The following is a 53,177-nucleotide window of genomic DNA, read 5'->3' as shown; positions in this document are numbered from 1 at the left end:
GAGAACGCCCCGAAGTGGGGCGGCCGGGGGATAGCGATGTGGTGTTGCGACTGCGTGACGGGGCCGTGACGACTATGCTGCGGCCGCGACCAACCGCTGGCGTATGGCCGCCAGGCCGTCGCGCGGGGCGCCGGAATGGTCGATGTTGGCCTCGTCCAGCCAGGCCAGGATCGCATCGCGGCGGGACGGCCATTCCTCGGCCAGGATCGAGAACATCGCCGTGTCGCGGCGGCGGCCCTTGATCACAAGGTTGGCCCGCAACACCCCTTCCGGCGAAAAGCCCAGGCGCTTCGCGGCGTTCTGCGACGCCGCGTTCAACGCGTTGCACTTCCAGACCAGGCGGCGGTAGCCCAGGTCGTCCATCGCATGGCGCATCAGGATGAACATGGCCTCCGTGGCTCCGCGCGTGCGGCGCAGCCGGGGGCCGAGCCAGATGTGGCCCAGTTCGATCTCGGCGTTATACGGCTGGATATCCATCAGGGTCAGCCAGCCCTCGATCGCGCCGCTGCGGTGGGATCGGATGGCCCAGGCGAGCGGATCGTGCGCGGCGGCGAAGGCTTCGATGCGGGCACGCAGCGCCGCCTCGGTCGCGAAGGGGCCGTAGCCCATCCACGACCAGGCGGCGTCATCGCCCTGCACCGCCCGCCACAGGTCGGCGGTGTGGCGGGGATGCAGGGGTTCCAGGTCGATCAGCGCGCCACGATGCGGCACGCGGGCGGGGATCGGGCGCGGGGTGGCGTCCACCTCGGGGCCGATGGGATTGCCCCAGGAGTCGAAGGTTTGGTCGGTCATGCCCGGACGCTGCGTCGGGCGCATGGCCCTGTCCAGACTTGCCGCGTTGCAACACGGTCACAGTGGCCGCATATCGATGAGATGTCCGCAGCCGCAGCAAAAGCCCCCGCCCCCTCCCCCTTCCTCGAAGAGACGGTGACCTACGTCCGTCACTGGACGGACCGGCTGTTCACCTTCCGCTGTACGCGGGACCCGGGGTTTCGTTTCCTGGCCGGGCAATTCGCCATGATCGGGCTGAAGGTCGATGGCCGGCCACTGCTGCGAGCCTATTCGATGGTGTCGGCGCCCTGGGACGAGGGGCTGGAGTTCCTGTCGATCAAGGTGCCGAACGGGCCGCTGACGTCACGCCTGCAACATATCCAGGTCGGCGACACCGTGCTGATCGGGCGCAAGGCGACGGGCACCCTGCTGCTGGACAATTTGTTGCCGGGGCAGAACCTGTGGCTGCTGGGGACCGGGACGGGGCTCGCGCCCTTCATGTCGGTGATCCGCGAACCCGCGACCTGGGATCGTTTCCCGAAGGTCGTGCTGAGCCATACGGTCCGCCAGGTCGCCGAACTGGCCTATCGGCAGGAGATCGAGGCCCTGCCGGCCGACGAGCTGCTGGGCGAATTGGTGGCCGGCAACCTGTTGTACCTGCCGTCCGTGACGCGGGAAGAGTTCCCGCTGCGGGAACGCATCACGACCCTGCTGGACAGCGGGCGCGGCGCCAGCCTGGTCGGCCTGCCGCCGGTGTCGCCGGAGCGGGATCGCTTCATGCTCTGCGGCAGCCCGGAGATGCTGGTCGATACCAAGGCATGGCTGGAAGCCAACGGCTTCGCCGAAGGCTCCGCCCATACCCCGGGGCACTTCGTGATCGAAAAAGCCTTCGTCGAGAAGTAATCGCGCGGCGTCCTGGGCCAGGCGGCCCGGGACCCCATCGCTCACGGCCAGGTCACAATACCCTTCGCCCCGACACCGGCGTGGTGGTTGGGCCGCGCCGCCCCTGGATTGGCCCAGAAATATTCGTCGAACGACGTGGTGACGACGTAGTTCGCCGGATTGGGGACATTGCCCCGCCTGTTCATGAAGAGGCGATAGGGGAAGAGATAGGTCGCCATCCTCGGCGCGAAGAAATGCTGGTGATCGGCGAAGGCGATCGACACGTCGTGCCGGGCCGCCTGGTCCAGACCGCAACCTTGCAGGTTCTTCGTGCCGTTCAACAAGGCCGCGAGGTCGGGGGCGTAGTGGCCGCTGTTGTTGCTGATGTAGAGCAGCTTTCCCTGGTTGCAACGGATCGTGCCCGCAAGCAGGACCGGCGCACCGGACATGAAGGTGGAATGGTGGAAGGTGCTGCCGATGAACGGCCCCTCCTTGCCATACCAGGTTCCGTCCTCGGCGATCACGAGCATGCCCGCCTTGTCCTCGCCTTCGATATAGCCGCCGTAGGTGTTGAACGGCGCGCCGCGTTGCCGCACCAGGGTACTCGTGAAGGTGAGTTCGGCGTTGATCCGCCGCGTTTCATCCATATAGTCCAGCGGATCGAGTGACAGGGCCGCCAACTGGCCCGACCGCGCCATCTGCTTCAGCCAGGCCCGCAGGATGAAGGCGTCGCGGGCTTCATCGCCGGTCAGCTGCACGCCGGCCTGGGTGGCCTTGGTCCAAAGCGTCTGGCCATTGACGACCTTGCCATTCGGCAGGGCGCCCGTCAGCGCCAGTTCAAAGACCACCTTGCCGTGGCCCGGGTTGTTGCGCCCCATCACGGCGCCGCCCGCGTGGTTCTGGTTGTTCCGAAGCCTCTGGCCGAGGGCATCGGACTTGCCGCGCTCCTTGGCGGCCTGGGCGAGCAAAGACGCCTCCAGCCGATCGATGATGATGTATTTCGGCTCGGTCAGGTCCTTCCCCTTCCGCTCCTTCTTGTCCAGGTAGACGCGGCACTTGCCGGCCAGCGACAGCATCAACAACCAGCGATCCTGGGCCGCGACCTTGGTGTATTCAGGCCCCTCGAGGGCGATCAGGTCATCATAGATCGCGTTCAGGCTGCCGGAAGATTTGCGGAAGCCGGTCGCCCAGTTTCGCTCGGTCTTGATGCCCGTCATCGTCTTGAAATGGGCGCTAGTCACAGTGATCGCCATTTGCCGTCCTTATTTGTTGGCAGATTTTACACCCACCAATTGTTAACGGAAATGTCGCATGTCCTTGCGGATGGCAGCAATGCTGCGGCGCCCCAGCATCTGTCACAGTTTCGCCATGTAACGCCCACGAATACGTGACCGCGTTTGGACCTAACCGCCGCTCATCGCCGTCATCACGATCATTTCGCCGCCGGGCCGCAGCGCCGTGTGCAGCCGCGCCTTGTCGCCATCCACAAAGATATTCAGGTGCCGCCGGATGGCGGGGGTGGAATCGCACAGCCGGTCGGCCATGCCGGGCCAGCGGCGATCCAGCGCCGCCACGGCCTCCGCGACCGTCGCCGCCGTCACCTCGACCCGCCGCGCCGATCCGGGAAACAACCGGACCAGCGCATCGGGCAGCAGGATGACGACGGGGTCAGTCATCGACGACCAGCGTTTCGACCGACAGGATCGGCGGCAGGTGTTTTGCCACGCAGGTCCAGGCCTCGCCTTCATCGGCGCTGGCGTAAAGCTCGCCGGCACTGGTGCCGAAGTACACGCCAGCCGGGTCCAGCCGATCGGTCGCCATCGCCTGGCGCAGGACGCCGATGAAGGCGTGTTGCTGCGGCAGGCCCTGGCGCAGCGCCTGCCAATTGGCCCCGGCATCGCGCGTGCGCCAGACCGCCGCGGCGGCATCAGGCACATAGCGCCCGGCCTGGTCGCCATTCAGCGGCAGCAGATACAGCGTGTCGGGATCGCGCGGATGCGCCACGGCGGGAAAGCCAAAGGTGGAGGGCAGCCCCGCCTCGATACTGGTCCACTGCCGCCCGCCATCGTCGCTGCGGTACATGCCGCAGTGGTTCTGCTGGTAGAGCCGATCCGGCATCCCCGCCGCCATGGCGAGCGCATGCACGCATTGGCCGTGCTCGGGGTAACGCTCTTCTTCCGGCGCATAGTCATTGCGCGTGCCGTGGTTGCGCGGCGCCCAGGTGGCCCCGCCATCCTCCGTGGCGAAGACCCCGCCGGTCGAGACGGCGATCCAGAGCCGCTCGGCATCGGAGGGATGCGGCACGATGCCGTGCAGGATCAGCCCGCCGCCACCGGGCTGCCAGGATGCGCGGGTGGGATGTTCGGTCAGGCCGGTGACATGGCTGAAACTGGCCCCGCCATCGTCGCTGCGGAACAGCCCCGCCGGCTCAACGCCCGCCCAGACCACGCCGCCCGGACCGGTCGCGACCGACCAGACGGTTTTGACCGCCGTCTCGCCGGCGGGATAGGCGATGCCCGCGCTGGAATGCGTCCAAGTCGCGCCGAGATCGGTGGATTTCCACACCGCCGGGCCGAACCATTCATTGCCGCCGCCGCCATAGATCGTGCCAGTGTCGGGATCGGCCACGACGTGGTTCATGGGCCAGGTTTCGCAGAACGGGCCGCGCAGCGCCCAGTCGCGGCGCGACGCGTCACTGTCCAGGATGAAGGCACCCTTCTTGGTACCGAGCAGCAGGAGAACACGCGTCGCCATCGTCGCCTCCGTCAGGCCAGGGGTCGGTTCAACTCGGTGCGCCAGGCCGCGGGATCGGGGTCGGCGTTCGGATGCACCACATAGCGTTCGATCAGGTTCTGCCGGGTGCTCAGCCCCTGCGCGGCGATCCAGGCATCGAAGGCGCCCCAGGATGCCGGCAGGCCTTCGTAGGGTCCGTAATGCACCGTCCGCGCCACGCGCATCGCCGGCAGTTCCCCGGGGGCGACGCGCCCTTCGGGCCGCACCGGCGTTTCGACCGGCACGCCGAGGGCGAAGTCGAAGACCCCCGGCGTCATGGAAAAATGATGGGCGAAGAAGGGGCCGGCCGGGTCGATCCCTTGCGCCGCCAAGGTCGCCAGGATTTCGCCCACGGCCGGGCCGAAGACCTCGGGCATCTTGTCCCGTGGGATGGTCAGGTGGATGGCCGCGGTCTGCATGCCGGCGGCGTCGGCCAGGTGCGGTGTGTCGATCATCGCGGTGCCTCCTTCAACCGATGCGGTGGTAACGCGCCGTCATGATCTGGTGCCAGGCGCCATCGGCCGCCTGCATCTCGGATGTCAGTGTGCGCGCGTCGTCGCTTTGCAGGGTGATGATGTCGCGGAATGACGTCCGCTTGCCGGGATTGGCGAAATCGGGGCCCTCGCAGGCCAGGGTCAGCCGCTGGGCCGCGGTGTCCAGCCGGCCGTCGTAGACCCACATCATCGCCCCCATCGAGGCGATGAAGCTGCCGACGAAGGCGCCCTTCTCGGGGTCGTAGCCAAGGGTCATGACATGCTGCGGCTCCCCGCCGTCGGGCATCTTGCCCCGCCCTTCGGCGATGACCCAAAGCCCGCCGAGTGAGCGCACCGTCTCGGTCCCGGTGGTGCTTTCGGTCGGCACGCCGGGGCCCATGGAGCATTCGCCCTCGACGGTCCAGGAGCCGACCATACGGTGCAGCCAGCGGTGTTGATCCTGTGGTTTGACGTCCATGGCGATGCTCCCTCAGGTCTTCGGCAGGTTGGCGTCCAGCATCCAGTTGTGGCCGAACGGATCGGTCAGCATCGCGAAGCGCGCGCCCCAAAAGGCGTCATGCGGCGGCATCTTTGGCGTGCCGCCGGCGGCGATGGCCTGGGCATAAAGCGCATCCACATCGGCCGGCCGCGGCAGCACCAGCGCGATGGAGGCGGGCGGCACCTTGTCGGGTTGCGAGCCGCCATGTTCGGGAAAGCAATCGCAGAGGAACAACGACCCACCGAGCAGCGCCAGGTCGACATGCATCAGGCGCTTGCCGTCCTCCGCCCGCATCACCATCCGTTCCAGCGCGCCAAAGGCCCGGCCGTAGAAGTCGATCGCGGCGGTCGCGTCGCTGACGGTCAGGTAGGGCACGATCAGCGGCGCGGCTTTGGGCGCCACGGCCAGCCAATCCGTCAACTGACCCAAGGTGCCGCCCCAGCCCATCGTCATCGAGGGCTTGCCGGCGTCGAAGATGGCCTCCTCCTCGGCCGTGGCGTTGATCGGCGTCGAGGTCAGGCTGAGGCGGGTGCCCTGCCCGGACTCCTCCAGCGTCAGGGTGCAGAGCATCTCGGCCGGCCAGGTCGGCGCCATCGGGTGGCGGGTGATCCCGGCCTGGGCGTCGGAGAAGGAGGTGACGAAGACCAGCCGAGACGGTGCCACGACCTCACGGAACGCCCAGCGCCCCCACATCGGCGCCCCGTCCGGCGAACGCATGCCATAGAGGAACATGCCCCCCGGCCGCAGATCCATCGCGCAGTGGTGCAGCACAAACCCCTTCGGCCCCCACCAGCCCTTCAGCGCGTCAGGATCGGTCCAGGCGCGCCAGACGGTGTCGCGCGGCGCGTTGAGGTCGCGGTTGATGCTGAAGACGGTCATGCTGGGGTTCCTTCAAAAAGGGCGACAAGGCGTTCGAACGATTCCGTCCAGCCGCGCACATGCCGCGTCGCGGTATCGGCGTCGGCGAAGCGGTCGTGGACCAGGGTGAGCTCGGTGCCCTCCGGCACCGCACGCAGGCGAATGGTGACGCGGGACTGGCGTTCGGGCGCGTTGGTCCAGGCCCAGGTGAAGACCAGGGCCGTGTCGGGCGTCACCTCGGTATAGGTGCCGGCGACCTCATGCCGGGCGCCATTGTCCTCGCGCAGGGCCACGCGGAAGTGGCCGCCTGGTTGCGCATCGACCTCGGCTTCCTCGGCCCGCGTGTGGTGCGGGCCGAACCAGGTGGCCAGGGTCGCGGCATCGGTCCAGGCGGCGAAGACGCGCGACGGGGGCGCCCGCAGGCGGCGGACCAGGGTGACGCTCGGGATGACGGTCGTCACAAGGGGCGCTCCACCATCGCCGCCAGGCGGTCGAGGCTTTCATCCCAGAAGCGCGCGTAGCGGGTGAGCCAGGCCATCGCATCCTCCATCGGTGCGGCCGTCAGGCGACAGGCCACCGTGCGGCCGGTTTTTTGCCGCGCGATAAGGCCGGCGTTTTCCAGCACATCCAGGTGCTTCATCACGGCGGGCAGCGACATCGTCAGCGGCCGGGCAAGGTCGCTGACGGTCATGCTATCCGCCTCCCCCAGCCGCGCGATCAGGGCGCGCCGGGTCGGGTCGGTCAGGGCCGCGAAGACGCGGTCGAGCGGGTCGGGTGAATAGTTAACCATCGCATTAAGTGTTGGAACCCCGGCTGGTGGCTGTCAAGCGGGTTTTCGCAACGCTGCCGATAAGAATGCACGCCCCGGCCCCTGGCATGGTAAACGTCCTGCCGGATCGTTCCGACACAAGAAGAACGTCACACATCGCATGGGGAAGGACATCACAGCCATGGGTCTTTTCAGCTTTGTCGCCGCCGCGGGGCGGCTGCTCGGCATCGGCGGGTCGGAGGCGACGCAGGACGCGAGCCGCCCGCCCCCGGCCCCCCCGACCGCCGAGGCGGTGCAGGCGGAACTCACCCGCCTGGGCGTCGCCCCAGCCGACGTGACGGTCCGGGTCGAGGGCGATCGCGTGCACCTGGGCGGCACCGCGCCGGATGCCGAGACGCGTGAGCGGATGATCCTGGCCGCCGGCAACGTGGCCGGCATCGCGGCGGTCGAGGAAGCCGTGACCACCGCCACCCCCGCACCCGCCCCCGTCTTCCATACCGTGGTGCGCGGCGACACCCTGTCGAAGATCGCGCAGCAGCACCTCGGCAATGCCAACAAATACCCGGCGATCTTCGAGGCCAACAAGCCGATGCTGACGCACCCGGACAAGATCTATCCAGGCCAGGTGCTGCGGATTCCCCCGCAGGCCTGAGGCACGGGCGGCGGCAGGCGCGATCAGTCGCTGCTGCTGTCGCTACCGCCGCCACTGTCGCCGGACGCATCGCCATCGCTGCCTGACGAAAAGCCTGCGCCGTCGATCCCGCCACCGCTGGAGAATCCCTCCGCCGCGGCGCCTTCCATCGTGCCGCCGGTGGCGAAGGCGGCGCCGGCCGCCGCCGCCGCACCGGAGGAGGTTGCGCGGTGGTTGTCCCAGGACGACGACGAATCACCTGTGTCATCGCCCCTTGGCCCCGTCGCCCGGCGGCGTTTGTCCCGTGCCGGCAACAGGGTCAGCGACACCAGCGCCACGACGAAAACGACCACCGCGGGCACGAGGACGGCGCGCGGCCCCAACACGGCCGTCAGGAACGACAGAATGGCCACAGTCGCCAAGATCCGGGTCGAACGAGGGTGCCTTGCGGGGGGCCGTTGTGGGCGCTGCATCGCAGCAGCCTCATGCAAGGCAAGGGCAAGGTCCAATCACGGATGCGCGTGAAAGAGGCAGCGCGGTCCATGATTCGCGACGCTGCCCGCAACCCGCGCAGGACGGCGGCGTTTGCCTCGCGTATGGTCGGCCCGCGCCGATCCGGCGACGGAGAACGACCTTTGCGCATCCGCCTCGGCTACGACATCACCTACGACTGTCCGCAGCCCACACCCATGATCCTGACCTTGAACGTGCATTATTCGCGCGTGTCGGACATCGTCGTGCCGGACCACATGATCACGCAGCCCTCGGTGCCCATGACCGCGTATCGCGATGGCTTCGGCAATTGGTGCACGCGCATCGTGGCGCCGCCGGGGCTGATGCGGATCACCACCAACGCCGTGGTCAACGACAGCGGGTTGCATGACCTGATCGTGCCCGAGGCACAGCAGACCCCGGTGCAGGACCTGCCGGAGGAGACGCTGGTGTTCCTGCTGGGCAGCCGATATTGCGAAACCGACCGCCTGTCCGACATCGCCTGGCAGTTGTTCGGCAATACGCCGCCGGGCTGGGCGCGGGTGCAGGCGATCTGCGACTTCGTGCACAACCACATCAAGTTCAACTACCAGGATGCGCGATCGACCCGCGGCGCCTGGGATGCCTGGATCGAGAAGAAGGGCGTCTGCCGCGACTACGCGCATCTGGCGATCGCCTTCCTGCGCTGCATGAACTTCCCGACGCGCTACTGCACCGGCTACCTGGGCGACATCGGCGTGCCGATCAGCCCCGATCCGATGGATTTCTCGGCCTGGATGGAGGTTTTCGTCGGTGGCCGCTGGCACACTTTCGACGCACGCAACAACATCCCGCGCATCGGGCGGGTGCTGATCGCGCGCGGGCGGGATGCGTCGGATGTCGCCATCAGCAGCACCTTTGGCGTGACGCGGCTGGCGAAGTTCGACATCTGGACGGTGGAAGTGCCGCCGGGGGGCTAACCGCCCCCCCCCCCCCCCGGGGGCTCAAAGCGATTTCAGCTTCTTCTTCAGCACCACGTCGCCGTCGCTGTATTTGCGGATCTTGGTGAACATCGCCACGCCCAGCAGTTCCTGGCAGGCCGCGATGGCCGCCGGGTCGCCGGCCATCATGTTCAGCCACAGCGTGCGCGCCTGCGACCGGCGCTCCGTGCCGCGGGTGCCGTCGACGCGTTTCTGGATGGTGCGGCCCAGCGTGTAGACGCTGTTGCAGATGCTGCCGAGGATCGGGATGCAGCCCAGGCCCTTGCGCTTCAGCTTCTTGTTTTTCTTGTTCAGCGCGTAGGCGATCGCTTCCAGGGTCGATTCCCGCACCTGCTTGCCGGCGAATTCATAGGTCCGCAGGATCTTCTCCAGCGCGGTGATATGCGAATAGGTGCTGGCGGCGGAGGCCGCGGACAGCGCGATATCGGCGATCATCAGCGCGATGCCGGCCGGCCCGAGCACGGCCGCCGCCGGCGCCATCGCCGCGGCAGCACCGGCCGACAGGGCGCCGGTGACGCCGCCCGCGATGCCCGTGCCGCCCAACACGCCAGAAGTGGTGTTCACCGCGCTGACGGCACCGCCCACCACGGCACGCGTGGGCCCCGCGATCTTCTTGGCCGTCTTGCCGTGGCTGGCGCCGCCATCCCTGGCGCCGGGGCCGGTGGCTTCGTCCTCCTCCTCATCCTCCTCATCGTCGAGGAAGGCGTCGTCGGCGATCCGCGCCGCCAGCGGGCGCATGTTGCCGGGGCGGCCGTAGGAACATTGCACGACGCCGGAGGGCGCGGCGGCGGGGCCCGCGACCGCCACCCATGGCGCATCGATGGCCGGTGTTTCGGCGAAGGCGTCGCCAAAGGCATCGGCGGCTGCCTCCAGCCCGGCATCGGCCAGGACGCCCGCGGGCATCGCCCCCATCCGGGACTGCTGCGCCAGATGCGCGAGTTCATGGCCGATCAGCGCCAGGCCCTGGCGGCTTCGCGGCCGGAACGCACGCGGTGCGATCCAGACCTGGCCCGCCGCGGCGAAGGCCAGGGCGCCACGGCGGGATGGCAGGTCGGACAGGTGCAGCAGGATGGGAGCGGCAGGCAGGTCCGGGTCCATCGCCAGGGCGCGCTTGTGCAGGATGTCGGGCAGGCGAAAGCTCACGCCCGTGGCGTATCCTGGCTTCGGCATCCGGCCCGCTCCCTGTGTAATCGTCGAGCGGACGCGACCTGGATGATCGCACAACTCAGAACGCTTCGTGAATTATCTCAAAAATGACTATCAACCAGATAAGGCCGGTTGCGAACGGGCCGGGATCGCAACTGGCCGTGATGGGGTCAAAGCGCCGGGGTCAGCCCCACCTGTCGCGTGCGGGTCCGCATGGTCACGAATTCCTCGGCCATGGTCGGGTGGATGCCGATGGTGCGGTCGAAATCGGCCTTGGTCGCGCCGGCGGTGATGGCGACGGCGAAGCCCTGCAGCATCTCGGCGGCGTCATCGCCCATCACATGCGCGCCCAGCACGCGGTCGGTGCGGGCATCGACCACCAGCTTCATCAGCGTCTTGCGCGCGCGGCCGGACATGGTGTGGCGCATCGGGGTGAAGCGGGCGACGTAGATGTCGGTCGGGCCGGCCAGGGCGGCCTCGTGTTCGGTCAACCCCACGGTCGCGATCGGCGGGTCGGTGAAGACCGCGCTCGGCACGTTCTGGTAGGACGCCTGGCGCGGATTGCCGCCGAACAGCGTGTCGGCCAGGGCATGGCCGACGGCGGTCGCCATCGGGGTCAGGTTCACACGGTCGGTGACGTCGCCGATCGCGTAGATATGCGGCACCGAGGTCGCATGCGCGCCATCGACCGACAGCGCGCCGCGGGCATCCGGCGCCAGCCCCGCCGCCGCCAGCTCCAGCCCCGCCAATGCCGGGCGGCGGCCGGTGGCGGCAATGACCGCATCGGCTTCGACCACGGTGCCATCGGCCAGGATCACGCGGCGAGCGTCGCCGGCGGCCTCGATCGCACGTAGCCCCTGGCCGGCGTGGTGGCGGATGCCGGCGGCCTCCAGAGCTTCGACCATCGCGTTGCGGATGTCGTCGTCGAAGCCGCGCAACGGCAGGTCGGCGCGGTAGATCACATCGACCTCCGCCCCCAGCCCGCGCAGCAGCATGGCGAATTCCAGCGCGATATAGCCGGCACCCAGCATGACGACGCGGCGCGGCAGGGCCGGCAGGGTGAACAGGTCGTCGGAAATCAGCGCCAACTCGCCGCCGGGGATGTCCGGGCGCACGGCGTTGCCGCCGACGGCGATCACGATGCGTTCGGCGGTGACCGTCTGGCCGTTCACCGTGACGCTGTGGGGGCCGGCAAACTTGGCGTAGCCATCGAAGGTGGTGACCCCCGCGCCGCCCAGCAGCCGGCCGTAGATGCCGGACAGGCGCGCCACTTCACGGTCGCGCGCCTGCGCCAGCCGTGCCCAGTCATGCGTGGCGCCGGGCGGGATGTCCCAGCCGAAACCGGCCGCATCCTGCATCCAGGCGCCGTATTCGGCGGCCTGCACCATGATCTTCTTGGGCACGCAGCCGACGTTGACGCAGGTGCCGCCCCAGAAACGGGTCTCGGCGATGGCGACCTTCGCGCCATGGCCCGCGGCGATGCGGGCGCAGCGCACGCCGGCCGAACCGCCGCCGATGACAAAGAGGTCGAAGTCGTAGGACATGAAGGACACCATCCGCGCGTGACGCCCCCAGATGGCGCGTCGCGCGGCCAGTGTCACCTGTTGGCTGTCATGCGCTGGATGCGGCAGCGCCGCGTGGCGCCCCGACGATCAGGTGGCGGCCGCCATCGGCGATCCGATCTCCACCACCGTGCCATTCAGGTCGCGCACATAGCCCACCACCTGGCCCCAGGGCTTCTGCTGCGGCGGCATGATCGGGCTGGCCCCCGCCGCGACCGCGCGGCTGAACGCCGCGTGGACGTCATCGGTCGTGAACCCGATGTCGAAGCCATGCGCGGTGTCGGTGGCGCGCAGGCGGCGGAATTCGGCGCCCTGCTCCGCGACAAAGGTTTCCCTGGTGAAGGCGATGGTGACCGCGCCGCTCTCCATCTCGGCATAATCCGAGCCCTCGGCGACGAAGCGGGTCGCGAGGCCGAAGGCCGCCTTGTAGAAGGCCAGGCTCGCCGGGACATCGGCGACGTATTGGTTGATGTGGGCGAATTTCATGCCCCCAGCCCCCCGATCGCGACGTACTTCACCTCCATGTATTCCTCGATGCCGAGGTGACTGCCCTCGCGCCCCAGGCCCGATTGCTTGAAGCCGCCAAAGGGCGCCTCGGCCGTGCTGATGATGCCTTCGTTGACGCCGATGATGCCGGCTTCCAGTGCCTCCGACACCCGGAAGATCCGGCCGACGTCGCGCGCGTAGAAATAGGCGGCCAGGCCGAATTCGGTGTCATTGGCGATGCGGATGGCCTCTGCCTCGGTGCCGAAGCGGATCAGCGGCGCGACGGGACCAAAGGTTTCCTCGATCAGGACCTGGGCCGACAGCGGCACGTCGGCCAGCACGGTGGGTGAGAAGAATTGGCCACCGCGTGGGTGGCGTGCGCCGCCGGTCAGCACGCGGGCGCCCTTGGACAGCGCGTCGGCGATGTGTTCCTCGACCTTCTGGACCGCTTCGGGGTTGATCAGCGGGCCCTGGGTCACGCCCGGCTCCATGCCGTCGCCGACCTTCAACGCATTGACCGCGATCGTCAGCTTTTGGGCAAAGGCGTCATAGACCCCGTCCTGCACCAGCAAGCGGTTGGCGCAGACGCAGGTCTGTCCGGTGTTGCGGAACTTGCTGGCCATGGCGCCCAGAACGGCCTGGTCCAGGTCGGCGTCGTCGAAGACGATGAAGGGCGCATTGCCGCCCAGTTCCATGCTGGTCTTCTTGATGGTGGCCGCGCATTGCGCGAGCAGGATGCGCCCGACCTCGGTCGATCCCGTGAAGGAGAGTTTGCGCACCAGCGGATTGGCGGTCAGTTCCCCACCCGTCGCCCCCGATGGGCCGGTGATGACGTTGCACACACCCGCCGGCATGCCCGCGCGTTCGGCCAGCACGGCCAGCGCCAGCGCCGAGAACGGCGTCTGCGACGCGGGCCGGATCACCCCGGTGCAGCCCGCGGCCCAGCCTGGCCCGGCCTTGCGGGTGATCATGGCGGAGGGGAAGTTCCACGGCGTGATGGCGGCGAAAACGCCGACCGGTTCCTTGGTCACCAGGATGCGGCGGCCCTTGGCATTCGGGGGGATGATCTCGCCGTAAACGCGGCGGCCCTCCTCGGCGAACCATTCCAGGAAGCTGGCGGAATAGACGACCTCGCCCTTGGCCTCGGCAAAAGGCTTGCCCTGTTCGGCGGTCATGATGGCGGCCAAGTCGTCGGCATTGGCGTGCATCAGGGCGGCGATACGGTGGATGACGGCGGCCCGATCCTTGGCCAGCATCGCGCGCCAGGCGGGTTGGGCGGCGTGCGCGGCCTCGATCGCGGCGCGGGTTTCGGTGGCGCTCATGGCAGGCACGCGGCCGACCAGCGCGCCGGTCGAGGGGTTGCGGACATCCAATGTCTTGCCGGAGGCCGCCTGCACCCAGGCGCCTCCGATGTAATTGGCCTGGCGCAGCAGGTCCGGGTCCTTCAGCGGCAAAGTCGCGATGGTATCGAGCATGGCCGGTCCTCCGATTGGTTGACCGGAAGGTTAGACCCGTCGGGCGGCCCTGTCAGCGTCGCCCCGCAAGGGGCGCTCGGTCACCATCGCCCCGCAAGGGGCGCCCTGTCAGCGTCGGGCCGGCAATCCCGCGAGGGCGGTCTGGAACGCCTCGACCAGCGCGCCCATCGACAGGCAGCGCAGCACCATCTGCGCCGCGACCAGCACCGGCCCCGCCTGTTCGGCCAGGATGGCGCCCCAGATCGCGCCGCCCAGGGCCATCAGCGGCACCAGATGCAATCGCAACAGCGCCACCACGATGTCGTTGCCCAAGGGCATCACCAGGATCGAGCCACCCGCCGCGATCCCGGCCAAGGCCAGCCCGACACCGAGGCCGAGGTCGAAGCGCGCGCCGCGTCCCGCGTTCCGCGCCTCCGCATTCAGCCGCGGCAAGGCAAGGGCAACGGGGTCGTCCACCATCGGCGGCGTCCCGCGGCTCGCAAGGTAGCGGCGGGCCAGATGATCGAGACTTTTTCCCGTCGGCATGGCGTTTCTCCTGCGGCCGGCCGGCACGATGACGCGCGGGAGGCTAATGCGGCGCAGCCGGCTTTGCCAGATGCCGCACCCTAACGCTTGCCCCGAAACCCGCGCCCCGGCTTGGTCACCTGGCGCGCGCGGCCGACCGCCAGCGCGTCATCCGGCACGTCGCGGGTGATGACGCTGCCGGCGCCGATCAGCGCGCGTTCGCCCACGGCGACCGGCGCGACCAGTGCCGTGTTGCTGCCGATGAAGGCGCCGGCGCCGATGCTGGTGCGGTGCTTGTCCACGCCGTCGTAATTACAGGTGATGGTACCGGCGCCGATATTGGCCCCCGGCCCGATGCTGGCATCGCCAAGGTAGGTCAGGTGGTTGGCCTTGGCCCCCTGCCCCAGCACGGTCGCCTTCAACTCGACGAAATTGCCGACATGGGCGGTGCGTTCGACCACGGTGCCCGGGCGCAGCCGGGCGAAGGGGCCGATGACCGCCTCCTCCCCGATCGTGCAGCCTTCCAGATGGCTGAAGGCGCGGATCTCGACCCCATCGGCCACCGTGACACCCGGGCCGAAGACAACCGAGGGGCCGATGGTCACGTCCTGGCCCAGCCTGGTGTCGTGGCAGAGGGTCACGCTGTCGGGCGCGATCAGGGTCGCGCCGCCATCCATCGCGGCGCGGCGCAGGCGGTGCTGCACCTCGGCCTCGGCGGCGGCCAGTTCGGCGCGGCTGTTGATGCCGCGGCATTCGGCTTCGGGGGCCTCGACCGCGACCCAGGTGGCGCCGGCGGCGGCGCCGATGGTGACGGCATCGGGCAGGTAGTATTCGCGGGCGCGGTTGTGGTTTTCCACCGCGCGCAGCCAGCCGAACAGCGAAGGCCCCGGGGCGCAGATCACGCCGGCATTGCACAACCCGATCTCGCGTTCCTCGGCCGAGGCATCGGCCCATTCGACCACCCGCAGCACGCGCCCTTCCTCGGCGGTCACGACACGGCCGTAGCGGCCGGGGTCGGCTGGGCGCATCGCCAGCAGCGCCGCGCCATGTTCGGCACGCGCGGCCAGCAGGCGGCGCATGGTGTCGGCCGTGATCAGCGGATTGTCGGCGTAGAGCACCGCGACATCGCCCGCGAAGCCTTCGAGCAGCGATGCTGCCTGAAGCGCCGCATGCGCGGTGCCGAGCCTTTCGTGCTGCACCACCACCGGATGCGGCGCCGCGGCCCGTTCCAGCGCCGGCATATCCGGCCCGACCACCACCACGATGCGCGAGAACACGGCCTCGCAGGCGGCGATCAGGTGCGCCAGCATAGGCCGGCCGGCGATCGGGTGCAGCGCCTTGGGCATGCGCGACTTCATGCGGGTGCCAAGGCCGGCGGCGAGGAGGATGGCGGCTGCTGTCATGCGTGACTGTCTGCCCCTGACGGCGGCGCCGGTGCAAGGCCCCCGGCGCTATGCCCACGACCAACGCGGCCGCGACCCCATGTCGCGCGCGCCGGATCATCATCGAAACAGTCTCCGCCGATCCACGTCTGGCCGGCAAGGGCCGGGCGGCTTAGGAGGGGTCGCATGACACCGACCATTCTCCTCGACCTCGACGGCACGCTGGTGGACAGCGTGCCGGATCTGCATGCGGCGCTGGACCGGATGCTGCTGGGCCAGGGGCTTGGCCCCCTGTCGCGCGCCGAGGCGACCGCGATGATCGGCGATGGGGTGAAGGTCCTGGTCGAACGGGCCTTTTCGGCACGCGGCCGCGTCGCGACGGCAGCGGATGTCGCGGCCTATATGGACGATTACGAGGCCAATGCCGCCGCGGCCACCATCCCCTTCGTCGGCATCCCGGAAGCCTTGGCGGAGATGGCGGCGGCGGGCTGGCGCCTGGCGGTCTGCACCAACAAGCCCGAACGCGCGGCGCGGTCGCTATTGGCCGAGTTGGGGCTGACGGCGCATTTCGCGGCAGTCGGCGGTGGCGATTCCTATCCCGTCAAAAAACCCGATCCGGGCCATGTGCTGGCGACCCTGGCCGCCGCGGGTGGCGCACCGGGCCACGCCGTCATGGTGGGCGACCACGCCAATGACATGCTGTCGGGCCGCGCCGCCGGCCTGCCCGTGGTGTTCTGCGCCTGGGGCTATGGCCGCGCGGCGATGGCGGGCGATGCCCCGGTCGCGGCCAGCCCGGCGGACCTGCTTGGGGTCGTCACCTCGGTGTTGCGGGGTTCGGGCGCCACGCTGACCAGATAGGCCGTGATCCGCCCGAACATGCGGGTCGGGATTTCCAGCCGCACCGGCACCGGGGGCGTGCCGGGGCGCACGCTGGCCAGCCAGGCGGTGCCTTCCTGCGGCCGGCGCCATTCCGCCGCGCGGTCCTGGTCCAGCAGGAAGCCCGCGACCTGGCGGCCCTGGAATTCGCAGCGGATCGCATCCCCGGCCCAGCTTTCGCGGCCCGCGGGCAGCCGTTCCCAGCCATTGGTGCGTGCCACGAAATCGGTCCGGCGGCGGCCGTCGTAGACGCCGGCGGTGGCGTCGCAGGATTGCGTGGCCCCCACCGCGCGGCTGAGTTGGGCGAGTGCCGAAAGACTGTCCATCGTGCCGCGCGCCATGTCGGGCGGCACGGGCTCGCGTTCGGCGTCGTTGGGCGGGATGAGGGTGCGGACCTCCGGCTCACCGGCCGGGTATTCCAGCAGGATGCGGCGGGTTTCGCCGCGCCAGACGCCATCGGTTTCATAGCGCGCGGGGCGGGCCTGGGTGCCGGCCCAGGCGCCCCGCACCGCCGTCACCTGCTGGCCGCTGATCAGGAAGCCGGCCAGGCCGCGCAGCCGCGTGCTCATGTGGATGCGGTAGCCGGCGGGGGCGGCCAGGTCGAACACCGTCTCGATCTCCATCACCGTCATCCCGGCCGCGACCACGTTGTAGGTGGCGCGAAACGGTTCGGCCGCCGCCGGGGCAGCCAGCAGCGGAAGCAGAGCGAGGGCGGAGAGGCTGGCGCGATGTGACTGCATGCTTCGCGGTATGTCGGATGCCGGCGCCAGCCCGCAAGGATTTCCGCCATCCCGTTGCAATGTATCGCGACGATGGGCGTGGCAGCCTGATCGCCCCCTCGGAGGAATAGCCGGGGGGAATAGCCGGCGGACCCCGATCCTGCGACGCTGCATCAAGACTTTGGGAAACGGGGCATGAGCTACGCGACGGCACGCGACATTGGCGCGGATACGATCCCAGTGGTGGATATCGCGGCGCTCGTCGCCGGCGATCCAGCGGGCGGATTATTGGCCGGTCGGGCGATGCGGGCGGCCAGCGAGGGGATTGGGTTCTTCTACGTCACCGGCCATGGCGTGCCGGATGCGCTGACCGACAGCGCTTTCGCCGGCGCGCGCGGCTTTTTCGGCCTGCCGCCGGCGGACAAGGCGGCAGTCGCGGTGAACGCCCGCCATCGCGGCTGGGTCGCCCAGGGTGGCGCCAAGATGCACGGCACCGCCCGCCCCGACCTGAAGGAAAGTTTCGTCTGGGGCCTGGAATTGCCGGAGACCGACCCCGAGGTCGCCGCCGGCACGCCGCTGATGGGACCGAATCGCTGGCCGGATGCGATGCCGCATCTGCGCGACGCGCTGTACCCCTGGTACGAGGCGGTGCTCGGCGCGGGTCATGCTGTGTTGCGTGGCCTGGCACTAAGCCTGGACCAGCCCGCCGATTTCTTCGTACGCCCCTATGCCCGCCCCTTGGCGCGGGGCGCCGCCATCTACTACCCGGCCCAGCCGCCCGAGTTGGGCGAGGCGCAATTTGGTGTCGCCCCCCATACCGATTACGGCGGGCTGACCTTGCTGGCGCAGGACCAGACCGGCGGCTTGCAGGTGAAGGGGGCTGCCGGCGACTGGGTGATGGCCAAGCCGATCGCCGGGACCTTCGTTGTCAACATCGGCGACCTGATGCATCGCTGGACCAACGGCCGCTTCCGCAGCAACCCGCACCGGGTGGTGAATACCTCCGGCCACGCGCGGCAATCCTGCGCGGTGTTCTTCGATCCTGGCTTCCACACGATCATCGATCCGCGCGATCTGCTCACGACGACGGCAGAGGCGAAATATCCGCCGATCGCCTGCGGCGAATGGGTGGTCGGGCGCTTCGACAAGGCTTTCCGCTACCGCGCGCCAGGCGCATGAATGTTACGGTAGTCGGAGCCGGTCGGAATGAGCCATCGCCTCGGGGATGATGCGGGACGCACGCCACTGTTGCGGCCCGATTGGGGCTATGTCGATCCGCCGGCGCTGGACGCCTTCCGCGCCGAGGATTGGTCGCGCCTGCGGGAACAGCGCCGCATCTTCGATGCCGAACAGCATGTGAAGCATGTGCTGCGGCTGCTGGAAGCCTCGGCCGCCGATCCGTCCTTCGGCTACCAGGTCAACAACTTCCGCCACTGCCTGCAATCGGCGACGGCGGCGATGATCGATGGGCGGGACGAGGAATACATCGTCGTGGCCCTGCTGCATGACGTCGGCTACACGGTCTGCCCGACCAACCATGGCGCCTTCGCCGCCAGCCTGCTCGGCCCCTATGTGTCGGATGCGGCGCGCTGGCTGCTGGAACACCATCAGATCTTCCTGGCGCACCACTACAACGACCATCCGGAGGAAGCCGACAACGCCACCCAGCGCGAACTCTGGCGCGGGCACCCGCATTTCGAGGCGACGGCCGGCTTCGTCGAACGCTACGACCAGACCACCATCATGCCCGGCCAGCCGGAGGCACCGCTGGCCAGTTTCGCCCCGATGCTGGCGCGGCTGCTGTCACGCCCGCCGCGGCTGATCATCCCGCGTGAGGACTGAGCCCACCGGCCCTCGCTGGCGGCGGCGGCGCGAGGCCGCGGTCCAGGTGCTGCAATTCGTCATGTTCGTCGGGCTGCTCGGCTGGCTGCTGGTCGGCGGCGCGCAGGGCATGGGCTATAATTGGCAGTGGTATCGGGTGCCGCGATACCTGTTCCAGATGTTCGACGGCGAATTCTATCCGGGGCCGCTGCTGAAGGGCTTGGGCGTCACCTTGGAGATCAGCGCGCTGGCGCTGCTGCTGACCATCGTGATCGGGCTGGCCGTGGCGCTGCTGCGGCTGTCGGGTTCGGTCGCCGGGCGGTGGCTGGCGATCGGCTATATCGAGGCCATACGCAACACGCCGCTGCTGGTGCAGCTCTACATCGTCTATTTCGTGCTGGCGCCGGTCCTGGGGGTCGACCGGTTCTGGGCCGGGGTGCTGTGCCTGGCGGTGTTCGAGGGCGCTTTCGCCGCGGAGATTTTTCGTGGTGGAATCCAGGCCGTGCCGCTCGGGCAATGGGAATCGGCCTGGGCGCTCGGCCTGCCGCGCCGCGCCGCCCTGCGCCACATCGTGCTGCCGCAGGCGCTGCGGGTGATGCTGCCGCCCCTGGCGGGGCTGGGTGTGTCGCTGGTGAAGCATTCGGCCATCGTCAGCGTGATCGCCGTATTTGACCTGATGAACGAAGGGCGCAACGTGATCAGCGACACCTTCATGACCTTCGAAATCTGGCTCACCGTGGCGGCACTCTATCTTTGCGTGACCGTGCTGTTGTCCGCCGGTGTCGGCGTGTTGGAACGCAGGCTGCGCGGCAGCGCGGCCTGACTTTTAAGGGAGACGCAAAAATGAACGAGACAGATCGGGCCAACCTGCGGCGACGCATGATCGCCCCTGCCGCCGGCGGGCTTGCCGCCATCGGCGCCTTCGTCTTCGGCGCGCGCCCCGCGGCGGCGCAGGGCAACGACGCCCGCGCCGCCCTGGCCGCGGCATCGATGATCGAGGATGTGAAGCGCCGCGGCACCCTGCGCGTCGGGCTTTCCACCTTCGTGCCCTGGGCCTTCCGCAACCGCGCCGGCGAGTTGGTGGGGTTCGAGGTCGACGTCGGCAAGAAACTGGCCGAGGACATGTCGGTGCGCGCCGAATTCATCCCCACCGCCTGGGACGGCATCGTGCCCGCCCTGCTGGCCGGGCGCTTCGATGCGATCATCGGCGGCATGAGCATCACCCCCGCGCGCAACCTGTCGGCCAATTTCACCTCCGCCTATTCGGCCAATGGCGTGGATCTGGTGGCGAACAAGCGCCTGGCCGATGGGATGGTGACGATCGAGGCCTATAACCGCCCGAACGTGACCATTGCCGGCCGGCGCGGCACATCGGCCACCACGGCCGCGCAGCGGTTGATGCCGCGGGCGACCCTGCGGCAGTTCGACGATGACGCGCAGGCGATCCTGGAGGTCGTGGGCGGCCGGGCGCATGCCATGGTCGGCAGCATGCCGCGCCCCCTGTTCGCCGCGCTGGACAATCCCGACACGCTGTTCCGCCCCTTCCCGGAGCCGCTGGTGCGCCAGGCCGATGCCATGGCCGTGCGCAAATCCGACCCCGACGCGCTGAACTTCCTGAACAACTGGGTGCTGACGCGGCAGTTGGATGGCTGGCTGGCAGACCGGCACGCCTATTGGTTCGGGGCGCGCGAATGGCGCGACCAGGTGCCCGGCTGAGCCAGGACGACACGACCGGCGGGCCCTACGCCCGCCGCGACCGGCGCGGGTTTGGCCGGCTGGATGCGCTGGTCCTGGCCGTGGTGCTGGGCGGGTTGGGCTGGATCGGCTGGCGGGCTGGCGGCGCGCTGAACTACGCCTGGGATTTCGGGCCGGTCTGGGGCTTCGTCATCCGGCACGACCCGCAGCGGGGCTGGGTCGCGAACCTGCTGTTGCAAGGCTTGCTGACGACGCTGCGCGTGTCGCTCTGGGCCGGGGTGATCGCGGCCGTGGTCGGGGTCGCCATGGGGATCGCCCGTGCGTCCCGCCCGCTGTTTCCGCGGCTGGTGGCGGGGTTTTACGTCGAGACGATCCGCAATATCCCGCCCTTGGTCTTCGTCTTCGTTTTCTACTTCTTCGTCAGCAGCCAGGTCCTGCCGGCGCTGGGCATCGAGGATTGGATTCGCCGCCAGCCGCCCGGCACGCTGTGGTGGATCGAGGTGCTGTTCGGCCCGCCGGCGCAGTCCGCCGGGATCCTGGCCGCGATCGTCTGCCTGGGGCTGTTCGAAGGCGCCTATGTCACCGAGATCGTTCGCGGCGGCATCCAATCCCTGCCGCCGGGGCAGTGGGAGGCAGCCCTGGCCCTTGGCCTGTCGCGCCGCCAGACCCTGCGGCATGTGATCCTGCCGCAGGCCGTGGCGCGCACCGTGCCGCCGCTGGCCGGCCAGGCGGTGTCGCTGGTCAAGGACAGTTCGATCATTTCCCTGGTGTCGATCCAGGACCTGGCCTTCATGGGCAGCGAGGTCGCGGCGACGACAAACCGGGTTTTCGAGACCTGGTTCGTCGTGGCGCTGTTCTATTTCATCGTCTGCGCGGCCCTGTCGGCCATCGCTTCCCGCGCCGAAAGGCGCTTTGCGAAGCGGATCTGATCCGTCAGCGCTCGTTCGCCTCGGGGTGACGCAGCAGCCAGAGCCGCTCATGCGCCGCAACCAGGCTTTCAATATTCTTCCGCCGGTTTGCGTCAGGCGAGATCGGCCGGCGCGTCAGCATCATTTCCAGCACGCGGAGCAGTTCGTCCGCGACTTCGAAGTCGCCCTGATCGCAGGCATGGTGAAAAGCGATCAGTATCTTGTCCGACAGGCGGCGCGTATGGCGCGGCATGTTGGCGGCACCCCGCGGGCCGTCTGCCCCAGCATCTGCGTCATCCAGGTCGCCCGACATCACTTTCCTCTCTCCTTGCCGACTGCCCGTGCGCCACAAAAAGGGGCAGCCCGGCGACTCCGGATATACTGACGAGTTGCGAAACTTAACGTGAATCGCAGAACCCCGGAAACAGAACACTCACCGCGGCTTTCGTAAAAGTTAATCGCCGGGATGAACCCCGCCGTCATCCCGCGCGCAACACGCCACGGACGGCGGCGGCGATGGCCTCTGGCGGTGATTCCGGACGGAACAGGTTCCGCACCCGCCCATCTGGTCCGACCAGGTAGATAAAAGAAGAGTGATCCATCAGGTATTCGGTCATGTCCGGGCGTTGCACTCTCTGGTAGTAGACACGGTACCGCCGTGCAACCTCCGCGATTTGTTGCGGCGTACCGGTCAACCCACGCATCGCGGGGTGGAAATTCTGGACATAGGGGGCCAGGGCCGCGGGCGTGTCGCGCTCCGGGTCGATGGTGATCAGGATCGGGGTGACCTGCGCGGCCTGGGGCCCGAGGTCCTCCATCGCCTGCGCCATGATGCCGAGTTCCGTAGGGCAGACATCGGGGCAGAAGGTGAAGCCGAAATAGACCAGCAGGACGCGGCCGGCGAAATCCGCCTCGGTCACCGCCTGGCCCGTGTGATCGGTCAGGCTGAAGGGCCCGCCCAGCGACAGCCCCTGCGGCATCACCACCCCGCCCGAGGAGGGCGGCGGGATATCGGCGCCGGTGAAGGACGCGATGCGGCGGGCAAAGGATTCGCCAATCCCCTCCCCCGGCGCCTTGAGCGCCCAGGAGGCGCCCCAAAGCCCGGCCAGGGCGGCGAGCAGGGCAAGGGAGATGAGTCGAATGGGGCGCATGGGCGCCTAGATAGGCCGAAGGGGCGGCGGCGCAAACCACCGCCCCGCTTGGTATCAGGTGAGGATGATCTCACCCTCTGGCTGCGGGCTGCTGAAGACGCCCTCGGAGAAGGCTTCTTCCCAGGTGCCGGTGGTCGCCGCACGGGAGTATTCGGTGGCGCGGCCCTCGAAGAAGTTCATGTGCTCGACCGCGTTCAGCATCTCGTCCAGCCAGGGCAACGGGTTGCGCTCGATGTGATAGAGCGGCTCCAGGCCCAATTGCTGCAGGCGGCGGTCGGCGATGAAGCGGATGTAGCGTTTTACGGACTCCGCATCGAGCCCCTGCACGCCGCCCAATTCGAACGCCAGGTCGATGAAGGCATCCTCGTGGTCCACGATGGTGGAGCAGATTTCGTAAAGATCGGTGCGGAGCTGTTCCGTCCAGATCTCCGGGTTTTCCTGCACGAAGGTGCGGAACAGGCGGATCACCGACAGGCAATGCAGCGTCTCGTCGCGCACGGACCAGGACACGATCTGCCCCATGCCCTTCATCTTGTTGAATCTCGGAAAATTCATCAGGATCGCGAAGGAGGCGAAGAGTTGCAGCCCCTCGGTGAAGGCCCCGAAGGCCGCCAGGGTTTTTGCGATCTCGGTCTTATTGTCCACCGTGAACGCCTGCATGTAGTCGTACTTGTCCTTCATCTCCTTGTATTTGAGGAAGGCGGTATATTCCTCTTCGGGCATGCCGATGGTGTCGAGCAGGTGCGAATAGGCGGCGATGTGGATGGTTTCGGTGTTGCTGAACGCCGACATCATCATCAGCACTTCGGTCGGCTTGAAGACCTGTGAATACTGCTTCATGTAGCAGTTGTTCACTTCCACGTCGGCCTGGGTGAAGAAGCGGAAGATCTGCGTCAGCAAGTTCTGCTCCGACGCGGTCAGGTTCTTCTGCCAATCCTTGACGTCATCGGCCAGCGGCACTTCTTCCGGCAACCAGTGGATGCGCTGCTGGGTCAGCCAGGCGTCATAGGCCCAGGGGTAGCGGAAGGGCTTGTAGACCGGGTTGGCGGTCAGAAGATCCATTTTTTGGGGGGACAGGTTACCGTCGGGCATAGTGTGTCTCTCGATGTGTTCTGTTGTGCCGGCGGTGCTGCCCCCTCGCGCTCAAGCAAGCGGGTGGGCAGCCTACTGGCAGGCCAGGCATTCCTCGTAATCCGTGCTTTCCGCCTTGGTCATCAGCGAAATCGCCTTGGGCTGCGCCACGTGGTCGGCCATGACATCGCCCTGGCCGACAACCTTTTCGCTGATCGTGTCGGCGCGCTGGATCGACAGCGAGCGGCAATAATACAGCGACTTCATGCCCTTCTTCCACGCCAGCATATGGATCTGGTGCAGGTCGCGCTTATGCACGTCGGCCGGCAGGAACAGGTTCACCGACTGGCTCTGGCAGATGAAGGGCGTGCGATCGGCGGCGTGTTCGATCACCCAGCGCTGGTCGAGTTCGAACGCCGTCTTGAACACCGAGCGTTCCTGTTCGGTCAGGAAATCCAGGTGCTGCACCGAGCCCTTGGTGACGGTGATGGACGTCCAGGTGTCCTCATCGTCCCGCCCGTGCTTGGCCAGCACCGCCTGCAGGTAGGGGTTGCGGACGATGAACGAGCCGGACAGCGTCTTGTGGTTGTAGACATTGGCCGCGATCGGCTCGATCCCGGGCGAGGCGCCGCCGCAGATGATGCTGATCGACGCCGTCGGCGCGATCGCCATCTTGTTCGAAAACCGCTCCATGAAGCCATATTCGGCGGCATCCGGGCAGGGGCCGCGTTCTTCGGCCAGCACGCGGCTCGCGACATCCGCCTGGGCGCGGACGTGCTTGAACATCCGCTTGTTCCAGACTTTTGCCACAGCACTTTCGAAGGGCACGTTCATTTTTTGGAGGAAGGAGTGGAAGCCCATCACCCCCAGCCCGACCGAGCGTTCCCGCATCGCGCTGTATTTGGCGCGGGACATGCTGTCGGGTGCGGTATCGATGAAGTCCTGCAACACGTTGTCGAGGAAACGCATCACGTCGGGGATGAAGTTGGGGTCATCCTTCCACTCGAACCAGGATTCCAGGTTCAGCGACGACAGGCAGCACACGGCGGTGCGTTCGCGGCCGTGCTGGTCGAGGCCGGTGGCCAGGGTGATCTCCGAGCAGAGGTTGGAGGTCTTCACCTCCAGCCCGGCCAGCTTGTGGTGTTCCGGCCGCGCGTTGTTCACGTGGTCGCCGTAGATGATGTACGGCTCGCCGGTCTCGATCCGCGCCGTGAGGATGCGGATCCACAGCGACCGCGCCGAGACCTTGCGCACGATCGCGCCGTCCTTGGGCGAGGTGAAAGCCCAGTCATCCCCGGTCTCGACCGCGCGCATAAAGGCGTCGGTCAGCAGCAAGCCGTGGTGCAGGTTCAGCGCTTTGCGGTTCGGGTCGCCGCCGGTCGGGCGGCGCATCTCGATGAATTCTTCCACCTCGGGGTGGCTGATCGGCAAATAGCAGGCGGCGGACCCACGGCGCAGCGAACCCTGGCTGATCGCCAGGGTCAGGCTGTCCATCACGCGGATGAAGGGCACGACGCCGGAGGTCTTGCCGTTCTGGCCGACCTTCTCACCGATCGAGCGCAGATTGCCCCAGTAGGAGCCGATGCCGCCGCCCTTGGAGGCGAGCCAGACATTCTCGTTCCACAGGCCGACGATGCCATCCAGGCTGTCATTCGCTTCGTTGAGGAAGCAGGAGATCGGAAGCCCCCGCTTCGTCCCCCCGTTCGACAACACCGGCGTCGCCGGCATGAACCACAACCGGCTGATGTAGTCGTAGATGCGCTGGGCATGTGCCGTGTCATCGCCATAGGCGGATGCGACGCGGGCAAACAGGTCCTGGTAGGACTCGCCAGGCAGGAGGTAACGGTCGTCCAGGGTCGCCCGGCCGAAATCGGTCAGCAGCGCGTCGCGCGACCGATCGACCCTGACCTGGCCCTGGCCGTGCAATTGCACGCCGGCCGCATCAACGGCCTCGAAAACTGGCGACGTATCCCCCACAGCGGCATCCAGCACGACCACATCCCCCAAGCGAAATTCCCCGAGGACGGATAATGCCCTGTCTTCGCTGTCGGACACAAGATGTTGACGCATATTGTTAACCACGCCCCGCATATGGTGTCGCCGGCGACTCTCCTCAACCCTGCCAAGGGCCGCGGAGAACCGCCGATGTTCCGTATTTGATCTTGTAGGACCCCGGCTGATCGCACCGCAAGCGCGATGAACCCCTATGCCATGGGTGGGGGCGTCATTCGGTCAGAATCGCCCGCGACGCGGTTCGCGACGCGGGCGGTCAGGCAGTTATCCCCACAATCCTCAGTTGCCGCGGGGGGTCATGCGGCGTCGTGGAAGATGATGCCGAGCGTATGGCGTCGACCGCTGCGCAACCGGCTGACGCCATGGCGCAGTGTCACGCGATAGGGTCCACGCGTCCCGCGCGCCGGCCGGTGATGGACGGCGAAGATCACGGCCTCCCCCTGGCGCAGTGGGACCACCTCCACCCGGCTTTGCATGCGCGGGCGCTGTTCGGTCAGCACGAACTCGCCGCCGGTAAAATCCTGCGCGGGGTCGGAGAGCAGGAAGGCGACCTGCAGGGGGAAGACCTCGGCCCCATAGAGATCCTGGTGCAGGCAATTATAGTCGCCCTCGACATAACGCAGCAGCAGGGGCGTCGGCTTGTGCTGGCCAGCCGCGTGGCACCGCGCAAGATATTTTGGGTGCTCGTCGGGAAAGCGCTGCGTCTCGCCCAGGGTTTCCGCCCAGGCATTGGCGATGGGGGCCAGGTGCGGATAGAGCCCGGCGCGCAGGCCGGCGACGGGCTCCGGCAAGGGGTTGGCGTAATAGCGGTATTCCCCACGCCCAAAGCCGTGGCGGGCCATGACCACATGGCTGCGAAACCTGTCCGGCGCGTCGTAGCCAACCGCCAGCGCGGCGCATTCGCCCGGGGTCAGCAGCGGGCCCGTCGTGGCGGCGCCGGTCGCGTGCAGCGACGCGGCGATGCCGTCCCAGTCCAGTGCTGCGATGCGCGCCTTCATGCCGCGCGCTCACGTGCCAAAAGTTCGCGCTTGCGCTCCAGCCCCCAGCGGTAGCCGGCCAGGTTTCCATCGAGCCGCACCACGCGATGGCAGGGAATGGCGACGGCGGTTGGGTTCGCCGCACAGGCCGCGGCCACGGCACGGACCGCGCGCGGCAGGCCGATGGCATTGGCGATCTCAGTATACGTCGCGGTGCGGCCGGACGGGATCGCCGCCAGAGCCTGCCAGACGCGCTGCTGGAAGGCGGTGCCTCGCAGGTCCAGCGGCAGGGTCTTGGCCGCCTGTGGTGTTTCCACCATCGCGATGACCTGGGCGACCGTGGCGTCGAAATCGGGATCGGCGCCGATCAGCTCGGCCTTGGGGAAGCGCCCCTGCAATTCGGCCAGCAGGGCCGCCGCGTCATCGCCGAACTGGATGGCGCAGACCCCGCGTTCGGTCGCCGCGACCAGGATGCTGCCGAGCGAGCATTCCCCGATGGCGAAGCGGATGCGCGTGCCCCGTCCACCGTCGCGATATTCCGCCGGGCGCATCCCCAGCATCCCGGTCGAAGCAGCGTAGAAGCGGCTGCTGGCGTTGAAGCCCGCATCATAAAGGGTGGTGGTCACGCGCGCGCCCTCGGCCAAGCCGGCACGCACCCGGCCGGCACGCAGGCTGGCGACATAGGCCCTGGGCGTCACCCCCGCGACCGCGCGGAACATCCGATGGAAATGAAAACGGCTGAAGCCGGACGCCGCCGCCAAATCGTCCAGCGAGGGCAGCGGGTCACCCGTTTCCAACGCGTGCTCGATGGCGCGGCAGGCGCCCGCCACCACCTCGGCCTGGCGTTCAGCCAGCGGTGCTTCGGTCGGCCGGCAGCGTTTGCACGGGCGGAACCCGGCGGCCTCGGCGGCGGCGGGGCTGGCGTGGAAGGCAACATTCTGGCGCAGCGCCTGGCGGGCGGCGCAGGACGGGCGGCAATAGACCCCCGTGGTGCGGACCGAATACCAAAAGGCGCCGTCGGCCGCGGGGTCGCGGCGGATGACGGCCTCCCAGCGGTCGGCATCGGAGGCGAAGGGGCTGGCGAGCATGGCAGACATTGTGGGGATTCCGGGTTGCGATGTCGCCACCCTGGCCCGCCGGGCGTGCCGCTAAATCCCGCCCCTTGCTGCCGAATTCGCAGCCCTTACCGCATCACCACCGTCCGAACGGCCTTCGCATAGGCCGATTTTTCGGCGCCGACGGCCAGACTCCATTGCTTGGCGGCCCAATAGCCGTTGAAGCTGTTCTGATACTGCACCTGATAAAAGAACCGGAACCAGGCGAAGAAATCGGCTTTCCGCGCAAACCAGTATTCGCCGCAGTTGGGGTCGAAGAAGATGGCGTCGCCCGAGGACCCATAGGTCGCGCCGCCGATCCAGGCGCAGGTGGCATGGCCAATGCCATCGGGCCGGCCAAAGTCAATCTGCACGTAGCTGTTGCTGATTTTGCGCAGCGCGTTGGTCAGCTCGATCGCGACATTGCCCGCCCCCACCGCGGCCATCGAGTCCGAGGTATACTGGATCGTTCTTTGTGTGACGCGCTGGCGATTGACCGTCGTCTCGCGCGTGACCTCCCGTTGCAGCGATGCCATGCGTTCGCGCAGGCCGCGGCTGAAAAGGAACTCGCTGGTCGCGGTACCCTGGCTGCGGACACAGGCCAGGAAGTTGGCCGTCACCATCTTGATCTGCGAGGTGTCCAACTCGCCCTTCGCATCGGTCAGGCGATTGCGGAGCGAACCGCCATAGGCGTGATCCACGATCCATTGTGCCGCCATCGCCTTGCAGATGCCCCAGCGGCTGGCCGAGTCGCAATTCATGATCCACATCGTGGTCGACCCGCTCTGGGCGTAGTCCCAGGTCATGACCCCGTTGAAACCCGGCAGGGCGTTTCGTGCCGTACGGAACTTGTAATCCGCGATCAGTCCCACGGCCCGTCTCCTTATGGTTGTAATTTAGTAACAGTCGATCGAGCCCGGGGGAAGGTGGCACGGAACACGGGGCCACCTGGGGTTGCATGCTTGCAGGCGCTCGGGGAAGCGCCCGGGGCAAGCACTCGGGAGGAGGGCGCCGACGCATCACAAGGAAAACGGGCGCAAGAACCGGGTCGCCACGGCCAGCGGCGCGCGGCATCGAAGGCCCATCCCGAGCGGAGTCCGCCATGCGTCCCTTCACCGCCCTGTTCGCCGCCAATACCGGCGCCCATGCCGCTGACCAACTGGCGCTGGCCGCCCTGCCGCTGACGGCGGCGCTGGTGTTTGGCGCGGGGCCGGGGATGATCGGCGCGCTGGTCGCGGCGCAGGGCTCCGCCTGGCTGATCTGCTCATTGCCGGCGGGGGTGCTGGTGGATCGGGCATCGCGCCGGGGGTTGCTGCTCGGCGCAATGGCGGTGGCGGTCGCAGGGCTGGGCGTCGCGCTGGCCGGGGCGCTTTGGGGGGTCTTGGCGTTGCTGGGGCTCGGGGCTGCGATCGCATCCGCCGGGACCGTGCTGTTCGCGCTGACGGTCGGTGCGCTGGTGCCGGTGTTGGTGCCAGGGACCGGGATGGCGGCGGCCAATGCGCGGCTGGAGTTCTTTCGCGCCCTGGCGACCCTGGCGGCACCGCTGGCGGTGGGCCTGCTGGCCGAACGCGGCGTGGTGGCCGCGGCCTATGCCATCGCGCTGTTGGCCGCGCTGGCGGCGGCGGCGGTGGCGGCCCGGCTGCCGGTCGATGCGCCGGCGGCCGCGGTCGCGCAGCGGCCGCACCTTGCGGTATTGCTGCGCGAAGGCGCCGGGTTCGTGGCGGGACAGCCCTTGCTGCGGGCGATTTTCCTATGCGCCGTCTTCTGGAACTTCGCCTTCTTCGCCTGGCTGGCGGGCTTCGTCCCCTTCGCGCTGACCGTCCTGCGGCTGGAACCGGCCGGCATCGGCCTGGCCCAGGCGGGCTATGGCGCCGGTCTGCTGCTCGGCGCGCTGGCCGTCGCGCCCATCCTGGCACGGGTGCCGCCCCGGGTGGTGCTGGTGGCGGGGCCGACCCTTTCGCTGATCGCGCCCTTGTTGCTGCTGGCCGGCCCGCCCGGCTTGCTCGGCGCCGGTCTGGCGCAGATGTCGGTCGGCTTCGGGCCGATGCTGTGGCTGGTGGCGCAGACCAGCATACGTCAGGCGCTGACGCCCGCGGCCCTGCAGGGACGGGTGGCGGCAACGATGCAGGTGGCGCAATTCGGCGTGCGGCCACTGGGCGCGCTGGCGGGCGGATTCTTGGCCGCGGCCTATGGGCCGCAGGCGGCGATCTGGCTGGTGGCGGCTGGGTTTGGCGTGTCGCTGGCGGTGGCGGTGGTGTCGCCGCTGTCCCGATTGGGGGCGATGCCAGTCAGGGTGTGAGCCCCTACCGTTCTATCGGCACGCCCGCCGCATCCTTCGCCGTGCGGATGGTCTGCAAGGTCTGCACCCGCGCCACGGCATCGGCCGAGGTGATGCGCCCGGTCAGTTCATTCTCATGCGCGGTGTCGCGCGCCACCAGGCGCAACAGGAAGTCACCGCCGCCGCGAATCATGTGGCATTCGCGCACCTCGGGCCAGGCGGCGACCATCGCCTCGAACCCGTCCAGCACGGCCTGCTTCTGCGTCTCCAGCCCGACCAAGGCAAAAAAGGTGATCTGGAAGCCGAGCGCCGCGGGTTCGATTTCGGCGTGGTAGCCGCGGATGATCCCCGCCTCCTCCAACCGCCGCACGCGGCGCAGGCAGGGGGGCGCCGACAAATCCACCCGCCGGGCGAGTTCGACGTTCGTGATGCGTCCATCCTCCTGCAATTCCGCGAGGATTTGCCGGTCGGTTTCATCCAGGGCTTCGGGCGACTCGGGGCGCATGCGGGGTGATCGGTCCATTGTGGAGGCTGTGATGGCCTTGGCGCGCTGTTCATTGCGCGATTGCCGCAGCACACGCAATAACCTTGCAAAATTTTCGCCGTTCAAGCCCTTGGGTTGTGACGAACGCGGGGCTGCCCGATATGATGCGCATTGCTGGCGATACATCTTCGCCGTTCGGGGTTTTCCAGCCGTGTCCGCGACCCACCGTACCCGCCTTCTTGTCATTGGTGCCGGCCCTGCCGGCTATACCGCCGCGATCTATGCCGCGCGCGCCGGGCTCGCCCCGACCGTCCTCGCCGGGCTGCAACCGGGCGGGCAACTGACCATCACGACCGAGGTCGAGAACTACCCGGGATTCGCCGAGGCCATCCAAGGCCCCTGGCTGATGGAGCAGATGCAGGCCCAGGCCGAGCATGTCGGCGCCAAGGTCGCCTATGATATCGTCACCGAGGTCGATTTCTCCTCCCATCCCTTCGTCGCCACTTGCGATTCGGGCGATCGTTGGGAGGCCGAGACCATTGTCATCGCGACCGGCGCGCAGGCGCGCTGGCTCGGCATTCCAGGCGAGCAAGCGCTGTCCGGCGCCGGCGTTTCGGCCTGCGCGACCTGCGATGGCTTCTTCTTCCGCGGCAAGCGCGTCGCCGTCGTCGGCGGCGGCAATTCGGCGGTCGAGGAAGCGCTCTACCTGTCCAACCTCGCGTCCCACGTCACCGTCATCCACCGCCGCGACTCGTTCCGCGCCGAGCGCATTTTGCAGGAGCGGCTTTTTGCGAAGCCGAACATCACTGTCGTCTGGGACACGGTGACCGAGGAAATCCTGGGCGGGCCGCAGGGTCGGGGCCAGGCGGTGCGGGCTGTGGCGCTGCGCCACGCGAAAACCGGCGCAACCACCGAACTGGCCGTCGATGGCGTCTTCGTCGCGATCGGCCACGACCCCGCGACATCCGTCTTCAAGGGGCATGTCGCGATGGACGCCGACGGCTACATCACGACCGAAGCCGGCACCACGCGCACCAATATCCCCGGCGTCTTTGCCGCCGGCGACGTGCAGGACCGCATCTATCGCCAGGCGGTGACCGCCGCCGGCACTGGCTGCATGGCGGCGCTCGACGCCGAGAAATTCCTGGCCGCGCGCGAACACCAGGCGCCGAACGGCGCCCAAATCGTAAATCAGACCGAAAAGGCCGCCTGATGCCGCTCGATTGGGACAAGCTGCGCGTCTTCCATGCGGTCGCGGAGGCAGGGTCGTTCACCCATGCCGGCGAGACCCTGAACCTTTCGCAATCGGCGGTGTCGCGCCAGATCCAGGCGCTGGAGGAGAGCTTGGCCGTGCCGCTGTTCCACCGCCACGCGCGCGGCCTGATCCTGACCGAACAGGGTGAGACGCTGAACCGCACGGTGCGCGAGGTCTTTGCCAAATTGGCGATGACCGAGGCGCTGCTGACCGAAAGCCGCGAAAAGGCGGCAGGGCGGTTGAAGGTCACGACGACGACCGGTTTCGGCAGCACCTGGCTGGCGCCGCGCCTGCAAAAATTCCTGGCGACCAATCCTGACGTCACCGTCACCCTGCTGCTGGACGACGCGGACCTGGATCTTGCGATGCGTGAGGCAGATGTCGCCATCCGCATGCACCCGCCGCGCCAGCCTGACCTGATCCAGCGGCATGTCGCGACCTTCTCCTGGAAGATCGTGGGGTCGCCGACCTACCTCAAGACCGCCGGCATGCCGGTGCGGGCCGAAGACCTCGATGCCCATCGCCTGATCGTCTACGGCGACTACCGGCCGCCGGTGGAGGATATCAACTGGCTGGTCGATGCCGGGCGCCGTCCCGGATCGCCGCGCCGGGCCGCGGTCGAGGTGAACAGCCTGCCGGCGATGTTGCAGGCGGTGCGTAGCGGATTGGGCCTGGCCGCCCTGCCCGACTACATGCAGAACGAACTGGCCGACCTGGTGCAGGTGCTGCCCGACCTGAAGCCGCCGAAGATCGAGGCGTATTTCGTCTACCCCGAGGAAATGCGGCACTCCAAGCGCGTGTCGGTGTTCCGTGACTTCTTGGTGTCGGAACTGGCAAACCTGCATAATTGACGGGGTCGTGATAACGCCATGCGTCGATCGCATGGCCGCTCCTGGCTTTGGACGGCTGTCGCGTCACGTAGCGCGAGTTACGGTGTGGTTATCCGGTGATGAGCCGGAAGGGGTCTACGGACCCCGCGTCTCCCAGACGTAAGCCTCCCTGAACCTTTTTGCCCGCTGGCCCCATGGGCCGGCGGGCTTTTTTCTTATGCGCGTGGTGCTGACGCGGCGGGGCTGTTGCGGCTACACCCGCGCGCATGGACCCTTACTTCCTCGCGGTGACGCTGCTGTCGGTCGGCAGTTTCGTCCATACTAGATCCGATGTGCCCGAACTCCGCCCCACCGATGAACAGGTCGACAATGCGTGGCGCTGGCTGTCGCGCGCCGCCTTGTTCAGTTGGATCGGGATGCTGGTCTGGGGCGTGATCAGCCTGCCCTTCTGGATGCCGACGGCCGCCTTTGTCGCGTCGCTGACATTCAACGCCTTCGTGGCGCTGCGCGGGCCGCAAACAGCCTGGCCCGCGCTGTCGGTGATGGCATCGGTGTTTGGCCTCGGGCTGGCCGGCTGGACGCTCTGGGGCTGACCCTCGGCTTTATGGGCCGCTTGCGGGCGAGCGCCCGCGGGCGCGCCAGACGAAGGCGATGATCTCCGCCACGGCCTGGTAGTGTTCGGCCGGGATCTCGGCCTCCAGTTCCAACTTGTAGAGCGCCCGCGCCAGCGGCGGGTTGGCGACCAACGGTACCCCGGCGTCGGTCGCGGTTTCGCGGATACGCGCGGCCATGGCATCGGCCCCCTTGGCCACCACGCGCGGCGCGCCGCCACCGTCCTGGTCGTAGGCGAGTGCGACGGCGTAGTGGGTCGGGTTCGTCACCACCACGGCGGCCTTGGGCACCTGCGCCATCATGCGGGTGCGCGAGGTCTGCTGCCGCAGCGCCTTGATGCGCGCCTTGATGGCCGGATCGCCTTCGGTTTCGCGGTATTCCTCCTTCAACTCCTGCCGGCTCATTTTCAGCTTGGCCATGTGGCGGATGCGGACGAGCAGCAGGTCCAGCACCGCGATCGCCGCCAGCACCGCGAGCGCCGCAGTGATCAGCCGCAGCGACAGGCCCGACACCAATTCCAGCAAGGCCCCGGCCGAAAGATGGACCGATGCCCGCAGCGGCGCGCTGCTGCCCGCGACCCACCACAGCGCGGCGCCGACGACCGAAAGCTTCAACAGGGTCCGCAGCAATTCCAGCAAACCGTCGGGGCCGAGCAAGCGCTTCATCCCGGCCAGCGGCGAGAGTTTCGACAGCGCCGGCACCATGGATTTGCCCGACACCAGCCCGCGCGTCTGCGCCATGGTCGCGGCCACGGCACCAAGGGCCGTGAAGCCCGCGACCGGCAGGATCGCGAGCAGCGCCACCTGGCCCAGTTCGGGCAGCACATCGGCCCAGCCCAGCACATGGCTGCGCGCCATCAGCCCGCGCAGGGCGCGCAGCATGTCGCCGCCCTGCGCCGGCAGCGCGGTCGCGGCCGCCAGCACGCCCAGCAGTAGTGCTGAAAACCCCACCGCCTCCCGCGACAGGGCGACCTGGCCGTCCTCGCGCGCCTTTTCCTGGCGCCTGGGTGTAGCGGCTTCTGTACGGTCGGTGGCGTCATCCCCGCCGGCGCCCTCGGCCATTCAGTTGGCGCCAGGCAGGGCGGCGAATTGCGCGCGCAGGCTGGAATCCAGCACCGCCAGCAGCAGCGGCATCATCAGGCCCAGCAGCGCCAGCCCGGCCAGGATCTGCCCCGGCACGGCGACGAAATACACCTGCACCGCCGGTGCCAGCCGGGCCAGCAGCCCGAGGGCCAGGTTCATCACCACCGCCCCCACGACGAAGGGCGCCGCCAGGCGCAAGGCCAGTGCCAGGCTTTCGGCACCCGCCGTCGCCACGGCCTCGGCCGCCGCACCGGCGGGGAAAGGATCGCCCACAGGCAGCACGGCGTAAGACCCGACCAGTGCCGCCAAGGGCAGCGCATACAAGCCGGTGGACAGCATCAGCACCGCCGCGAGCAGCCCCATCATCCGCGACAGGGCGGTGGATTGCGCGCCAAACCCCGCGTCGGGCACCAGCACCGAGGCCAAACCGATCATCGCCGCCGCGATCTGCCCCGCGACGGACATCGCCATCACCAGCAATCGCGCCAGCCCGCCGATCCACAGCCCGATGACGATTTCCAGCGACAGCAGGCGGATCGCCTCGACCGCGGCATCGGGGGCAGTCGGCAGGTCGGGCGCCAGGCCCGGCAGCACAAGCGGCACCAGGCCGAGGCCGATGGCCAGGCGAATGGTGGGCGGCACCTCCTGCTCGCCCAGGCCCGGCAGCACCATCACCGCGGCCCCCATGCGGGCAAAGACCAGCACCGCCTGGAAGGCCAGGCCCGGCAGGGCGGCCAGCAATTCAGCCTCGGTCATCCACTGCCGCCGATGGTGACGATGCGGTCGAACAGACCCTCGCCATAGGCGCGCAGCACGCCGGCCATGAAGGGGCCCATGAACAGCAGCACCGCGCCCGTCGCGGCGAGTTTCGGCAGGAAGGAGAGCGAAGCCTCCTGGATCTGGGTCAGCGCCTGGATGACCGACACGATCAACCCGACCGCGAGCAGCACCAGCAGCGGCGGAGCGGCGAGTTGCAGCATGACCCACATCGCTTCGCGGGCGCTGGACGCAAGGGCATCTTCTGCCATGGCAAGCCGCCTCCTGCGGCCATCAAAGTGCGGCCGGATCAGACCGGCATGCGCATGATTTCCTGGTAGGCGCCGATCACGCGGTCACGTACGGCCACACTGGTCTGCAGGGCGATTTCCGCGCGGCCCACGGCCAGCACGACATCGGTGACGCTGCCCTGCCCGGTCAGCGCCTGGGTCGAGGCGACGTCGGACTGGCGGCCAAGATCGACCGCGCCCTGCATCGCCCGCTGCAAGGCCTGGCCGAAGCCGGGGCCAGATCCCTGCGCCGCCTCGGCGCCGCCGGAGGCACGGTACAGCGCCGCCGCACCGGCCGCGCCGATGCTGGCGCCGGCGATGGCGCCCGCCATCAACGCAGGCTTTCGATGGCGCGGGACAACATGCCGCGCGTGATGTCCAGCACCGACAGGTTGGCGTTGTAGGACCGCTGCGCCTCACGCATGTCCATCGTCTCGACCAGGCTGTCGACGTTGGGCGTGCGGACATAGCCATTCGCATCCGCTGCCGGGTGCGACGGGTCGAATCGGTTGGGCAAGTCGCTTTGGTCGCGCCCGATGCGGGCGACGCGCACCGTCTCCGCCCCCAGCGCGCGATCGAGCCGGTTGGCGAAGGTGACGGTCTTTCGCCGATAGGGATCGGCCCCCGGCGCATTGCCAGTGCTGTCCCGGTTGGCGAGGTTCTCGGCGACGACGCGCAGGCGGGTGGATTGCACCCGCATGCCCGCGGCCGAGATCGAAAGCGCGCGATCGAGATCCATCCTGTCCTCCTCTTGTTGGCGCCCGCTCAGCCGGAGCGGCCAAGCGCGGTGCGGATCATGCCGAGCATCCGGCGGTGCAGGCCGAGGGCCAGCGCATGCTGCTGGTCGGTCTCGGCGACCTGCAGCGCTTGCTGGTCGAGGGAAACGCCATTGCCATTGGGCGTGCGTTCGCCGCTGCGATCGGTGGTCAGCCGGCCCGGACCGCCCTTGGGTGGCAGGTGCCGTGGGTCGGTGCGCGCCGGTTCCACCCCGCGCCCACCGAGCACGGAGGCGAAGGACGCCACATCGCGCGGTGCGAAGTTCGGCGTATCGGCATTGGCGATGTTCCGCGCCAGCACCGACTGCCGCCGGTCGAGCCAGCGCAGCCGGGACTCGGCAAGCGCCATCGGGTCGGCGGTGGCGGCGGTGGCGCGTGCGGTCTGCATGGCGGCCAGACTGTGCGGCGCCGGGTGAAGAAAGCATTGACCTGGCACGGCGACAAAACCCGGTCCGGCGTGAAGGAAGTAGCAACTCGCCCGGCAGAGACTGCCGCCATGCCGAGCCACCACGACCCCGCCGCCGCCATGTCCCCGCCAATCATGCCGCGGCGGCGCGCCCGCGCGCCGCGCGGCAAGCCGGCGGAAACCGACATGCACGTCGCCTTCGCGGTGATGGCGGCGGCCGAGGTGCTGGACAGCATGCTCTCGGTCGCCACCGGGCTGGTGAAGGGTGGGCGCCAGGTCGACCTGGCGGGGCTGGAGCAGGATGCGGCCCGGCTTTGCGCCGCCGCCCTGGGTTGCCCGGTGGCGACGCAACCGATGCTGCGTGCCGCACTGCTCCCGCTCGTGCCGCGGCTGGATGCGCTTCGGGCCGCCATCACCCCCGACTAATCCCGCGCGAAAAAATTCGCGCTGTTGGCCAGAAGGGCCTGAACACATGACCATCGCCGACCAGGTTCCCTGGCTGCTGGCCGTCGCCGCCCTGGCCGGGGTCGTGGCGTTGCTGCTGCTGCTGGGCCGCGCCGCGCGTGCGTTCGGGTTTGGCGCCGCCGCCCCGCGGGGGGGGCCGCGCCGGCTGATCCTGCAGGACAGCCTGGCGATCGACCCCAAGCGCCGGCTGGTGCTGGTGCGCTGCGATGGGCGCGATGTGCTGCTGCTGACGGGCGGCGGGTCCGACCAGGTCGTCGGCTGGCTGGCATGACCGGGTCCGACCAAAGGCGCGTGATCCTGCGCGCCTTGTTCGTGGCCGGGCTGATCACCGGCGCCTTGATCCTGGCCGGCACGCCGGCGCTGGCGCAAAGCCTGACCCTGGATGTCGGCGCCGCCGGCGGCGCGGGCGCCACGTCCCGCCTGGTGCAACTGACCGCGATGATCGGCCTGCTGTCGCTGGCGCCATCGCTGCTGGTGATGGTCACGGCCTTTGCCCGCATCGTGATCGTGCTGTCGCTGCTGCGATCGGCGATCGGCGCGCCGGGCATCCCGCCCAACCCGGTGATCATCGGGCTGGCACTGTTCCTGAGCTTTTTCGTGATGCAGCCGGTGATCGACCAGGCCTGGACCGCCGGGCTGCTGCCGCTGTCCGAAGGCCGCATCGGTGAGATCGAGGGCTTGCAGGCCGCGGCCGAACCCTTCCGCCGCTTCATGGCGGCGAATGTACGCGAAACCGATTTGTCGCTGTTCCTCGACATGGCGCGGCTGCCGGAGGTGAGCGACCCTGCGACCGCGCCCTGGCGGGCGCTGATCCCGGGCTTCATGGTCAGCGAATTGAAGCGCGCCTTCGAAATCGGCTTCCTGTTGTTCCTGCCCTTCCTGGTGATCGACCTGGTGGTCGCCTCCATCCTGATGTCGCTGGGCATGATGATGCTGCCGCCATCGGTGGTCGCGCTGCCCTTCAAGCTGGTGTTCTTCGTGCTGGTCGATGGCTGGCGGCTGATCGCGGCCAGCCTGGTGCAGGGTTTCGCGTTGGTGCCCTGAGCATTTTCAAGTCAGGTGTTTTCACCTGACGACTCGGAACATGCGACAAGCCCGCAAGCTGGGCCGTTTGACGTGAGCCTTGGCGAACGGGAAACGGTCCAGCCACGGTTCTGCTGGACAAGACGCCTGCCACCCGCGCAGGTTTTGTCCATCGGAACACATGGTGCGGCGCATGCGGAACCAGAATCGGCCGTGGCTTGGGGCGGCCGCCTGGCTGATCGCGGTGTTGGCGCTTCTTGTCCTGGCGGCCCCTTCCCCACGCGCCGTCGCCCAGGCGCCGCCGCCCGATTCGGACAGGCTGATCCAATGCAGCCCCGTGCCATCGCCCGATGAACCGCGCCGCACCGGCTCGGGCTTCATGTCGATGGAGGCCGCCGCCCGCCACATCGACAGCAGCGCCGCCACCCTGCGGCTGGAGGATGTGAAGCAGACCGCCCGCGCCATCCCGACCGTGATCTTCAACGTCCGCGCGCCGCCCGAGACGGTGATGCCGACGGCGGAATGGCGCCTGGCCTGGTTCGAGGCCGTCGCCTACCCGGCCTGGCTGGAGGGCAGCCGGCTCGACGCCGCGAACCTGATCCGCGGCACCGTGCGGCCGCCCTCGCCGAACGATGTCGTCACCACCGTGATCGCGGAATTCCCCAACCTCGACACCGGCTGGTGGCCGTCGCGGTGGAATGTCGCGCTGCTGGTCTGCGTCGATCCGGGCGCCGACCCGGAAATGCGCCGCGCCAATGGGCGGGAGGTCCGGGGCATCGGGCTGGCCCGGCTCTACGTGTCCAGCCTGAACCTGTCGGCGGCGGCCGGGTTGGGGGCGGCGGGGCTGCTTTACCTGGTGCTGGCCTTCACCGCCTGGCGCACCCATGCGCGCCAATACGCCTTTGTCAGGCAGGATGCTGATCAGCGCGGCGTCCAGCCGATCCCCGCGTGGCGCTACGCGCTGGCGCCGACGGTGATTGCACAGGATGCCTTCGGCTTCTGCAGCCTGTCGCGATTCCAGGTCCTGCTGTTCACCTTCGTCCTCGTCGGGGTCTATGCCTATGTCGTGATGCGGACCGGGCAATTGCCGGAGTTGTCGAACAGCGTGCTGACCCTGCTTGGCATCACCCTGACCGGATCGACGCTGGCGCGGGTCAGCGAACGCGATTCGCTCGACACGCCCAACCGGATCTGGCTGTTCGGCACGGGCGTGCTCGACAGCGCGCCGCGGCTGCCGCAGTGGTCGGACCTGCTGGCGGCGGATGGTGAGATCGACGTGACCCGCGTGCAGGCCCTGGCCTTCAGCATTTTCGCGGCCACGGCGCTGGTGTTCAACGGCACCGGCGACCTGGCCAATTTCGCCATCCCGGAACAGTTGAACTACCTGATCGGCATCAGCCAGGCCGTCTATGTCGCGGGCAAGGCGCTGCCGCGCGACGCGATCAAGCGGCTGAACGAGGAGATCAAGGCGGTGCGCGACGCCGAGGCGGCGGCGCTGGCCAAGCCCGGCGACCCTGACGCACGGCTGGGCTTCGACACGGCGCGCAATGCCATCGGGGCATCGCTGTTCGACGTCTTCGGGGAACGCTTCCGCGACGCTCGGCTGCGCATGATGCAGCCGGGCGAGCGGGAGGTGCCGGACGTGCGGGCGGGGGGTTAGCCCTTCGGCAGATGTTCGGCGATATAGGGCGGCAGGTGGAAGGCGCCGGTGTGGATATGCGGCGTCCAGAACCGCGTCAGCCCCGCGATGCCGGCCGCTTCGGCGCGCGCCTGGATGGTTTCCACCGGCACATGGCGCATCGAGGCATCCTTGGCCGACCAGCCGAGCGTCATCAACCCGCCGACATAGGTCGGCACCGCGGCGACATAGGCCCAGATGTCCGGGAAGAATTTTTGGCGGCGCAGGCTGGTTTCGGCCAGCTCCTCGGCCTGCATCGCGGGCACGCCGCACTGGTTCACGATGACGCCGCGTTCTGACAACAGGCGGGCCGTATTGGCGTAGAATTCGTCGGTGAAGAGCACCTCGCCCACCCCGATCGGATCGGTGCTGTCGACGATGACGACGTCGAAGGAGCCCGGTTCGGCCCGGCGCACGTAGTCGATGCCGTCGGCGACCAGGACTTCCGCGCGGGGGTCGGTCCAGGCGTCACCGCCGATACCCGGCATATGTTCCTTGCACAGCCGGATCACTTCGCCGTCGATCTCGACCATCACGGCGCGTTCGACATTGCGGTGCTGCAGCACGCGCTTCAGCACGCCGCCGTCGCCGGCCCCGATGATCAACACCCGCTTGGCATCGCCATGCGCCAGCAAGGGCACGTGGGTCAGCATCTCCTGATAGACGAACTCATCCGCCTCGGTGATCTGCACCGCGCCGTCGAGCAGCATCACCCGGCCGTGGGTGTAGGACTCGAAGATCATGATGTCCTGGAAGTCCGATTGCACGCGCGCGAGTTCGCGCTTCACCTTGAAGCGCTGGCCCCAGGCTTCGTAGAGGGTCTCGTTCACCCAGGAATCAGTCATCGGTCAGGTTCCGCACAAAAAGAGAGAGGGCGGACCTTTACGGCCCGCCCCCCGTTTCGTCACACAACAGTACTGTGTCAGTCGTCCAGGACGGTCATGCCCCGGCGGTGCTCGCCCAGGGTCACGCGCTCCGGCAGGAAGCCACGCTTCAGGACCGGGATCGCCTTGTAGGGATCGCAGTCGCCGCAGACGAAGATGTCCAGGGCGGCGAAATCGCGCTCCGGCCACGTGTGGATCGAGACGTGGCTTTCCGCCAGCACCAGCACGCCCGACACCCCGCCATTCGGCGAAAAGTGGTGGAAATGCCCGTGCAGGATGGTCGCACCGGTCTTGATCGCGGCTTCGCGCAGCACCGCGTCGATATGCGCGGGATCGGCCAGGTTGGTCGCCCCCCACAGGTCGATGATCAGATGGGTGCCGGCGAATTTGACGCCGTCCTTCTGGACGAACCAGTCCTTCTGCTCCTCCGCGTGGTCGGCGGTGGAAACATGGGTGTCGCTCGGGAAGCCCGAGACCATCCCCAGCGGAGACAAGAGAGTGTCCATGTCGGACCCCTTTCCACCAGTAGATGACCCCCCGCGTAGCGTCTCGACCCAAGCCCCCAAAGCGGGCGATCAGGCTGTTCGTCTTTGCGTTCGGTCGGTTGAAGAAACGCCGCATCCGGCGGAGGGGGCTTTTGGGGCAAGGGGGGGGGGGGACGCAAGTGAATTTTGTCCCCAAGGCGCGAGAAAAAAAGCGGTTCCCCCCTGCGCCCTACGCGTAACTCACCGCGTAACCGGCCCGCCGGTCCGCAATGCCTCCAGCCGGGGCGGGACATTTCGGAAAAGATCGAGTTCGCGCGTCAGACGCGGCAGGGCCGACAGCGCGGCTGCGGGGTCGCCGGTCAGGATGGCGAAGGCGGCTTCGGCCTCGGTCCCGGCCATGCGGGGGCCGAAGGCCTCGGCCAGGCCCGCGGCACGGGAATCCTCCCCGGCCAGCAGTGCGGCGGCGGCGGCCCGCAGGACCAGGCGCCGCGCCGGCACGTCCAGCGCCTCGGCCGGCAGGGCGGCGGTCATGCCGAACAGCGATTCGGTCGCCAGGGGCCAGTCCTGCACCTCGGCCGCCAGGTCGGCGATGGTCGGCAGCCCGCCCTGCCCCATGCCGCGCAACAGGGCGATGGCGGCGGGGGTATCGCCGCGCCGGGCCAGGGCACGGGCGCGCAGCATGTCACGTTCGCTGGCCAAATGGGCGGGCAGCGGGTCGGCGGTCGAGCCATCGAGGGCGGCGATCGCCCCCGCGGGGTCGCGTTCCTCCAGCCGCAGCAAGGCCAGGCGGGCGCCGAGGGCTGCCCGCGTGGCGGGTTCGGCGCGGGACATCGCCTCGGTCAGCATGGCGGCGGCGCGGTCGCCCAGGTCCAGGGCCGCGAGCCGCCCCGCCAGTTTCGCCAGCGCATCGGTGCCGCGCGGGCCATCCGGCAGCAGGCTGCGCTCCACCTCGAACAAGGCGATGGCGGCGGCGCCGGGTTCGGTTTCCAGCCCGGCGAGGAAGGCATCGGTCATGGCCGGGCCAAGGGCGGTCGCGCGATCGGGGAACAGGGCGGCGGTTTCGCGCAGCAGGGTCAGCGCCGCACGCGGCGCACCGGCCTGGATGCGCAGGACGGCTAGGCGTTCGCGCGCCGCGACCTCTCGCCCATCGCCACGCCAGGCAAAGAGCGAGGCATCCAGCGCGGCCGCCGCACCGGCCGCATCCAGCGCGCCGGAGGCCAGGCGCAGGTCGATGGACCGACGCAGCGCCTCGGCGCGGGCCAGGCGGTCGCGGCCGGCGGCGACGGCGGCGTAGCCGGCGATGGCGGCATCCGTGCGGCCTTCCGCCTCATCCAGCCGGGCGCGGGCCAGGCGCAGGCCGGGCATGTCGGGGGCGGACTCAAGCAGCCGGCGCGCGGCAGGCAGCGAACCGCCCTCGACCAGCGCCTCGGCCGCCAGCGGCAGCAGGCGCAGGCGCAGCGGTTCGGGGTAGGTGCCGAGCAAGGGCAGGGTCGCGGCGAAGCCAGGCGCCGCATCGGCCATGTCGCCGCGCCCGGCCAGCAGGGCCGCGCGCCACAGCGTGGTTTCATCGGATGGCGGCAGGTCGGCGCTGGCCAGGCCCTGCGCTTCGGCCAGGCGGCCGGCCAGCAGGGCGGCGGCGCCATGCAGGGCCACGATGCGCGGATCGCTGGCGGCACGCGGGTCTTCTTGCAAGGCCAGGGCCAGCATGGCCTGGGCTTCGTGCGGCTGGCCAAGGCCCAGCAGGGTTTCCCCCGCCGCAAGCCGTGCCGGGCCACGGGTCAGCGGCGCGGCACCGGCCAGCCCCGCGCCCTGGGCGCGCAGCCGTTCGGTCAGGGCCGCGACGCTGCCGCCGGGGATGTCGAAGGCGCGGGTCATGGCGGCGGCAATGGCCTCCGGTCCCTCACCCGCGCCAGGCCCCATGCGCACGCCGCCCGGCCCGGCGCCAAGCAGGAAGCGGTCGGTCAGGGCGGTCATCGTCACGGTTTCGGCGCGGGCCAGGACGGCGGCGCCGAGCAGGGTCGGCAGGACCTCCAACTGCGGCAACACGCGACCGCGCGGCACGCCGGTGCCGGCCAGATCCGACGCCAGGGTCAAGGTCCCGATCAACAGGGGCAGGCCGGTCTGCGGGTCGGTCATCGTCACGACGCGGCCGGGCACCGAGGCCCGCAGCGCCAGCCGCGCCGGCGGGCCAGGCAGGGGTTCCAGCAGGATATGCGCCGCAGCCGCATGGGCGGCGGTTTCGGCACCAAGGGTGAATTGCCATTGGCCCTGGACCATCGCCGCACGCAGCGTGGCGCCGGGCGCGGCGGGAATCCGCAGCATCATCGCACCCGGCAGCGGCCAGGCCTCGGCCCCCGCCAGCAGCGGATCACGGCGCAGGCCCGCGAGGTCGAGCACGATCGGGGCGTCGAGCAGCACCAGCAGCGCATCGCCGCGCCGCAGGATCGCAACGCCGGGCGGCGGGGTGGCAGGCAGGCGGAAAACGCCAAGCTGCGATGGGCCGGCCAGGCGCAGGGCGACGGCGGCCGGCGCGGCCGGGGCTTGGGGCGCGGCGGGCTCGGGGGGCGCTGGCTCAGGCGCCACCACCGTCGCGGCCTGCAGCGGCGCGGGGGTTGCGGCAATCAGCGGGGCGATGATCGGCGCGGCGGCGGTCGCCACGGCAGCCGGGGCGGCGGCGGGCGGGGCGCCACGGCGGCGGGCGGCGGTGCGCGGCGGCGGGGTGGCGGGCGCTTCGGCAGCCAGGGCCGGGGCGACCGCGCCGGGGGATGCTGAACGCCGATCCGGCGGCGTCGCAGTCGGCAATGCCGCGACTGCCACCGGGGCATCGCCCGACGGGTCGCGCACATCCACGACGATGCGATTGCCCAGGCGATAGACCCGCGGCTGCGCACCTGGGCGCAATTGGATCTCGATACCGCCCGCGACGGCGGCAACGCCGGCGATGTTGCGCGGAGGCCGGCGCGCGCCGGCGGCGTCAACGGGTTCGGACGCCGCAAAAACAAGGCGCAGCACGCCGTCGTCCCGTTCCTCACGCCAACTCACCTGGCGTGGCCAATCCATGACCAATCGCCCGAAGCCGGGATGATCGCCCACGCGCACTGCCACGCGCGCCGCCGCGGCGACAGGCTCGGCGGGCGCCTGGGCCCGCACGGCCGCAGGGCACAGCAGCAGCGCGGCGAACAGCCGCGTGGCCATGGCCCAACGCCCGGCCGGCATCAGTCGAAACTCGCGAGCAGCCGGTCGATTTCATCCTGCGACACGCCGGCACCGGGAAGCTGCGGGCCATTGGCCAGACGCTCACCCTCCGTGCGGCTTGTATCGGCGGGGGCGGCGGCGACGGTCGCGGCGGGGGCCACCGGGGCGGCGGCGAGTTCAGCCTGGACCGGGCTGAAGCCGCTTTGCACCGCGCTGATCCGCGCCTCGATCGTCTTCAACGCGCTGACCACCTTGCCGATGCGCTGGCCGGTGATGTCCTGGAACGAACAGGCTTCGTAGATGCGGGTCACGGCGGTGCCGAGCGCGTCGGCCACCTCGCCCGTCAGCGTGCCCTGCAGCCGTTCCAACCCCTCGCACACGTCGAGGATTTCATTGGTCGCGGCGGCGGTGTGGCTGACGACCGCGTCCAACTCGTCGGAGGCCGCCGGGATGTGTTCGCCCAACTGTTGCCCGCCCAGGGCGGCGATCTCCGCCTTGGCACGGCGGACCGTGCGGCCCAGCGCTTCCAACTCGCCAAGCAGCGCCGCTTCCTTGACGGTCAGATCCCCGTCGAGCGAGCCCAGCACCTGCCGCACCGCGGCCTCGATCCGATCGGCGTCCGGCGCCGGATGCGTCACGCCGTCAGGCATGGACCAGCACCTTCTCGATCTTTTCGCGCAAGGTTTCCGCGTTGAACGGCTTCACGATGTAGTTGGAGACGCCGGCCGCCTTCGCCGCGATCACGTTCTCCGTCTTGCTTTCGGCGGTGATCATGATGAAGGGCATGCGGGCCAAGCGCTGGTCCGCGCGCACTTCCTTCAGCAGGTCCAGCCCGGTCATCGGCGCCATGTTCCAGTCGCTGATGACCAGGCCGAAATTGCCGGCGCGCAGCTTGCTCAATGCCTCGGCCCCGTCGGAGGCTTCATCGACGTTGTTGAAGTCGAGCTGCTTCAGCAGGTTGCGGATGATCCGCAGCATGGTCTTGTAGTCATCGACGATGAGCACGTTCATGGTCTTGTCCATCGGGCACCTCCGCTGCGGTGTAAGGGCGCGCCGGCAGTCGCGCGTTCGGACGAATCTGGGCTCGCAAACTGGTCCCGACCGTCAGGCCGGGTGGGCTGATAGAGCATGGGAAAGATGAACGCCGCCTAAGCGCCGCGCGGGAAATCGCACGTCAGCCACCGGCCGGGCGCGCGGTGCGGTAGCGGGCGAGTTCGGCGGTCACCAGCCGGGCGCGGTCCGGTCGCATCGCGCCCAGGATCGGGCCCGCGCGGCGTTCGCCCATGCGGTCCATGATCTGCACCAGGACCGGCATCTCCATCTCCTCCAGGATCGCGGCGGCCGAGGCGGGGCGCATCGTCTCATAGGTGCGGACAAGGCCGCGCCAGGCGCCATCCTCGCGTTCGGTGCGACCGCGCTCGGCGGTTTCCAGGCGGCGATTCTGTTCGGCCAGGGCCTCGATCCGTTCGTCCAGCCGGCGCTCGGCGACGGCCAGCACAGCTTCGCGCGCGGCCGCGGCGGCTTCGCGACGTTCCAGATCGGCGCGGCGCGCGCGCAGCGTGTCCAGCACGGCGCGTTCCGCGATGGCCTCGGGGTCGAGCGGCGGAGGCGTTGCGGGCACCGCCGCCGGGCGTGGCGCCGCCGGCGGTGCGGGGCGTGGCGCGGGTGTATCCGATGCCTGGGCGGTGAAGGCGCCCGGCACGCCGCGCCACAGCGATTCGGCCTTCACCGCCAGCAGCAGCGATACCGCGGCGATGGCCACCGGCAGCAAGCGCAGGCGGGATCGCCAGTTCTTCACCACGTCACTTCGCCAAACGCAAAGCGCGCAGAAGGTCGCGCTCCGCCTGGCTCGGCGCCGCATCGCCGCCCGTCGCGGGCGGCGCCTGGTGGGTGGCGGGGCGCGCGGCGCGGACCAAGCCTTCCAACCGGTCGGCCAGGGCTTCGGCCCGTTCGACCAGGAACCGCAGGTCGTCTCGCAGCGGTTCGGCCTTGGCCAAGTGTTCGGCGATGCCGCGCCCGGCGCTATCGGCGGTGGCGCGCAGTCGCATGGTCGCGGATTCGGCCGCGTCGGTCGCCTCACGCAGCCCGGCCTCGCCATCGATCATCGTGCCGCGTTCGCTGCGCAACATGCGGAGTTGGCGCTCCAGCCGCAGCAGGAATGGCAGCGCCGCGCCCAGCAAGGCCAACAGCATTACCTGCACGGCCCATTCGAAGCCGGTCATGCGGCAACCTCCTCCGCCCCGGCATCGCGGCGTGCGCGTGGCAGGTTGCGGCCGATGCGCACGGCCATGTTCTGGTCGCGGCGGCCCAATTCCCCTTCGAACATCGCGACATCACCGCAGCGCAGTCGGACCGGCGCGCCCGGCGTGGCCGCCAGGGTCAGGTGGTCGCCGACTTGCAGGCTCAACATCTGCGACAGTGGCAGGGTCTGTTCGTCCAGCACCACATCCAGCGCGATATCGGTGTCGCGCAATTCCTCGGCCAGATGGGTTTCCCAGATGCTGTCGCGGCCGAATTTTTCGCCCATGAACTGCTGCAACAGCAATTCGCGCACGGGTTCGAGCGTGGCGTAGGGCAGCAGCAACTCGATCTTGCCGCCACGATCCTCCATGTCCACGCGCAGGCGGGTGAGGACCACGGCATTGGACAGGCGGCTGATTGCGCCGAAGCGTGGGTTGGTTTCCAGCCGTTCGAACATGAACTGCACTTCGGCAATGGGCGCGAAGGCGGCGGACAGGTCGGCCAGCACCACCTTCACCAGGCGTTCGACCAGGGTGCGTTCGATGGTGGTATAGGGCCGGCCCTCGATCCGCATCGCCGCGGTGCCGCGCCGGCCGCCCAGCAGCACGTCCACGATCGAGTAGATCAGCGCACTGTCCACCACCAGCAGACCGTGGTTGTCCCAGCGGTCGACCTTGAACACCGCCATCATCGCCGGCAGCGGAATGCTGTCGAGGTATTCGCCAAATCGCAGCGACGACATGCCGTCAAGCGAGACTTCGACGTTGTCCGAGGTGAAGTTGCGCAGCGTGGTCGACATCAGCCGCACGAGACGATCGAACACGATCTCCAGCATCGGCAGGCGTTCGAAGGCGATCAGCCCCGATTGGATGATCCGCTCCATGCCGGAGCGGGAGGTTTCCTCCGCCCCGCCGCCAAAACCCAGCAGGCTGTCGATCTCCGCCTGGTTCAGCACCTTGGCCGCGTCGGGCGCAGGGGCCGAGACCGCGTCGGCATCGCCTTCGTCATCCAGCGACGCGCCCCAGGCGGCGGCCAGATCGTCTTCCTCGGTGCTCATTGCACGATGATCTCGACAAAGAGCACGTCCACGACACGGGCCGGGGCGGCGACAAGGTTGGCGCGGGCGATCAGCTCCTCCCGCAGGCGGTGGGTGCCGAGCGAGCCGCGCAATTCCTCGGGCCGCATTTCGCGGAGATAGGTGGCGTAGAGGTCGAGCAGCCGCGGCATGGCCGCGGTCATGATCGCCGAATCCTCGGCCCGCGCGAGTTCGAGGCGGGATCGGATACGGACCAGCGGCGCGCGCCGGCCGGGCGCGTTCAGGTTGGCGGTGATGTCGGGCATGTCGAGGAAGACCGGCGGTGCCGGTGGCGGGGCGACGGCGACATCCGTGGCGGCGGGGGCCGCGGCTTCCACCGGCGGGTGCATGCCCAGCAACCCCGGCAGGATGCCAGAGAACCACAGCCCGGCACCGACCCCGCCCAGCAGCAGCGGAATGGCCAGGAGGATGATCAGCTTCTTCTTGCCGCCCTTCTTGGCGCCTTCCGGTGCACCCTCCGCCGGCGGCGCTTTCGCGGGCTTTGCCTTGTCTGCCATACGCCCGCGACCTCCTGTCGCTGTCCCGGCAAGGGCCGGGTCGTGGACACGTCGATCCGGTCCGATGGGGACTCTGGCCGAAGCAGGTGAACGGAAGGTTAGCCGCGGCCGAGTCTGCCGCCCCAAACCGGCAGGAGTTGCCGGGGCACGGCAGCCACGGTCCTGCCCCGCCGCCCCACGGCTGGCACGGCGCCTGCGTAAACCCTTGGCGGAACCCGCCGTCGCGTCCCGGCCCCAAAATGGGGCGGCGCGGCGGCGGAGGGCCGCGCGGACCCACCCTTCAGAAGGCCGACCACAATGGACAGCCCTGGCTACATCATCCTGTCCCGCATGGTGGCGCAGAACCGCGCGACGGCCGTCCTGGCGCATAACATGGCCAATACGGACACCCCGGGCTTCCAGGCGCAGCGGCCGGTCTTCGCCGCCTTCGCGTCACGCGCCCAGGCCGGGACCGCCGGCGGCGAGGCAATGCGCGATGCGGCCTATTCGTGGGACCGAGCAACCTGGCGCGACGGCGCGGCCGGGGCGATCCAGCGCACCGGCAATCCGCTGGATGTGGCGCTGAGCGGCGAAGGCTATTTTGCTGTCGATACGCCGCGCGGCGAACGTTTTACCCGCGCGGGGCGCTTCACGCTCGACCCGGACAACCGCGTCGTGGACCAGGAAGGCAATGCCGTGCTGAGCACGACCGGCCAGCCCTTGAGCGTGGCGCCGGGCGACAGCCGGCTGACCATCGCCGGCGACGGCACCCTGTCGTCGGAAAGCGGGCCGATCGGTCAGTTCCGCGTGGTTCGCTTCCCCGACCAGCAGCGCATGCTGGCCGAGGGCGATCGCCTGTTCAGCAGCGCCGATGCGCCCGTGCCGGTCGAACGGCCGACCGTGGTCCAGGGCGCGGTCGAGGGCAGCAACGTACGCCCGATCATGGAACTCACGCGGCTGACCAATGAACTGCGCGAATTCCAGATGGCGGCGCAATTCGCCGACAAGGAAGGCGAGCGGATGCAGTCCGCCATCGACCGCATCCTGCGCCGCCGCTGATGCCCATATCCTGCCAGGTAAGGTCCTGATCCATGCGCTCATTGTTCACCGCCGGCACGGGCATGATGGCCCAGCAGACCAACGTCGAAGTCATCTCCAACAACATCGCGAACATGAGCACCACCGGCTACAAGCGTCGGCGGGCGGAATTCCAGGATCTGATCTACCAGAACCTGCGCCGCACCGGCTCGCAGTCGTCGGACACGGGCACCACCCTGCCCTCCGGCGCGCAGGTCGGGCTCGGGGTGCGGACCGGGGCGGTGTATCGCATTCACGAACAGGGCAGCCTGCAGCAGACCGAAAACCGGTTTGACGTCGCGATCCGCGGCAATGGCTTCTTCCAGATCACCCTACCCTCCGGTGAGACGGCCTATACCCGCGACGGCACGTTTGGCCTGTCGCCCGAAGGCACCATCGTCACGGCCGAGGGCTTTACCGTGCAGCCAGGGATCACCATCCCGACCTCCGCCCGTGACGTCACGATCAACGCCAATGGCGAGGTTCTGGCCAAGATCGACGGGCAGACCGACGCGCAGAATGTCGGCCAGATCCAGTTGGCCAGTTTCGCCAATGAAGGCGGGTTGGAAGCGGTCGGCGACAACTTGCTGATGGCGTCCGCATCCTCCGGCACGGCGCAGCAGGCAGCACCGGGGCAGCCAGGTTTTGGCAGCGTGGCGCAGGGTTTCATCGAAACATCGAACGTCAACGTGGTGCAGGAGATCACCAACCTGATCACCGCGCAGCGCGCCTATGAGATGAACAGCAAGGTCATCACCACCAGCGACGAAATGCTGGCCTCGCTGACGCGCCTGCGCTGAGGATGCGCCGGCTGTTCCTCCTGGCCCTGCTGCTGCCGATGGCAGCGACAGCGCAGCCCAGGCCCGACCTGTTGGCCGACACACGGCCGGACGGCATGGCCACCCCCCGTCCGCATGCGATGGTCGAGGATGCGACGATCCGCCTGTCCGACCTGTTCGACGGCACCGGCGCGCGCGGCATGGCGCCGCTTGGCGCGGCCCCGCCACCAGGCCGCCGCATCACCATCGAAACCCCGCAACTGGCCGCCATCGCGCGCGCCCACAACCTGGCCTGGCGGTCGCTGACCGGCACCGAGCGCGTGATCGTCGAACGCCCCGGCCGGCAGTTGTCACGTGAGGAAATCGACGACGTGCTGCGGGCGGAATTCGGCCGCGCCGGCATGGACGGCGATACCGAATTGGACCTGCCAGGCTTTCAACCGCCATCGGTGCCGCTGGCCGCCTTCGTGCAGATCAGCGCCGAACAGGCCTACCTGGACCCCGCGACGCGGCGGTTTTCGGTCACCCTGGTGGTGATGGCCGATGGCATGCCGACCCTGCGCCAACGCTTGGCCGGGCGCGCCATCACGACAACCTCAGTCGTCGTCGCGACCCGCCGCCTGGCCCTGGGCGACACCATCGGGGCCGGCGACGTGCGCCTGTCGCGAATGCGTGTCGAGCGGGTCCGACCGGGTGCGACGACAAGCCTGGCGCAGGCGGTCGGCCAGCAGGCGCGGCGACCGGTGAACGCGGAACAGCCCGTCATGAGTTCCGACATCGGCGCGCTGATCCTGATCGAGAAGAACAGCCTCGTCTCCCTCACCCTCGACAGCCCCGGCCTGTCCCTGATGGTGCAAGGCCGAGCGCTGGAGGCCGCGGCCCTGGGCCAGACCGTGCCCGTGATGAACCTGGGCAGCCGCACCATCGTCGAAGGCACCGCCGTCGCCCCGGGCCGCGTGCGGGTGACCGCCGGCACCACGCCAGTGCTACGCGCCAACGGCGTCGGCACGGCACAGGCGGCAACGCTCGCGCAGCGCGCGCCGCGCTAGCGATGGGGGAGTTGCGCCGTGGAAGGGGCTTCGCCCCCTCCAGACCTCCCCCACCAGGGGCCGCCGCCCCTGGACCGGCGCGATGTAGTGGCAAGAGAAAGGGAGGGGCATGGAGCGCCCTTGGCCAATGGCGCTTCAGCGAAGCCCCTCCCTTTCTCTTGCCTAATCCCGTGGGTTCCAAGGGGCCACGGCCCCTTGGTGGGGAGAGTTTGAGAGGGGCAAAGCCCCTCTCAAGGCGCCCCCCCCATTTTTCCGCAGCCTCTTAGAGGAGACACGCATGCGCCCCCATGTCGCCCTGTTGTTGCTGCCGCTCGCGCTTTCCGCCTGCGGCACGGCCGAGGCTCTGTCGCGCATTGGCCGCCCGCCGCCGATGGCGCCGATCACCGATCCGACGCGAGTCGCGGGCTGGCGTCCGGTGTCGATGCCGATGCCGGGTACGCAGGATGCTTATGCCTCGCCCAACAGCCTGTGGCGGCAGGGCAGCCGCACGTTTTTGCGCGACCAGCGGGCGGCGGCGGTGGGCGATATCGTGACCGTGCTGGTGTCGATCGCGGATGAGGCGCAACTGGCCAACAACAGCGACCGCACGCGGTCCGGTTCGGAATCCATGGGCATCCCGCAATTGCTGGGGCTGCAAACCTCCTACGCGCGCGTGTTTCCAGTGCCGATCGACCCGTCGCGACTGGTGGAGGCGACGAGTGATTCCAGCACGACCGGCCAGGGGCGTATCCGGCGGAATGAGACGGTGACGATGCGGGTCGCGGCCACGGTCACGCAGTTGCTGCCGAACGGGAACATGGTGGTCGATGGGCGGCAGCAGGTGCGGGTGAACAGCGAATTGCGCGACCTGACCTTGGCCGGGGTGATCCGGCCGCAGGACATCGCCAGCGATAACACCGTGCGCCACGACCGCTTGGCGGAAGCGCGGATCACCTATGGCGGGCGCGGCACGGTCAGTGACGTGCAGACGCCGCGTTATGGTCAGCAGGTGCTGGACGCGATCTTGCCGTTTTAGGGCGCGATCACGACGCGGCCGGTCGCGCGACGGCTGCGGACTTCGGCCATGGCCTCGCGAAAGCCGTCCAGGGAGAATGTCGCGTGCACCTCCGGCCGCAGCGCGCCCGTCTGCCACCAGCCCATCAGCCGGGCCCAGAGCGCCTGGTTGCGCGGCGCATAGGCTTCGCGCCCATCGCCGGGCGACCAGCCGATGTAGGTGCCCCAGTTCAGCCCGGCGACGGCGATGTTCTTCAGCAGCAGGATATTGGCCGGCACCGTCGGGATGCCACCAGCGGCGAAGCCCACGACGACCAGCGTGCCGCCATCGCCCAGGCAGCGCAGCCCTTCGTCGAAGGCAGCACCGCCCAGCGTGTCGAGCACGCAGACGACGCCCTGCCCGCCCGTGATGTCGCGCACCGCGTCGCGGAACGGCTCGGCGCTGTCCAGCCAGGCGGCAACCCCGCGCGAAACGGGGACGTCGCGCTTTTCGGCACCACAGCGGGCGATGATTTTTGCGCCCAGGGCTTGCGCGACCTCGACCCCCGCCAGCCCGACGCCCGCCGCGGCGCCCTGCACGAGCACCCAATCCCCTTCCTGCAGCCGCCCGCGCCAGATCAGCGCCGCGGCGGCGGTGGGGTAGGAGATCGGGAAGGCCACGGCGGGGGCCAGCGGCAGCCCGTCCGGGATCGGCACGACATGGATCGTATCCGCCACCGCCTGTTCCGCCAGCCCACCCCAGTCGAGCGCCGCAAACACCCGCGTGCCCGGCGGCAGCGGGTTGTGGACGTCCGGGGCGCTCTCCATCACCTCGCCGGCGATTTCGGTGCCGGGGACGAAGGGCAGCGGCGGCTTGCGCTGGTATTTGCCGGCGACGACGAGCTGCGTCGCGAAGGACACGCCGCTGGCCTGCACGCGGATACGGACGCCGCCGGGCCGCAGCGGCGGCGGGGGGATGTC

Annotated in this window: 62 protein-coding genes (1 of these 62 only partly in view); 21 read left to right on the top strand and 41 right to left on the bottom strand. The window is 68.9% G+C overall.

The window, feature by feature from the left end; all coding sequences use genetic code 11:
* Positions 1 to 72 precede the first annotated feature (72 nt).
* Positions 73 to 792, bottom strand: a complete 720-nt coding sequence (locus tag ACQW02_RS04650; protein ID WP_431284101.1) for a GNAT family N-acetyltransferase — start codon at positions 790 to 792, stop codon at positions 73 to 75.
* An 81-nt stretch (positions 793 to 873) separates the two neighbouring features.
* Between ACQW02_RS04650 and ACQW02_RS04645 the strand changes: the two genes are divergently transcribed.
* On the top strand, positions 874 to 1,674 hold the full coding sequence (locus tag ACQW02_RS04645) for a ferredoxin--NADP reductase (RefSeq protein ID WP_431284100.1): 801 nt from the start codon (positions 874 to 876) through the stop codon (positions 1,672 to 1,674).
* 41 nt (positions 1,675 to 1,715) lie between these two features.
* Here ACQW02_RS04645 and ACQW02_RS04640 read toward each other — a convergent pair whose 3' ends face one another.
* The 8 genes from ACQW02_RS04640 to ACQW02_RS04605 all read right to left on the bottom strand — a co-directional run bounded on the left by ACQW02_RS04640 (position 1,716) and on the right by ACQW02_RS04605 (position 7,045).
* Positions 1,716 to 2,906 carry a hypothetical protein gene (locus ACQW02_RS04640; RefSeq protein ID WP_431284099.1) on the bottom strand — a complete coding sequence of 397 codons (1,191 nt, stop codon included), beginning with the start codon at positions 2,904 to 2,906 and terminating at the stop codon, positions 1,716 to 1,718.
* 150 nt (positions 2,907 to 3,056) lie between these two features.
* Positions 3,057 to 3,329 (bottom strand): MoaD/ThiS family protein, encoded by a 273-nt coding sequence (locus ACQW02_RS04635; RefSeq protein WP_431284098.1) that lies wholly within the window; start codon positions 3,327 to 3,329, stop codon positions 3,057 to 3,059.
* Positions 3,322 to 4,407, bottom strand: a complete 1,086-nt coding sequence (locus ACQW02_RS04630) for a WD40/YVTN/BNR-like repeat-containing protein (RefSeq protein WP_431284097.1) — start codon at positions 4,405 to 4,407, stop codon at positions 3,322 to 3,324. Before ACQW02_RS04630 ends, ACQW02_RS04635 begins: the two co-directional genes overlap by 8 nt.
* A gap of 11 nt (positions 4,408 to 4,418) precedes the next feature.
* Positions 4,419 to 4,880, bottom strand: coding sequence for a GyrI-like domain-containing protein (locus ACQW02_RS04625; RefSeq protein ID WP_431284096.1), 462 nt, complete (start codon positions 4,878 to 4,880; stop codon positions 4,419 to 4,421).
* A gap of 13 nt (positions 4,881 to 4,893) precedes the next feature.
* Positions 4,894 to 5,376, bottom strand: a complete 483-nt coding sequence (locus ACQW02_RS04620) for a DUF1579 domain-containing protein (RefSeq protein ID WP_431284095.1) — start codon at positions 5,374 to 5,376, stop codon at positions 4,894 to 4,896.
* A gap of 12 nt (positions 5,377 to 5,388) precedes the next feature.
* A complete protein-coding gene (locus ACQW02_RS04615; RefSeq protein WP_431284094.1) occupies positions 5,389 to 6,276 on the bottom strand; it encodes an SRPBCC domain-containing protein in 888 nt (295 codons plus the stop codon).
* A complete protein-coding gene (locus ACQW02_RS04610; RefSeq protein WP_431284093.1) occupies positions 6,273 to 6,716 on the bottom strand; it encodes an SRPBCC family protein in 444 nt (147 codons plus the stop codon). The genes ACQW02_RS04615 and ACQW02_RS04610 overlap by 4 nt, the downstream gene beginning before the upstream one ends.
* On the bottom strand, positions 6,713 to 7,045 hold the full coding sequence (locus tag ACQW02_RS04605) for an ArsR/SmtB family transcription factor (RefSeq protein ID WP_431284092.1): 333 nt from the start codon (positions 7,043 to 7,045) through the stop codon (positions 6,713 to 6,715). Before ACQW02_RS04605 ends, ACQW02_RS04610 begins: the two co-directional genes overlap by 4 nt.
* Positions 7,046 to 7,205: 160 nt before the next feature.
* Between ACQW02_RS04605 and lysM the strand changes: the two genes are divergently transcribed.
* A complete protein-coding gene (gene lysM / locus ACQW02_RS04600; RefSeq protein ID WP_431284091.1) occupies positions 7,206 to 7,676 on the top strand; it encodes a peptidoglycan-binding protein LysM in 471 nt (156 codons plus the stop codon).
* A 23-nt stretch (positions 7,677 to 7,699) separates the two neighbouring features.
* Here lysM and ACQW02_RS04595 read toward each other — a convergent pair whose 3' ends face one another.
* A complete protein-coding gene (locus ACQW02_RS04595) occupies positions 7,700 to 8,068 on the bottom strand; it encodes a hypothetical protein (RefSeq protein WP_431284090.1) in 369 nt (122 codons plus the stop codon).
* Positions 8,069 to 8,290: 222 nt separating this feature from the next.
* Here ACQW02_RS04595 and ACQW02_RS04590 point away from each other — a divergent pair, with 222 nt between their 5' ends.
* The gene (locus ACQW02_RS04590) at positions 8,291 to 9,106 is read left to right on the top strand and encodes a transglutaminase-like domain-containing protein (protein ID WP_431284089.1); all 816 of its coding nucleotides are present in this window, start codon (positions 8,291 to 8,293) and stop codon (positions 9,104 to 9,106) included.
* 24 nt (positions 9,107 to 9,130) lie between these two features.
* Here the strand turns inward: ACQW02_RS04590 and ACQW02_RS04585 are convergent, their stop codons facing one another.
* The 6 genes from ACQW02_RS04585 to glmU form a co-directional block, all read right to left on the bottom strand.
* On the bottom strand, positions 9,131 to 10,270 hold the full coding sequence (locus ACQW02_RS04585; RefSeq protein ID WP_431284088.1) for an eCIS core domain-containing protein: 1,140 nt from the start codon (positions 10,268 to 10,270) through the stop codon (positions 9,131 to 9,133).
* Between the two features lie 173 nt (positions 10,271 to 10,443).
* Complete coding sequence (gene gorA, locus ACQW02_RS04580; RefSeq protein ID WP_431285861.1) at positions 10,444 to 11,817, bottom strand: glutathione-disulfide reductase; 1,374 nt, start codon at positions 11,815 to 11,817, stop codon at positions 10,444 to 10,446.
* A 108-nt stretch (positions 11,818 to 11,925) separates the two neighbouring features.
* A complete protein-coding gene (locus ACQW02_RS04575; protein WP_431284087.1) occupies positions 11,926 to 12,321 on the bottom strand; it encodes a VOC family protein in 396 nt (131 codons plus the stop codon).
* The gene (locus ACQW02_RS04570; protein ID WP_431284086.1) at positions 12,318 to 13,796 is read right to left on the bottom strand and encodes an NAD-dependent succinate-semialdehyde dehydrogenase; all 1,479 of its coding nucleotides are present in this window, start codon (positions 13,794 to 13,796) and stop codon (positions 12,318 to 12,320) included. Before ACQW02_RS04570 ends, ACQW02_RS04575 begins: the two co-directional genes overlap by 4 nt.
* 108 nt (positions 13,797 to 13,904) lie before the next feature.
* Positions 13,905 to 14,321, bottom strand: a complete 417-nt coding sequence (locus tag ACQW02_RS04565) for a hypothetical protein (protein ID WP_431284085.1) — start codon at positions 14,319 to 14,321, stop codon at positions 13,905 to 13,907.
* 80 nt (positions 14,322 to 14,401) lie between these two features.
* On the bottom strand, positions 14,402 to 15,703 hold the full coding sequence (glmU, locus tag ACQW02_RS04560; protein ID WP_431284084.1) for a bifunctional UDP-N-acetylglucosamine diphosphorylase/glucosamine-1-phosphate N-acetyltransferase GlmU: 1,302 nt from the start codon (positions 15,701 to 15,703) through the stop codon (positions 14,402 to 14,404).
* A 165-nt stretch (positions 15,704 to 15,868) separates the two neighbouring features.
* On the opposite strand from glmU, the gene ACQW02_RS04555 reads away from it, so the two are divergent.
* A complete protein-coding gene (locus ACQW02_RS04555; protein WP_431284083.1) occupies positions 15,869 to 16,540 on the top strand; it encodes an HAD-IA family hydrolase in 672 nt (223 codons plus the stop codon).
* Here the strand turns inward: ACQW02_RS04555 and ACQW02_RS04550 are convergent.
* A complete protein-coding gene (locus tag ACQW02_RS04550; RefSeq protein WP_431284082.1) occupies positions 16,429 to 17,298 on the bottom strand; it encodes a DUF3108 domain-containing protein in 870 nt (289 codons plus the stop codon). The two genes, ACQW02_RS04555 and ACQW02_RS04550, sit on opposite strands and share 112 nt — an antisense overlap.
* A gap of 174 nt (positions 17,299 to 17,472) precedes the next feature.
* Between ACQW02_RS04550 and ACQW02_RS04545 the strand changes: the two genes are divergently transcribed.
* Genes ACQW02_RS04545 through ACQW02_RS04525 form a run of 5 tightly spaced genes read left to right on the top strand, consistent with a single transcriptional unit; the run spans position 17,473 to position 21,722 of the window.
* The gene (locus ACQW02_RS04545) at positions 17,473 to 18,456 is read left to right on the top strand and encodes an isopenicillin N synthase family dioxygenase (protein ID WP_431284081.1); all 984 of its coding nucleotides are present in this window, start codon (positions 17,473 to 17,475) and stop codon (positions 18,454 to 18,456) included.
* 27 nt (positions 18,457 to 18,483) lie between these two features.
* A complete protein-coding gene (locus ACQW02_RS04540) occupies positions 18,484 to 19,119 on the top strand; it encodes a hypothetical protein (protein WP_431284080.1) in 636 nt (211 codons plus the stop codon).
* Positions 19,109 to 19,921, top strand: coding sequence for an amino acid ABC transporter permease (locus tag ACQW02_RS04535; protein ID WP_431284079.1), 813 nt, complete (start codon positions 19,109 to 19,111; stop codon positions 19,919 to 19,921). Before ACQW02_RS04540 ends, ACQW02_RS04535 begins: the two co-directional genes overlap by 11 nt.
* Before the next feature lie 20 nt (positions 19,922 to 19,941).
* A complete protein-coding gene (locus ACQW02_RS04530) occupies positions 19,942 to 20,814 on the top strand; it encodes a transporter substrate-binding domain-containing protein (RefSeq protein ID WP_431284078.1) in 873 nt (290 codons plus the stop codon).
* Complete coding sequence (locus ACQW02_RS04525) at positions 20,790 to 21,722, top strand: amino acid ABC transporter permease (protein ID WP_431284077.1); 933 nt, start codon at positions 20,790 to 20,792, stop codon at positions 21,720 to 21,722. The genes ACQW02_RS04530 and ACQW02_RS04525 overlap by 25 nt, the downstream gene beginning before the upstream one ends.
* A 4-nt stretch (positions 21,723 to 21,726) precedes the next feature.
* Here the strand turns inward: ACQW02_RS04525 and ACQW02_RS04520 are convergent, their stop codons facing one another.
* The 7 genes from ACQW02_RS04520 to ACQW02_RS04490 all read right to left on the bottom strand — a co-directional run bounded on the left by ACQW02_RS04520 (position 21,727) and on the right by ACQW02_RS04490 (position 28,879).
* Positions 21,727 to 22,014 (bottom strand): hypothetical protein, encoded by a 288-nt coding sequence (locus ACQW02_RS04520; RefSeq protein ID WP_431284076.1) that lies wholly within the window; start codon positions 22,012 to 22,014, stop codon positions 21,727 to 21,729.
* Positions 22,015 to 22,180: 166 nt separating this feature from the next.
* Positions 22,181 to 22,852 (bottom strand): SCO family protein, encoded by a 672-nt coding sequence (locus ACQW02_RS04515; protein ID WP_431284075.1) that lies wholly within the window; start codon positions 22,850 to 22,852, stop codon positions 22,181 to 22,183.
* 54 nt (positions 22,853 to 22,906) lie between these two features.
* Positions 22,907 to 23,944 carry a ribonucleotide-diphosphate reductase subunit beta gene (locus ACQW02_RS04510; protein WP_431284074.1) on the bottom strand — a complete coding sequence of 346 codons (1,038 nt, stop codon included), beginning with the start codon at positions 23,942 to 23,944 and terminating at the stop codon, positions 22,907 to 22,909.
* A gap of 72 nt (positions 23,945 to 24,016) precedes the next feature.
* Positions 24,017 to 25,993 (bottom strand): ribonucleoside-diphosphate reductase subunit alpha, encoded by a 1,977-nt coding sequence (locus ACQW02_RS04505; protein WP_431284073.1) that lies wholly within the window; start codon positions 25,991 to 25,993, stop codon positions 24,017 to 24,019.
* A 239-nt stretch (positions 25,994 to 26,232) separates the two neighbouring features.
* On the bottom strand, positions 26,233 to 26,934 hold the full coding sequence (locus ACQW02_RS04500; protein ID WP_431284072.1) for a 2OG-Fe(II) oxygenase: 702 nt from the start codon (positions 26,932 to 26,934) through the stop codon (positions 26,233 to 26,235).
* The gene (gene ada / locus ACQW02_RS04495) at positions 26,931 to 28,010 is read right to left on the bottom strand and encodes a bifunctional DNA-binding transcriptional regulator/O6-methylguanine-DNA methyltransferase Ada (protein ID WP_431284071.1); all 1,080 of its coding nucleotides are present in this window, start codon (positions 28,008 to 28,010) and stop codon (positions 26,931 to 26,933) included. The genes ACQW02_RS04500 and ada overlap by 4 nt, the downstream gene beginning before the upstream one ends.
* An 86-nt stretch (positions 28,011 to 28,096) precedes the next feature.
* On the bottom strand, positions 28,097 to 28,879 hold the full coding sequence (locus ACQW02_RS04490) for a YopT-type cysteine protease domain-containing protein (RefSeq protein ID WP_431284070.1): 783 nt from the start codon (positions 28,877 to 28,879) through the stop codon (positions 28,097 to 28,099).
* A gap of 230 nt (positions 28,880 to 29,109) precedes the next feature.
* On the opposite strand from ACQW02_RS04490, the gene ACQW02_RS04485 reads away from it, so the two are divergent.
* Positions 29,110 to 30,306 (top strand): MFS transporter, encoded by a 1,197-nt coding sequence (locus ACQW02_RS04485; protein WP_431284069.1) that lies wholly within the window; start codon positions 29,110 to 29,112, stop codon positions 30,304 to 30,306.
* 4 nt (positions 30,307 to 30,310) lie between these two features.
* Here the strand turns inward: ACQW02_RS04485 and ACQW02_RS04480 are convergent, their stop codons facing one another.
* Positions 30,311 to 30,790, bottom strand: a complete 480-nt coding sequence (locus tag ACQW02_RS04480) for an Lrp/AsnC family transcriptional regulator (protein WP_431284068.1) — start codon at positions 30,788 to 30,790, stop codon at positions 30,311 to 30,313.
* A 190-nt stretch (positions 30,791 to 30,980) separates the two neighbouring features.
* Between ACQW02_RS04480 and trxB the strand changes: the two genes are divergently transcribed.
* The 3 genes from trxB (at position 30,981) to ACQW02_RS04465 (ending at position 33,447) form a co-directional block, all read left to right on the top strand.
* Positions 30,981 to 31,982 carry a thioredoxin-disulfide reductase gene (gene trxB / locus ACQW02_RS04475; RefSeq protein ID WP_431284067.1) on the top strand — a complete coding sequence of 334 codons (1,002 nt, stop codon included), beginning with the start codon at positions 30,981 to 30,983 and terminating at the stop codon, positions 31,980 to 31,982.
* Positions 31,982 to 32,875, top strand: a complete 894-nt coding sequence (locus ACQW02_RS04470; RefSeq protein ID WP_431284066.1) for a LysR family transcriptional regulator — start codon at positions 31,982 to 31,984, stop codon at positions 32,873 to 32,875. Before trxB ends, ACQW02_RS04470 begins: the two co-directional genes overlap by 1 nt.
* Positions 32,876 to 33,120: 245 nt before the next feature.
* Entirely contained in the window at positions 33,121 to 33,447 is a 327-nt protein-coding gene (locus ACQW02_RS04465; RefSeq protein ID WP_431284065.1) for a multidrug DMT transporter permease, read from the top strand.
* Between the two features lie 9 nt (positions 33,448 to 33,456).
* On the opposite strand, the gene ACQW02_RS04460 is transcribed toward ACQW02_RS04465, so the two are convergent.
* Genes ACQW02_RS04460 through ACQW02_RS04435 form a run of 6 tightly spaced genes read right to left on the bottom strand, consistent with a single transcriptional unit; the run spans position 33,457 to position 36,758 of the window.
* Entirely contained in the window at positions 33,457 to 34,527 is a 1,071-nt protein-coding gene (locus ACQW02_RS04460) for an EscU/YscU/HrcU family type III secretion system export apparatus switch protein (protein ID WP_431284064.1), read from the bottom strand.
* Positions 34,528 to 35,304 carry a flagellar biosynthetic protein FliR gene (locus ACQW02_RS04455; protein ID WP_431284063.1) on the bottom strand — a complete coding sequence of 259 codons (777 nt, stop codon included), beginning with the start codon at positions 35,302 to 35,304 and terminating at the stop codon, positions 34,528 to 34,530.
* On the bottom strand, positions 35,301 to 35,576 hold the full coding sequence (locus tag ACQW02_RS04450) for a flagellar biosynthetic protein FliQ (protein WP_431284062.1): 276 nt from the start codon (positions 35,574 to 35,576) through the stop codon (positions 35,301 to 35,303). The genes ACQW02_RS04455 and ACQW02_RS04450 overlap by 4 nt, the downstream gene beginning before the upstream one ends.
* A gap of 38 nt (positions 35,577 to 35,614) precedes the next feature.
* Positions 35,615 to 35,926, bottom strand: a complete 312-nt coding sequence (locus ACQW02_RS04445; protein WP_431284061.1) for a flagellar hook-basal body complex protein FliE — start codon at positions 35,924 to 35,926, stop codon at positions 35,615 to 35,617.
* On the bottom strand, positions 35,926 to 36,333 hold the full coding sequence (gene flgC / locus ACQW02_RS04440) for a flagellar basal body rod protein FlgC (RefSeq protein WP_431284060.1): 408 nt from the start codon (positions 36,331 to 36,333) through the stop codon (positions 35,926 to 35,928). The genes ACQW02_RS04445 and flgC overlap by 1 nt, the downstream gene beginning before the upstream one ends.
* A gap of 26 nt (positions 36,334 to 36,359) precedes the next feature.
* Positions 36,360 to 36,758 (bottom strand): flagellar basal body rod protein FlgB, encoded by a 399-nt coding sequence (locus tag ACQW02_RS04435; protein WP_431284059.1) that lies wholly within the window; start codon positions 36,756 to 36,758, stop codon positions 36,360 to 36,362.
* Positions 36,759 to 36,866: 108 nt separating this feature from the next.
* Between ACQW02_RS04435 and ACQW02_RS04430 the strand changes: the two genes are divergently transcribed.
* The 4 genes from ACQW02_RS04430 (at position 36,867) to ACQW02_RS04415 (ending at position 39,924) form a co-directional block, all read left to right on the top strand.
* A complete protein-coding gene (locus ACQW02_RS04430) occupies positions 36,867 to 37,202 on the top strand; it encodes a hypothetical protein (protein ID WP_431284058.1) in 336 nt (111 codons plus the stop codon).
* Positions 37,203 to 37,248: 46 nt separating this feature from the next.
* A complete protein-coding gene (locus ACQW02_RS04425; protein WP_431284057.1) occupies positions 37,249 to 37,512 on the top strand; it encodes a hypothetical protein in 264 nt (87 codons plus the stop codon).
* Positions 37,509 to 38,285, top strand: a complete 777-nt coding sequence (fliP, locus tag ACQW02_RS04420) for a flagellar type III secretion system pore protein FliP (RefSeq protein WP_431284056.1) — start codon at positions 37,509 to 37,511, stop codon at positions 38,283 to 38,285. Before ACQW02_RS04425 ends, fliP begins: the two co-directional genes overlap by 4 nt.
* Positions 38,286 to 38,457: 172 nt before the next feature.
* Positions 38,458 to 39,924 (top strand): hypothetical protein, encoded by a 1,467-nt coding sequence (locus ACQW02_RS04415; RefSeq protein WP_431284055.1) that lies wholly within the window; start codon positions 38,458 to 38,460, stop codon positions 39,922 to 39,924.
* Here ACQW02_RS04415 and speE read toward each other — a convergent pair.
* The 9 genes from speE to ACQW02_RS04370 all read right to left on the bottom strand — a co-directional run bounded on the left by speE (position 39,921) and on the right by ACQW02_RS04370 (position 48,340).
* Positions 39,921 to 40,787, bottom strand: a complete 867-nt coding sequence (speE, locus tag ACQW02_RS04410) for a polyamine aminopropyltransferase (RefSeq protein WP_431284054.1) — start codon at positions 40,785 to 40,787, stop codon at positions 39,921 to 39,923. The two genes, ACQW02_RS04415 and speE, sit on opposite strands and share 4 nt — an antisense overlap.
* A 77-nt stretch (positions 40,788 to 40,864) precedes the next feature.
* Entirely contained in the window at positions 40,865 to 41,332 is a 468-nt protein-coding gene (gene speD / locus ACQW02_RS04405) for an adenosylmethionine decarboxylase (protein ID WP_431284053.1), read from the bottom strand.
* A gap of 219 nt (positions 41,333 to 41,551) precedes the next feature.
* Positions 41,552 to 44,506, bottom strand: a complete 2,955-nt coding sequence (locus tag ACQW02_RS04400; RefSeq protein ID WP_431284052.1) for a hypothetical protein — start codon at positions 44,504 to 44,506, stop codon at positions 41,552 to 41,554.
* 20 nt (positions 44,507 to 44,526) lie between these two features.
* Complete coding sequence (locus ACQW02_RS04395; protein WP_431284051.1) at positions 44,527 to 45,156, bottom strand: protein phosphatase CheZ; 630 nt, start codon at positions 45,154 to 45,156, stop codon at positions 44,527 to 44,529.
* Positions 45,149 to 45,529 (bottom strand): chemotaxis response regulator CheY, encoded by a 381-nt coding sequence (locus ACQW02_RS04390; protein ID WP_431284050.1) that lies wholly within the window; start codon positions 45,527 to 45,529, stop codon positions 45,149 to 45,151. The genes ACQW02_RS04395 and ACQW02_RS04390 overlap by 8 nt, the downstream gene beginning before the upstream one ends.
* A gap of 151 nt (positions 45,530 to 45,680) precedes the next feature.
* On the bottom strand, positions 45,681 to 46,304 hold the full coding sequence (locus tag ACQW02_RS04385) for a MotE family protein (RefSeq protein ID WP_431284049.1): 624 nt from the start codon (positions 46,302 to 46,304) through the stop codon (positions 45,681 to 45,683).
* A gap of 4 nt (positions 46,305 to 46,308) precedes the next feature.
* A complete protein-coding gene (locus ACQW02_RS04380; protein WP_431284048.1) occupies positions 46,309 to 46,728 on the bottom strand; it encodes a DUF6468 domain-containing protein in 420 nt (139 codons plus the stop codon).
* Positions 46,725 to 47,804: a flagellar motor switch protein FliM gene (fliM, locus tag ACQW02_RS04375; RefSeq protein ID WP_431284047.1), complete on the bottom strand. Its 1,080-nt coding sequence runs from the start codon at positions 47,802 to 47,804 to the stop codon at positions 46,725 to 46,727. Before fliM ends, ACQW02_RS04380 begins: the two co-directional genes overlap by 4 nt.
* Entirely contained in the window at positions 47,801 to 48,340 is a 540-nt protein-coding gene (locus tag ACQW02_RS04370; protein WP_431284046.1) for a flagellar basal body-associated FliL family protein, read from the bottom strand. Before ACQW02_RS04370 ends, fliM begins: the two co-directional genes overlap by 4 nt.
* A gap of 297 nt (positions 48,341 to 48,637) precedes the next feature.
* Between ACQW02_RS04370 and ACQW02_RS04365 the strand changes: the two genes are divergently transcribed.
* From ACQW02_RS04365 to flgH, 4 genes are all read left to right on the top strand, one after another.
* Positions 48,638 to 49,378, top strand: coding sequence for a flagellar hook basal-body protein (locus ACQW02_RS04365; RefSeq protein WP_431284045.1), 741 nt, complete (start codon positions 48,638 to 48,640; stop codon positions 49,376 to 49,378).
* Positions 49,379 to 49,410: 32 nt separating this feature from the next.
* Entirely contained in the window at positions 49,411 to 50,196 is a 786-nt protein-coding gene (gene flgG, locus ACQW02_RS04360) for a flagellar basal-body rod protein FlgG (RefSeq protein WP_431284044.1), read from the top strand.
* Positions 50,197 to 50,198: 2 nt separating this feature from the next.
* Positions 50,199 to 51,224 carry a flagellar basal body P-ring formation chaperone FlgA gene (gene flgA, locus ACQW02_RS04355; protein ID WP_431284043.1) on the top strand — a complete coding sequence of 342 codons (1,026 nt, stop codon included), beginning with the start codon at positions 50,199 to 50,201 and terminating at the stop codon, positions 51,222 to 51,224.
* Between the two features lie 277 nt (positions 51,225 to 51,501).
* Positions 51,502 to 52,239, top strand: a complete 738-nt coding sequence (flgH, locus tag ACQW02_RS04350; RefSeq protein WP_431284042.1) for a flagellar basal body L-ring protein FlgH — start codon at positions 51,502 to 51,504, stop codon at positions 52,237 to 52,239.
* Here the strand turns inward: flgH and ACQW02_RS04345 are convergent.
* Positions 52,236 to 53,177, bottom strand: partial view of an NADPH:quinone oxidoreductase family protein gene (locus ACQW02_RS04345; RefSeq protein WP_431284041.1) — the 3' portion only. The gene runs 54 nt beyond the window's last position; 942 of the gene's 996 nt are visible here — the last part of the coding sequence; its start codon lies off the right edge, out of view — the gene reads right to left on this strand; it ends in the stop codon at positions 52,236 to 52,238. The two genes, flgH and ACQW02_RS04345, sit on opposite strands and share 4 nt — an antisense overlap.

Source organism: Humitalea sp. 24SJ18S-53 (genome assembly GCF_050632385.1).
Taxonomy (GTDB): Bacteria; Pseudomonadota; Alphaproteobacteria; order Acetobacterales; family Acetobacteraceae; genus Humitalea.
Note: the sequence above shows the minus strand (reverse complement) of the source record. Positions and strands in the feature narration are given on the sequence as shown.

Bases quoted from the DNA above. Each gene is read 5' to 3' on its own strand.
- speD (WP_431284053.1), bottom strand. From the start codon at position 41,332: ATGGACACTCTCTTGTCTCCGCTGGGGATGGTCTCGGGCTTCCCGAGC.
- ACQW02_RS04645 (WP_431284100.1), top strand. From the start codon at position 874: ATGTCCGCAGCCGCAGCAAAAGCCCCCGCCCCCTCCCCCTTCCTCGAA.
- ACQW02_RS04485 (WP_431284069.1), top strand. From the start codon at position 29,110: ATGCGTCCCTTCACCGCCCTGTTCGCCGCCAATACCGGCGCCCATGCC.
- ACQW02_RS04435 (WP_431284059.1), bottom strand. From the start codon at position 36,758: ATGCAGACCGCACGCGCCACCGCCGCCACCGCCGACCCGATGGCGCTT.
- ACQW02_RS04525 (WP_431284077.1), top strand. From the start codon at position 20,790: ATGGCGCGACCAGGTGCCCGGCTGAGCCAGGACGACACGACCGGCGGG.
- ACQW02_RS04615 (WP_431284094.1), bottom strand. From the start codon at position 6,276: ATGACCGTCTTCAGCATCAACCGCGACCTCAACGCGCCGCGCGACACC.
- ACQW02_RS04520 (WP_431284076.1), bottom strand. From the start codon at position 22,014: ATGTCGGGCGACCTGGATGACGCAGATGCTGGGGCAGACGGCCCGCGG.
- flgA (WP_431284043.1), top strand. From the start codon at position 50,199: ATGCGCCGGCTGTTCCTCCTGGCCCTGCTGCTGCCGATGGCAGCGACA.
- ACQW02_RS04395 (WP_431284051.1), bottom strand. From the start codon at position 45,156: ATGCCTGACGGCGTGACGCATCCGGCGCCGGACGCCGATCGGATCGAG.
- flgG (WP_431284044.1), top strand. From the start codon at position 49,411: ATGCGCTCATTGTTCACCGCCGGCACGGGCATGATGGCCCAGCAGACC.
- fliP (WP_431284056.1), top strand. From the start codon at position 37,509: ATGACCGGGTCCGACCAAAGGCGCGTGATCCTGCGCGCCTTGTTCGTG.
- ACQW02_RS04445 (WP_431284061.1), bottom strand. From the start codon at position 35,926: ATGGCGGGCGCCATCGCCGGCGCCAGCATCGGCGCGGCCGGTGCGGCG.
- glmU (WP_431284084.1), bottom strand. From the start codon at position 15,703: ATGACAGCAGCCGCCATCCTCCTCGCCGCCGGCCTTGGCACCCGCATG.
- ACQW02_RS04630 (WP_431284097.1), bottom strand. From the start codon at position 4,407: ATGGCGACGCGTGTTCTCCTGCTGCTCGGTACCAAGAAGGGTGCCTTC.
- ACQW02_RS04515 (WP_431284075.1), bottom strand. From the start codon at position 22,852: ATGCGCCCCATTCGACTCATCTCCCTTGCCCTGCTCGCCGCCCTGGCC.
- ACQW02_RS04370 (WP_431284046.1), bottom strand. From the start codon at position 48,340: ATGGCAGACAAGGCAAAGCCCGCGAAAGCGCCGCCGGCGGAGGGTGCA.
- ACQW02_RS04470 (WP_431284066.1), top strand. From the start codon at position 31,982: ATGCCGCTCGATTGGGACAAGCTGCGCGTCTTCCATGCGGTCGCGGAG.
- ACQW02_RS04380 (WP_431284048.1), bottom strand. From the start codon at position 46,728: ATGACCGGCTTCGAATGGGCCGTGCAGGTAATGCTGTTGGCCTTGCTG.
- ACQW02_RS04455 (WP_431284063.1), bottom strand. From the start codon at position 35,304: ATGACCGAGGCTGAATTGCTGGCCGCCCTGCCGGGCCTGGCCTTCCAG.
- ACQW02_RS04650 (WP_431284101.1), bottom strand. From the start codon at position 792: ATGACCGACCAAACCTTCGACTCCTGGGGCAATCCCATCGGCCCCGAG.
- ACQW02_RS04480 (WP_431284068.1), bottom strand. From the start codon at position 30,790: ATGCGCCCCGAGTCGCCCGAAGCCCTGGATGAAACCGACCGGCAAATC.
- ACQW02_RS04530 (WP_431284078.1), top strand. From the start codon at position 19,942: ATGAACGAGACAGATCGGGCCAACCTGCGGCGACGCATGATCGCCCCT.
- ACQW02_RS04400 (WP_431284052.1), bottom strand. From the start codon at position 44,506: ATGGCCACGCGGCTGTTCGCCGCGCTGCTGCTGTGCCCTGCGGCCGTG.
- ACQW02_RS04450 (WP_431284062.1), bottom strand. From the start codon at position 35,576: ATGGCAGAAGATGCCCTTGCGTCCAGCGCCCGCGAAGCGATGTGGGTC.
- ACQW02_RS04635 (WP_431284098.1), bottom strand. From the start codon at position 3,329: ATGACTGACCCCGTCGTCATCCTGCTGCCCGATGCGCTGGTCCGGTTG.
- ACQW02_RS04620 (WP_431284095.1), bottom strand. From the start codon at position 5,376: ATGGACGTCAAACCACAGGATCAACACCGCTGGCTGCACCGTATGGTC.
- ACQW02_RS04460 (WP_431284064.1), bottom strand. From the start codon at position 34,527: ATGGCCGAGGGCGCCGGCGGGGATGACGCCACCGACCGTACAGAAGCC.
- ACQW02_RS04500 (WP_431284072.1), bottom strand. From the start codon at position 26,934: ATGAAGGCGCGCATCGCAGCACTGGACTGGGACGGCATCGCCGCGTCG.
- ACQW02_RS04575 (WP_431284087.1), bottom strand. From the start codon at position 12,321: ATGAAATTCGCCCACATCAACCAATACGTCGCCGATGTCCCGGCGAGC.
- ACQW02_RS04605 (WP_431284092.1), bottom strand. From the start codon at position 7,045: ATGGTTAACTATTCACCCGACCCGCTCGACCGCGTCTTCGCGGCCCTG.
- ACQW02_RS04540 (WP_431284080.1), top strand. From the start codon at position 18,484: ATGAGCCATCGCCTCGGGGATGATGCGGGACGCACGCCACTGTTGCGG.
- ACQW02_RS04390 (WP_431284050.1), bottom strand. From the start codon at position 45,529: ATGGACAAGACCATGAACGTGCTCATCGTCGATGACTACAAGACCATG.
- ACQW02_RS04365 (WP_431284045.1), top strand. From the start codon at position 48,638: ATGGACAGCCCTGGCTACATCATCCTGTCCCGCATGGTGGCGCAGAAC.
- ACQW02_RS04640 (WP_431284099.1), bottom strand. From the start codon at position 2,906: ATGGCGATCACTGTGACTAGCGCCCATTTCAAGACGATGACGGGCATC.
- speE (WP_431284054.1), bottom strand. From the start codon at position 40,787: ATGACTGATTCCTGGGTGAACGAGACCCTCTACGAAGCCTGGGGCCAG.
- ACQW02_RS04415 (WP_431284055.1), top strand. From the start codon at position 38,458: ATGCGGAACCAGAATCGGCCGTGGCTTGGGGCGGCCGCCTGGCTGATC.
- ACQW02_RS04545 (WP_431284081.1), top strand. From the start codon at position 17,473: ATGAGCTACGCGACGGCACGCGACATTGGCGCGGATACGATCCCAGTG.
- ACQW02_RS04565 (WP_431284085.1), bottom strand. From the start codon at position 14,321: ATGCCGACGGGAAAAAGTCTCGATCATCTGGCCCGCCGCTACCTTGCG.
- flgC (WP_431284060.1), bottom strand. From the start codon at position 36,333: ATGGATCTCGATCGCGCGCTTTCGATCTCGGCCGCGGGCATGCGGGTG.
- lysM (WP_431284091.1), top strand. From the start codon at position 7,206: ATGGGTCTTTTCAGCTTTGTCGCCGCCGCGGGGCGGCTGCTCGGCATC.
- ACQW02_RS04430 (WP_431284058.1), top strand. From the start codon at position 36,867: ATGCCGAGCCACCACGACCCCGCCGCCGCCATGTCCCCGCCAATCATG.
- fliM (WP_431284047.1), bottom strand. From the start codon at position 47,804: ATGAGCACCGAGGAAGACGATCTGGCCGCCGCCTGGGGCGCGTCGCTG.
- ACQW02_RS04555 (WP_431284083.1), top strand. From the start codon at position 15,869: ATGACACCGACCATTCTCCTCGACCTCGACGGCACGCTGGTGGACAGC.
- ACQW02_RS04625 (WP_431284096.1), bottom strand. From the start codon at position 4,880: ATGATCGACACACCGCACCTGGCCGACGCCGCCGGCATGCAGACCGCG.
- ACQW02_RS04550 (WP_431284082.1), bottom strand. From the start codon at position 17,298: ATGCAGTCACATCGCGCCAGCCTCTCCGCCCTCGCTCTGCTTCCGCTG.
- ACQW02_RS04510 (WP_431284074.1), bottom strand. From the start codon at position 23,944: ATGCCCGACGGTAACCTGTCCCCCCAAAAAATGGATCTTCTGACCGCC.
- ACQW02_RS04505 (WP_431284073.1), bottom strand. From the start codon at position 25,993: ATGCGTCAACATCTTGTGTCCGACAGCGAAGACAGGGCATTATCCGTC.
- flgH (WP_431284042.1), top strand. From the start codon at position 51,502: ATGCGCCCCCATGTCGCCCTGTTGTTGCTGCCGCTCGCGCTTTCCGCC.
- ada (WP_431284071.1), bottom strand. From the start codon at position 28,010: ATGTCTGCCATGCTCGCCAGCCCCTTCGCCTCCGATGCCGACCGCTGG.
- gorA (WP_431285861.1), bottom strand. From the start codon at position 11,817: ATGTCCTACGACTTCGACCTCTTTGTCATCGGCGGCGGTTCGGCCGGC.
- ACQW02_RS04570 (WP_431284086.1), bottom strand. From the start codon at position 13,796: ATGCTCGATACCATCGCGACTTTGCCGCTGAAGGACCCGGACCTGCTG.
- ACQW02_RS04465 (WP_431284065.1), top strand. From the start codon at position 33,121: ATGGACCCTTACTTCCTCGCGGTGACGCTGCTGTCGGTCGGCAGTTTC.
- ACQW02_RS04425 (WP_431284057.1), top strand. From the start codon at position 37,249: ATGACCATCGCCGACCAGGTTCCCTGGCTGCTGGCCGTCGCCGCCCTG.